The sequence below is a fragment of the Pseudomonas sp. NFACC24-1 genome, assembly GCF_900115235.1.
GTDB classification, from domain to species: domain Bacteria; phylum Pseudomonadota; class Gammaproteobacteria; order Pseudomonadales; family Pseudomonadaceae; genus Aquipseudomonas; species Aquipseudomonas fluorescens_AA.
Genome location: NZ_FOVS01000019.1, coordinates 56,410 through 114,080 on the forward strand (window position 1 = coordinate 56,410; position 57,671 = coordinate 114,080).

General features: G+C 62.2%; 46 protein-coding genes (2 of these 46 only partly in view). 27 read left to right on the forward strand and 19 right to left on the reverse strand.

Translation table 11 applies throughout. From position 1 onward, the window contains the following. On the reverse strand, positions 1 to 1,257 hold the 5' portion of the coding sequence (gene betT / locus BM317_RS18295; protein ID WP_170842320.1) for a choline transporter BetT. Its footprint begins 705 nt before the window's first position; only the first 1,257 of its 1,962 coding nucleotides appear in the window; its start codon is at positions 1,255 to 1,257; its stop codon lies off the left edge, out of view. Positions 1,258 to 1,764: 507 nt separating this feature from the next. Here betT and BM317_RS18300 point away from each other — a divergent pair. The 12 genes from BM317_RS18300 (at position 1,765) to BM317_RS18355 (ending at position 14,337) form a co-directional block, all read left to right on the forward strand. Then, positions 1,765 to 2,757 (forward strand): D-cysteine desulfhydrase, encoded by a 993-nt coding sequence (locus tag BM317_RS18300; RefSeq protein WP_092169250.1) that lies wholly within the window; start codon positions 1,765 to 1,767, stop codon positions 2,755 to 2,757. Between the two features lie 307 nt (positions 2,758 to 3,064). After that, positions 3,065 to 3,865: a cystine ABC transporter substrate-binding protein gene (gene tcyJ / locus BM317_RS18305; protein ID WP_060739685.1), complete on the forward strand. Its 801-nt coding sequence runs from the start codon at positions 3,065 to 3,067 to the stop codon at positions 3,863 to 3,865. Next, complete coding sequence (tcyL, locus tag BM317_RS18310; protein WP_060739686.1) at positions 3,865 to 4,530, forward strand: cystine ABC transporter permease; 666 nt, start codon at positions 3,865 to 3,867, stop codon at positions 4,528 to 4,530. Before tcyJ ends, tcyL begins: the two co-directional genes overlap by 1 nt. Positions 4,531 to 4,533: 3 nt before the next feature. After that, a complete protein-coding gene (tcyN, locus tag BM317_RS18315) occupies positions 4,534 to 5,295 on the forward strand; it encodes an L-cystine ABC transporter ATP-binding protein TcyN (RefSeq protein ID WP_092169256.1) in 762 nt (253 codons plus the stop codon). Positions 5,296 to 5,798: 503 nt separating this feature from the next. Continuing rightward, the gene (locus BM317_RS18320; protein ID WP_092169259.1) at positions 5,799 to 6,569 is read left to right on the forward strand and encodes a hypothetical protein; all 771 of its coding nucleotides are present in this window, start codon (positions 5,799 to 5,801) and stop codon (positions 6,567 to 6,569) included. 439 nt (positions 6,570 to 7,008) lie between these two features. Then, complete coding sequence (locus BM317_RS18325; RefSeq protein ID WP_092475538.1) at positions 7,009 to 8,250, forward strand: SfnB family sulfur acquisition oxidoreductase; 1,242 nt, start codon at positions 7,009 to 7,011, stop codon at positions 8,248 to 8,250. Positions 8,251 to 8,273: 23 nt separating this feature from the next. Continuing rightward, positions 8,274 to 9,467, forward strand: a complete 1,194-nt coding sequence (locus tag BM317_RS18330) for an SfnB family sulfur acquisition oxidoreductase (protein WP_092475542.1) — start codon at positions 8,274 to 8,276, stop codon at positions 9,465 to 9,467. After that, positions 9,467 to 10,825, forward strand: coding sequence for an LLM class flavin-dependent oxidoreductase (locus BM317_RS18335; protein WP_092475545.1), 1,359 nt, complete (start codon positions 9,467 to 9,469; stop codon positions 10,823 to 10,825). The genes BM317_RS18330 and BM317_RS18335 overlap by 1 nt, the downstream gene beginning before the upstream one ends. Before the next feature lie 210 nt (positions 10,826 to 11,035). Further along, positions 11,036 to 11,845, forward strand: a complete 810-nt coding sequence (locus BM317_RS18340; RefSeq protein WP_092169271.1) for a MetQ/NlpA family ABC transporter substrate-binding protein — start codon at positions 11,036 to 11,038, stop codon at positions 11,843 to 11,845. Position 11,846: 1 nt separating this feature from the next. Next, complete coding sequence (locus tag BM317_RS18345) at positions 11,847 to 12,971, forward strand: methionine ABC transporter ATP-binding protein (protein WP_092475549.1); 1,125 nt, start codon at positions 11,847 to 11,849, stop codon at positions 12,969 to 12,971. Beyond that, on the forward strand, positions 12,961 to 13,605 hold the full coding sequence (locus BM317_RS18350; RefSeq protein WP_092169277.1) for a methionine ABC transporter permease: 645 nt from the start codon (positions 12,961 to 12,963) through the stop codon (positions 13,603 to 13,605). The genes BM317_RS18345 and BM317_RS18350 overlap by 11 nt, the downstream gene beginning before the upstream one ends. A gap of 102 nt (positions 13,606 to 13,707) precedes the next feature. Then, the gene (locus BM317_RS18355; RefSeq protein ID WP_092169280.1) at positions 13,708 to 14,337 is read left to right on the forward strand and encodes a class I SAM-dependent methyltransferase; all 630 of its coding nucleotides are present in this window, start codon (positions 13,708 to 13,710) and stop codon (positions 14,335 to 14,337) included. Between the two features lie 160 nt (positions 14,338 to 14,497). Here BM317_RS18355 and BM317_RS18360 read toward each other — a convergent pair whose 3' ends face one another. Continuing rightward, on the reverse strand, positions 14,498 to 15,064 hold the full coding sequence (locus BM317_RS18360; RefSeq protein WP_092169283.1) for a transporter substrate-binding domain-containing protein: 567 nt from the start codon (positions 15,062 to 15,064) through the stop codon (positions 14,498 to 14,500). A 133-nt stretch (positions 15,065 to 15,197) separates the two neighbouring features. On the opposite strand from BM317_RS18360, the gene BM317_RS18365 reads away from it, so the two are divergent. Further along, entirely contained in the window at positions 15,198 to 15,623 is a 426-nt protein-coding gene (locus BM317_RS18365; protein ID WP_092169412.1) for a DUF4399 domain-containing protein, read from the forward strand. Positions 15,624 to 15,730: 107 nt separating this feature from the next. Here BM317_RS18365 and serA read toward each other — a convergent pair whose 3' ends face one another. Beyond that, positions 15,731 to 16,960, reverse strand: coding sequence for a phosphoglycerate dehydrogenase (gene serA, locus BM317_RS18370; protein WP_025211258.1), 1,230 nt, complete (start codon positions 16,958 to 16,960; stop codon positions 15,731 to 15,733). Between the two features lie 205 nt (positions 16,961 to 17,165). Here serA and BM317_RS18380 point away from each other — a divergent pair, with 205 nt between their 5' ends. From BM317_RS18380 to BM317_RS18395, 4 genes are all read left to right on the forward strand, one after another. Continuing rightward, positions 17,166 to 18,560, forward strand: coding sequence for an FAD-binding oxidoreductase (locus tag BM317_RS18380; protein ID WP_092169289.1), 1,395 nt, complete (start codon positions 17,166 to 17,168; stop codon positions 18,558 to 18,560). Between the two features lie 41 nt (positions 18,561 to 18,601). Continuing rightward, a complete protein-coding gene (locus tag BM317_RS18385) occupies positions 18,602 to 19,267 on the forward strand; it encodes a fumarylacetoacetate hydrolase family protein (RefSeq protein WP_092475552.1) in 666 nt (221 codons plus the stop codon). 239 nt (positions 19,268 to 19,506) lie between these two features. Beyond that, the gene (locus BM317_RS18390; RefSeq protein ID WP_092475555.1) at positions 19,507 to 20,436 is read left to right on the forward strand and encodes an SdiA-regulated domain-containing protein; all 930 of its coding nucleotides are present in this window, start codon (positions 19,507 to 19,509) and stop codon (positions 20,434 to 20,436) included. Between the two features lie 121 nt (positions 20,437 to 20,557). Next, positions 20,558 to 21,475: an SdiA-regulated domain-containing protein gene (locus tag BM317_RS18395; protein ID WP_092475558.1), complete on the forward strand. Its 918-nt coding sequence runs from the start codon at positions 20,558 to 20,560 to the stop codon at positions 21,473 to 21,475. A gap of 173 nt (positions 21,476 to 21,648) precedes the next feature. Here the strand turns inward: BM317_RS18395 and rpiA are convergent, their stop codons facing one another. Further along, positions 21,649 to 22,320 (reverse strand): ribose-5-phosphate isomerase RpiA, encoded by a 672-nt coding sequence (gene rpiA, locus BM317_RS18400; RefSeq protein ID WP_092169301.1) that lies wholly within the window; start codon positions 22,318 to 22,320, stop codon positions 21,649 to 21,651. Positions 22,321 to 22,479: 159 nt separating this feature from the next. On the opposite strand from rpiA, the gene ilvA reads away from it, so the two are divergent. After that, the gene (gene ilvA, locus BM317_RS18405; protein WP_072409243.1) at positions 22,480 to 23,994 is read left to right on the forward strand and encodes a threonine ammonia-lyase, biosynthetic; all 1,515 of its coding nucleotides are present in this window, start codon (positions 22,480 to 22,482) and stop codon (positions 23,992 to 23,994) included. 47 nt (positions 23,995 to 24,041) lie between these two features. After that, positions 24,042 to 24,470, forward strand: a complete 429-nt coding sequence (locus tag BM317_RS18410) for a DUF2269 family protein (protein ID WP_092475561.1) — start codon at positions 24,042 to 24,044, stop codon at positions 24,468 to 24,470. A 105-nt stretch (positions 24,471 to 24,575) separates the two neighbouring features. On the opposite strand, the gene BM317_RS18415 is transcribed toward BM317_RS18410, so the two are convergent. Further along, on the reverse strand, positions 24,576 to 25,232 hold the full coding sequence (locus tag BM317_RS18415) for a histidinol-phosphatase (protein ID WP_092475564.1): 657 nt from the start codon (positions 25,230 to 25,232) through the stop codon (positions 24,576 to 24,578). Positions 25,233 to 25,375: 143 nt separating this feature from the next. Between BM317_RS18415 and BM317_RS18420 the strand changes: the two genes are divergently transcribed. Together BM317_RS18420 and ptsP are read left to right on the forward strand one after the other, a co-directional pair. After that, positions 25,376 to 25,855, forward strand: a complete 480-nt coding sequence (locus BM317_RS18420) for an RNA pyrophosphohydrolase (RefSeq protein ID WP_003186867.1) — start codon at positions 25,376 to 25,378, stop codon at positions 25,853 to 25,855. 22 nt (positions 25,856 to 25,877) lie between these two features. Beyond that, complete coding sequence (gene ptsP, locus BM317_RS18425) at positions 25,878 to 28,157, forward strand: phosphoenolpyruvate--protein phosphotransferase (protein ID WP_092169313.1); 2,280 nt, start codon at positions 25,878 to 25,880, stop codon at positions 28,155 to 28,157. Between the two features lie 152 nt (positions 28,158 to 28,309). Here ptsP and BM317_RS18430 read toward each other — a convergent pair whose 3' ends face one another. Next, positions 28,310 to 29,056 (reverse strand): NRDE family protein, encoded by a 747-nt coding sequence (locus tag BM317_RS18430; protein ID WP_092475567.1) that lies wholly within the window; start codon positions 29,054 to 29,056, stop codon positions 28,310 to 28,312. A gap of 307 nt (positions 29,057 to 29,363) precedes the next feature. On the opposite strand from BM317_RS18430, the gene BM317_RS18435 reads away from it, so the two are divergent. From BM317_RS18435 to BM317_RS18445, 3 genes are all read left to right on the forward strand, one after another. Continuing rightward, a complete protein-coding gene (locus BM317_RS18435; protein WP_092169414.1) occupies positions 29,364 to 30,146 on the forward strand; it encodes a sulfite exporter TauE/SafE family protein in 783 nt (260 codons plus the stop codon). A gap of 68 nt (positions 30,147 to 30,214) precedes the next feature. After that, entirely contained in the window at positions 30,215 to 31,024 is an 810-nt protein-coding gene (gene lgt, locus BM317_RS18440) for a prolipoprotein diacylglyceryl transferase (protein ID WP_092169319.1), read from the forward strand. Positions 31,025 to 31,073: 49 nt separating this feature from the next. Next, positions 31,074 to 32,045 (forward strand): thymidylate synthase, encoded by a 972-nt coding sequence (locus tag BM317_RS18445; RefSeq protein WP_092475571.1) that lies wholly within the window; start codon positions 31,074 to 31,076, stop codon positions 32,043 to 32,045. A gap of 129 nt (positions 32,046 to 32,174) precedes the next feature. On the opposite strand, the gene cadR is transcribed toward BM317_RS18445, so the two are convergent. Then, the gene (gene cadR / locus BM317_RS18450; RefSeq protein WP_003196623.1) at positions 32,175 to 32,621 is read right to left on the reverse strand and encodes a Cd(II)/Pb(II)-responsive transcriptional regulator; all 447 of its coding nucleotides are present in this window, start codon (positions 32,619 to 32,621) and stop codon (positions 32,175 to 32,177) included. Between the two features lie 86 nt (positions 32,622 to 32,707). Between cadR and BM317_RS18455 the strand changes: the two genes are divergently transcribed. After that, entirely contained in the window at positions 32,708 to 34,927 is a 2,220-nt protein-coding gene (locus BM317_RS18455; protein ID WP_092475574.1) for a heavy metal translocating P-type ATPase, read from the forward strand. 187 nt (positions 34,928 to 35,114) lie between these two features. Here the strand turns inward: BM317_RS18455 and BM317_RS18460 are convergent, their stop codons facing one another. From BM317_RS18460 to BM317_RS18470, 3 genes are read right to left on the reverse strand one after another with little or no spacing between them, the layout of a single operon-like run. Further along, positions 35,115 to 38,162 (reverse strand): efflux RND transporter permease subunit, encoded by a 3,048-nt coding sequence (locus BM317_RS18460; protein WP_092169328.1) that lies wholly within the window; start codon positions 38,160 to 38,162, stop codon positions 35,115 to 35,117. After that, positions 38,159 to 39,223, reverse strand: coding sequence for an efflux RND transporter periplasmic adaptor subunit (locus BM317_RS18465; RefSeq protein WP_092169331.1), 1,065 nt, complete (start codon positions 39,221 to 39,223; stop codon positions 38,159 to 38,161). Before BM317_RS18465 ends, BM317_RS18460 begins: the two co-directional genes overlap by 4 nt. Beyond that, positions 39,220 to 40,323, reverse strand: coding sequence for an efflux RND transporter periplasmic adaptor subunit (locus BM317_RS18470; protein WP_092475578.1), 1,104 nt, complete (start codon positions 40,321 to 40,323; stop codon positions 39,220 to 39,222). The genes BM317_RS18465 and BM317_RS18470 overlap by 4 nt, the downstream gene beginning before the upstream one ends. A gap of 240 nt (positions 40,324 to 40,563) precedes the next feature. On the opposite strand from BM317_RS18470, the gene BM317_RS18475 reads away from it, so the two are divergent. Beyond that, on the forward strand, positions 40,564 to 41,724 hold the full coding sequence (locus tag BM317_RS18475) for an AAA family ATPase (protein ID WP_092169337.1): 1,161 nt from the start codon (positions 40,564 to 40,566) through the stop codon (positions 41,722 to 41,724). A gap of 340 nt (positions 41,725 to 42,064) precedes the next feature. On the opposite strand, the gene BM317_RS18480 is transcribed toward BM317_RS18475, so the two are convergent. From BM317_RS18480 to BM317_RS18520, 9 genes are all read right to left on the reverse strand, one after another. Next, on the reverse strand, positions 42,065 to 42,847 hold the full coding sequence (locus BM317_RS18480) for a MetQ/NlpA family ABC transporter substrate-binding protein (RefSeq protein WP_092169340.1): 783 nt from the start codon (positions 42,845 to 42,847) through the stop codon (positions 42,065 to 42,067). Positions 42,848 to 43,161: 314 nt separating this feature from the next. Further along, the gene (locus tag BM317_RS18485) at positions 43,162 to 44,097 is read right to left on the reverse strand and encodes a sigma 54-interacting transcriptional regulator (RefSeq protein ID WP_092169343.1); all 936 of its coding nucleotides are present in this window, start codon (positions 44,095 to 44,097) and stop codon (positions 43,162 to 43,164) included. A gap of 47 nt (positions 44,098 to 44,144) precedes the next feature. After that, positions 44,145 to 44,726 carry an alpha/beta hydrolase gene (locus tag BM317_RS18490; RefSeq protein WP_060739717.1) on the reverse strand — a complete coding sequence of 194 codons (582 nt, stop codon included), beginning with the start codon at positions 44,724 to 44,726 and terminating at the stop codon, positions 44,145 to 44,147. 216 nt (positions 44,727 to 44,942) lie between these two features. After that, positions 44,943 to 45,197 (reverse strand): DUF2789 domain-containing protein, encoded by a 255-nt coding sequence (locus BM317_RS18495; protein ID WP_092169346.1) that lies wholly within the window; start codon positions 45,195 to 45,197, stop codon positions 44,943 to 44,945. A 277-nt stretch (positions 45,198 to 45,474) separates the two neighbouring features. Beyond that, positions 45,475 to 46,416 carry a sulfotransferase family protein gene (locus BM317_RS18500; RefSeq protein ID WP_092475581.1) on the reverse strand — a complete coding sequence of 314 codons (942 nt, stop codon included), beginning with the start codon at positions 46,414 to 46,416 and terminating at the stop codon, positions 45,475 to 45,477. Next, complete coding sequence (locus tag BM317_RS18505; protein ID WP_092169352.1) at positions 46,404 to 47,189, reverse strand: aspartyl/asparaginyl beta-hydroxylase domain-containing protein; 786 nt, start codon at positions 47,187 to 47,189, stop codon at positions 46,404 to 46,406. Before BM317_RS18505 ends, BM317_RS18500 begins: the two co-directional genes overlap by 13 nt. Before the next feature lie 12 nt (positions 47,190 to 47,201). After that, entirely contained in the window at positions 47,202 to 48,713 is a 1,512-nt protein-coding gene (locus BM317_RS18510) for a TolC family protein (protein WP_092169355.1), read from the reverse strand. Between the two features lie 40 nt (positions 48,714 to 48,753). Continuing rightward, complete coding sequence (locus BM317_RS18515) at positions 48,754 to 55,989, reverse strand: Ig-like domain-containing protein (protein ID WP_092475584.1); 7,236 nt, start codon at positions 55,987 to 55,989, stop codon at positions 48,754 to 48,756. 50 nt (positions 55,990 to 56,039) lie between these two features. Further along, positions 56,040 to 56,885, reverse strand: coding sequence for a sulfotransferase family protein (locus BM317_RS18520; protein WP_092201368.1), 846 nt, complete (start codon positions 56,883 to 56,885; stop codon positions 56,040 to 56,042). 306 nt (positions 56,886 to 57,191) lie between these two features. On the opposite strand from BM317_RS18520, the gene BM317_RS18525 reads away from it, so the two are divergent. After that, positions 57,192 to 57,671 carry the 5' portion of a phage tail protein gene (locus tag BM317_RS18525; RefSeq protein ID WP_092169364.1) on the forward strand. 108 nt of this gene lie beyond the right edge of the window, so only the first 480 of its 588 coding nucleotides appear in the window; its start codon is at positions 57,192 to 57,194; the stop codon falls past the right edge of the window.

A 57,671-nucleotide genomic window follows, 5' to 3' on the forward strand; every position in this document is an offset into this window, starting at 1 on the left:
CACGGTGCCCGAGTCGGCGGACGTGACGAAGAACACGAAGCTGATGAACACGGTGACCGCGATGACGGTCTTGCTCCAGGGGTAGGTTTCCAGCAGCAGGTAAAGGCTCATCGACGGGTTTTCCAGGGCGGACATGCCCAGGGCGCTCATGCCGTGGTTCAGCACTTGGTCGATGGCGCTGTTGCCGAAGATCGACATCCACGCCAGGGTGAAGCCCAAGGGGATCAGCAGCACGCCGAACACGAATTCACGGATGGTGCGGCCACGGGAAATCCGCGCGATGAACAGCCCCACGAAGGGCGACCAGGCGATCCACCAGGCCCAGTAGAACACCGTCCAGCCACCCAGCCATTCACTGGGCTCGTTGTAGGCGTACAGGTCGAAACTCTTCATCGGCAAGGCACCGAGGTAATCGCCGATGTTCTGGATCAAGGTATTGAGCAAATGCTGGGTGGGCCCGGCGAACAGCACGAACAGCAGCAACGCACAGGCCAGCAGCATGTTGATGTCGGACATGACCCGCACACCCTTGTCGACACCGGCCACCGCGACGATGATCGCCGCGCCCATCATCAGCACGATCAAACCAACTTGAATCCACTGGGTGTGAGCAATGCCGAACAGGTAGTCGAGCCCGGAATTGAGGTGCAGCACACCAAACCCCATGTCCGCGCCGAGGCCGAACACCGTCGCGATAATGCCGAAGCCGTCCACGGCGTAGCCGATGGGGCCGTTGATGCGCTTGCCGATCAGCGGGTACAGCGCCGAACGCAGGGCCAGCGGCAAATTGTGCCGGTAGGCGAAATATGCCAAGGCCATGCCGACGAACGCAAAGACGCCCCAGCCGTGCAGGCCCCAGTGCAAGAACAGGATCTGCATGGCCTGGCGCGCCGCCTCGGCGGTACCGGCCTGGCCCTGGGGCGGCTGCACCATGTGGGTCAGCGGCTCGGAAACGCAGAAGAAAAACAGCGTGATGCTGATGCCGGCGGCAAACAGCATGCCGGCCCAGGACAGATAACTGAATTCGGGCTCGTCGTGGTCGGCACCGAGCTTGATCTTGCCGTAGCCGGACAAGGCGGTGACCACCACGAAGACCAGATACAGCGTCATCGCGAGCATGTAGTACCAGCCGACCGTATTGGCCGCCCAGTTCTGTGCCGCCAGCAACCAGGCGCCGGCCTGGGCGGGCATGGCAATCACCACCAGGCCGAACAACAGGATGAAGGTCGCGGCGAAGTAAAATACCGGCGGGTTCATGCGGACCAGGCCGCTGGGTGGCAGGGACGAAGCACTCATGGGCGAGGCACCCCGGGCAGCGAAACGGCGAGGGTCGAAAACGGACTCGGCAAAAGCAAGCCTCCTTATTGTGAGCGGGCAGCAAACCGACGGTTTAACTTGAATGAACGTTCAAGTTAAACATGAATAGGCAGCTAAGGACTAATCGCAGGGCTCAACGGCATGTTTCCTACGCTAGCCTACGGGAGGGTATGACGTTGCCTGGTGAGCATTCGTTCAGTGCCTAAGCCATATACACAACCCCCTGTGGGAGCGAGCTTGCTCGCGATGGCGGTATGTCAGTCAATACAGAGGCCAACTGAACCACCGCTATCGCGAGCAAGCTCGCTCCCACAGGATTTGAGGTGTTCATAAATCATGTGTCACTCCCTGCCCGTCGCCGGTTCACTTCCAAACCAATGATTGCCGGTTGCCCACGAATATCCGCGTGCCTATAGTCCAGACATCGCCTACAACCAGTACGGACCCATGATCAAAGAACAGTTGTCTCGCTTTAACCGTCTCGACCTGCTCAGCCATCCGACACCGCTGGAAAAACTCGACCGCCTCTCCACCTGGCTCGGCCGGGACATCTACATCAAGCGCGACGACCTGACGCCCCTGGCCTTGGGCGGCAACAAGCTGCGCAAGCTCGAATACCTGGCCGCCGATGCCATCGCCCAAGGCGCCGATACCCTCATCACCGCCGGGGCGATCCAGTCCAATCACGTACGCCAGACCGCCGCCCTGGCCGCGAAGCTCGGCCTGGGTTGCGTGGCCTTGCTGGAAAATCCCATCGGCACCGAAGACAGCAATTACCTGGGCAACGGCAACCGGCTGCTGCTGGAGCTGTTCGACGCCAAGGTCGAGCTAGTGGAAAACCTGGACAACGCCGACGAGCAATTGCAGGCCCTCGCCGGGCGTCTGCGCAGCAATGGGAAAAAGCCCTACCTGGTGCCGATTGGCGGTTCGAACGCCTTGGGCGCACTGGGGTATGTGCGCGCCGGCCTGGAACTGGCCGAGCAGATCAAAGACACCGGAATCGAGTTCGCTGCCGTGGTACTCGCCTCGGGCAGTGCCGGGACCCACAGTGGCCTGGCGCTGGCGTTGAGTGAAAGCCTGCCGGCGCTTCCGGTCATTGGCGTCACGGTTTCGCGTAGCGAGGAGGACCAGTTTCCGAAGGTCCAGGGCCTGGCCGAACGCACGGCAGCGTTGCTCGAAGTCGCCCTTCCGGAAGCGTTCAAAGTGATCTTGTGGGATGAATATTTCGCCCCCCGCTACGGCGAACCGAACGCCGGGACACTGGCGGCAGTCAAGCTGCTGGCCAGCCAGGAAGGCCTGTTGCTCGATCCGGTCTACACCGGCAAGGCCATGGCCGGCCTGCTCGATGGCATTGGCCGCGACCGTTGCGACGAAGGCCCGATCATCTTCCTGCACACCGGCGGCGCGCCGGCGTTGTTTGCCTATAACGCAGCGTTTTAGGATTATTGAAGATCCCTTGTGGGAGCGGGCTTGCTCGCGAAGGCGGCGTGTCAGTCGATATATTCCTGGCAGATACACCGCCTTCGCGAGCAAGCCCGCTCCCACAGGAACTCATTCCAAATAGATATATTTGGTTGATTTAATATTATTTTCCAATCTATAAAAGCCAATTTATAGTCTCGCCGCAGGCGCATTTGCCGCGAGACGCCCAGGTCGCTTTGAGGCAGGATGTGGCAACCTTTTCAAATCGCGGCTACGCCTTATCTCAGCCAAAATATCTCTTCATAAGAAAACACAGGGGCTTGTCATGAATTTTTCCGCATTACGTCGCAACCTGTTGGTCGGTTCGCTGGGCCTGGCATTGAGCGCCGGGCTGCTGGGGCAAGCGGTTGCCGGTGAGCAACTGCAGAAAATCAAGGATGCCGGTGAAATCAAGATCGGCCTGGAAGGCACTTATCCACCGTTCAGCTTCGTTGATGACAGCGGCAAGCTGACCGGCTTCGAAGTGGAGTTCTCCGAAGCCCTGGCCAAGGAATTGGGTGTGAAGGTCAAGCTGCAGACGACCCCATGGGCCGGCATCCTCGCGGCGTTGGAATCCAAGCGTCTGGACGCAGTGGTCAACCAGGTGACCATCTCCGAGGAGCGTAAGAAAAAGTATGACTTCTCCGAGCCGTACACCGTTTCCGGGATTCAAGCGCTGGTACTGACCAAGAAAGCCGACGAGCTGAACATCAAGAAGGCCGCTGACCTGGACGGTAAGAAAGTCGGCGTGGGCTTGGGCACCAACTACGAACAGTGGGTAAAAGCTGAAGTACCGGGCGCCCAAGTCAAAACCTACGATGACGACCCAACCAAGTTCCAGGACCTGCGCGTCGGCCGTATCGATACCATCCTGATCGACCGTCTGGCCGCACTGGAATACGCCAAGAAAGCCAAGGACACCACCGTCACCAGCGAAGCCTTCTCCCGCCAGGAAGCCGGTATCGCCCTGCGCAAAGGCGAGCCCGAACTGCTGGCAGCCGTGAACAAGGCCATCGAGAAACTGCGCGCCGACGGTACGTTGAAGAAACTTTCGGAAAAATACTTCAGCGCTGACGTTACCCAATAATGGAAGCAGCTCTTCAACTCGCACTGGACTCCGCGCCCTTTTTGCTCAAGGGCGCGTATTACACGGTCATCCTCAGCCTGGGCGGCATGTTTTTCGGCTTGCTGCTGGGGTTCGGCCTGGCGCTGATGCGCCTGTCGCGCTTCAAACTGGTGAGCTGGATTGCCCGCATCTACGTGTCGTTCTTTCGCGGCACGCCGTTGCTGGTGCAGTTGTTCGTGATCTATTACGGGTTGCCGCAACTGGGCATCGAGCTGGATCCGCTGCCCGCGGCCCTGATCGGTTTCTCGCTGAACATGGCCGCCTATGCGTGTGAAATCCTGCGGGCTGCCATCAGCTCCATCGAGCGCGGCCAGTGGGAAGCGGCGGCGAGTATCGGCATGACCCGCGCCCAGACCCTGCGCCGGGCCATCCTGCCGCAAGCCGCACGCACGGCCCTGCCACCGTTGGGCAACAGCTTCATTTCCCTGGTCAAGGACACCGCGCTGGCGGCGACCATCCAGGTGCCGGAGCTGTTCCGCCAGGCGCAGTTGATCACCGCACGAACCTTCGAAATCTTCACCATGTACCTTGCCGCCGCGCTGATCTATTGGGTTCTTGCCACCGTGCTCTCGCACCTGCAGAACGTTCTGGAAGCCCGGGTCAATCGGCATGACCAGGAGTCCTGACCCATGATTGTCGTGGAAAAACTGACAAAGCAGTTCAAGGGTCAGGTGGTGCTCAACGGCATCGACCTGAAGATCGAAGAAGGCGAAGTGGTTGCGATCATCGGCCCCAGCGGCTCGGGCAAGACGACGTTCCTGCGTTGCCTGAACTTCCTCGAAGAACCTACCAGTGGCCGGATCAAGGTCGGCGACATCGAGATCGATGGCAGTCGCCCGCTGAACCAGCAACAAGGCCTGGTGCGCCGTTTGCGCCAGCAGGTGGGCTTCGTGTTCCAGAACTTCAACCTGTTTCCCCACCGCACCGCCTTGGAGAATGTCACCGAAGGCCCGCAAGTGGTGAAGAAAATTCCCCGCGCCGACGCCGAAGCCTTGGGACGCAAGCTGTTGGCCAAGGTCGGGCTGGCCGGCAAGGAAAACGCCTACCCACGGCGCCTTTCCGGCGGCCAGCAACAGCGTGTGGCGATTGCCCGGGCGTTGGCGATGGAACCAGCGGTGATCCTGTTCGACGAGCCGACCTCGGCCCTCGATCCGGAACTGGTGGGCGAGGTCCTGGCGACCATTCGCGGCCTGGCTGAAGAAAAGCGCACCATGGTCATCGTGACCCACGAAATGGGCTTCGCCCGGGACGTGGCCAACCGTGTGGTGTTTTTCGACAAAGGCGTGATCGTCGAGCAAGGCGAAGCCAAGGCCTTGTTTGCAGCCCCCAAGGAAGAACGCACGCGACAGTTCCTCAGCAAGTTCCTCTCTGCCGGACGCGGCGACCAGTAAATCAGTGTTATCACTTCCAGGGATGGAAGTGAGACCGCTGCACAACTAACACGATATCGCCCCCCTTTTATCCGGCCGACACAACTTGCAACTTTACACCCGACTAAAGCCTCCGACTTCCATATAGGAAGTAACCTATATAATTCTCGCAACACTTACCCTCTGTCTGTCTCACAAACTTAGTGGTCCGGCGCGGTTTCCAGCCCTTTTTGAAAAACCAACCAACCTAGGAAATCGGCCTGCCGCGCAGCATATTCTTAACATGCGCACGTAGGATTTTTCTGAAGCCTTTCACCACGCGTTATTAAGCAACCGGCTCTATTGACACTGAAACTGTAGAGCCCTTATCTAGTGCCCGACAGGCGACGCACCGTATTTAGTTTGCGCAGCAACTAAGCGCAGACAGTCCCTATGGCTACACCCATAACAACTACATCGCGATGATCCATCGATTTCTGATCATCACGAAACGGACTTAGTTTTCAAGCATCAAGGAGAACACCATGACATGTAAGTCGAAGAGTCCTGAACTGGCCGCCCCTACATTGGCCAACGCCCACCCTACTGGCATCAATATCGCCAACGCCGCTCACTTGGAGGTAGCCATTGCACCTTACCCCGGCATGGACACCGGTGACCTGATCGAACTGTTCTGGGACAACTGCTACGTCGGCTCGCGCGTGCTGTCGCAGGCCGATGTACCGGGCAACATCACGATGCGGGTCCCGGAGAGCTTCATCGTCAACGGGACCTCGCGCATCCATTATCGGGTGATGCAAGTCGGACGCGGGCCGGCGTTGTCGGCCAAGCAACAGGTGCTGGTGAAGCTCGATTGTCCCGGCGGCCAACCGTTGGCCCTGAGCGGCGATGAAAACCAGGGATTGGCGCCGGTGCGCATTCCTACCACCATCCGGCGCCAAGGGGTAAACCCGAACCAGATCAAGCGCGGCGTACCGCTGACCATCGAACCCTACCTGAACATGGCCGTCGGCGATGCCGTGACCCTGCGCTGGGGCGATGTGCGCATGGACCTGCCTGCGCTCACCGCCAGCGAAGTCGGCCAACCGATCAATATCTGGGTCCCACCGCAGATCATCCTGGAGGCGGGAGAAGACCTGCGCCTGGAAGTGACCTATTGCATCCTCGACCGCGTGGGAAACAACTCCCACTGGGCACCGCCACGGACGTTGAAGATCGGTTGCGCCAATCCGTACCTGAACACTTCACCGAAACTGGCACTCATGGCTGCCGAAACGCGCCGCCGAGAGCCATGATGCAAACAGTTATGCGGCCAGCCTGCTTTTGTGGCGAGGGCGCTTGCTCCCACCGGGCCTGTAGGAGCTGTCGAGCGGAGCGAGGCTGCGATCTTTCCCCTGCCGCTTGAGTCCCAAGCGAAAGATCAAAAGATCGCAGCCTTCGGCAGCTCCTACAGCGCAGCCCAAGCGGGAGCAAGCACCCTCGCCACAAAAAGCTGCTTCATCCTGGGGAGCATACGGGCTTCAATTTAAAACCAACCTATCAATATTCCTAAAAGTTAGTTCAAAAATAATTTACACACGCTTAGGGTATATAGACCGGACCACCGGACATTCTTGATTTTTGCTCGCCGCCTTCATCGCGGCGTTTCTTGAGATGTGAGGTGGGTATGGAACGCAACACAATCGCCCCAGTGCAGTATGCCAAGGCACTGCCCGCAGCCACGGAGTGGCTGTAATGTCGGATCTGGCGCAAGCAAAGGTCCAGAGCGACCTGGACATCGCCCCCCTGCTGTTGCCCGCACAGGTGTTGCGCAACGATGCCGAGGCGATCAAAGTCGCCCATGAACTGGCACAGGTCGCCCGTCAGCAAGCCGCGCGTCGTGACCAGCAACGCAAGTTGCCTTGGGCGGAAATCGAGCAATTCACCCGTAGCGGACTGGGCAGCATCGCCGTTCCCCGAGCCTACGGCGGCCCGCAGGTTTCGTTCGTCACCCTGGCCGACGTGTTCGCAATCATTTCCGCCGCCGACCCGGCCCTGGGACAGATCCCCCAGAACCAGTTCGGCGTGCTCCAGCTGATTCTCGGTACCGGTACCGAGCGGCAGAAAAAAATCCTGTTGCAGAGCGTGCTCGAAGGCTGGCGCATCGGCAATGCCGGGCCCGAACGTGGCACTCGCAACACCCTTGAACTCAAGGCGCGGATCACCGCCGACGGTGACGGCTTCGTCATCAATGGCCAGAAGTTCTATTCCACTGGCGCACTGTTCGCCCACTGGGTCGCGGTCAAGGCGCTGAATGACGAGGGCCGACAAGTGCTGGCGTTCGTGCGGCGCGGTACCCCGGGCCTGCGGATCGTCGACGATTGGTCGGGCTTCGGCCAACGCACCACGGCCAGCGGCACCGTGCTGCTGAACAATGTGCGGGTGGATGCCGACCTGGTACTGGAAAACTGGCGCATCAACGAAACGCCCGGCGTGCAAGGGGCGATTTCCCAACTGATCCAGGCCGCCATCGATGCGGGCATTGCTCGTGGCGCCATCGACGATGCCATCGCCTTCGTGCGCGAACGGGCCCGGCCCTGGATCGACGCCAAGGTCGAGCGGGCCAGTGATGACCTCTACGTGATCGCCGACATCGGCAAGCTGAAAATCGAGTTGCACGCCGCCGAAGCGTTGCTGCGCAAGGCCGGACACGTATTGGACCAAGTCAGCGCCGCCCCCATCACGGCACAATCGTCCGCCCGCGCCTCAATTGCCGTGGCCGAAGCCAAGGCACTCACCACCGAGATCGCCCTGCAAGCCAGCGAGAAACTGTTCGAGCTGGCCGGCAGCCGCGCCACCCTCGCCGAATTCAATCTTGATCGCCACTGGCGCAACGCACGGGTCCACACCCTGCACGACCCGGTGCGCTGGAAGTATCACGCGGTAGGCGCCTACCACCTGAACGGCACCTTGCCGGCCCGGCATTCCTGGATCTGACGACCCGACCTCTGGAGCAGTACATGACGTTTTCTCAACACGTCGCGGTGATCACCAGCGATGAACAAGCCCTGATCGTGGCCAGTGACCTGGCCGATGACTTCAAGCGCGACAGTGCCCTGCGCGACCGCGAGCGGCGCTTGCCGTACCCGGAACTGGAGGCCTTCTCTCGTTCTGGCCTGTGGGGCATCAGTGTACCCAAGGCCTATGGCGGCGCCGGGGTATCCAATGTCACCCTGGCCAAAGTCATTGCGCTGATTTCCCAGGCCGACGGCTCGCTGGGGCAGATTCCGCAAAATCATTTCTACGCCCTGGAGGTGCTGCGGGTAAACGGCACTGAAGCGCAAAAACAACGCCTGTACGCCGAAGTGCTCGCCGGGCGGCGTTTTGGTAACGCCTTGGCCGAACTTGGCACCAAGACTGCCCATGACCGCACCACCCAACTGCGCCGCGACGGCGAGGGCTATCGCATCAACGGCCGCAAGTTCTACGCCACGGGGGCGATCTATGCCCAGCGCATCCCCACCTCGGTGGTGGATGAAAACGGCGTGCAGCAACTGGCGTTCGTCCCTCGCGACAGCAAAGGCCTGACGGTGATCGACGACTGGAGCGGTTTCGGCCAGCGCACTACGGGCAGTGGTTCGGTGGTGTTTGAAAACGTGTATGTCGCCGCCGACGACATCGTGCCCTTCCAAAGTGCTTTCGAACGTCCGACACCGGTGGGGCCACTGGCGCAGATTCTTCACGCCGCCATCGACACCGGCATCGCCCGCGCCGCCTATGAAGACGCCTTGCATTTTGTCCGCAGTAAAACCCGTCCCTGGATCGATGCCACCAGCGACGTCGCCACCGAAGACCCGCACACCCTCAAGAGTTTCGGCCAACTGAGCATCCGCCTGCATGCCGCCGAAGCCCTGTTGGAACGCGCCGGTGAATTCCTCGACCGGGCCCAGGCCGACGCCCGGGCCGACACGGTCGCCGCCGCCTCGATTGCCGTGGCCGAAGCCCGTGCCATCAGCACCGAAATATCCCTGGCCGCCAGCAGCACGCTGTTCGAATTGGCCGGCAGCCAGGCGACCCTGGCCGAACATGGCCTCGACCGTCACTGGCGCAACGCCCGGGTGCACACCCTGCATGACCCGGTGCGCTGGAAATACCACGCCGTGGGCAACTTCTACCTCAACGACGAAAAACCGCCGCTGCGGGGGACCATCTGATGGCGGTCGGCAAGAAAAAGATCCTGCTCAACGCGTTCAACATGAACTGCATCGGGCACATCAACCATGGCCTGTGGACTCATCCCCAGGACACGTCGACTCAGTTCAACACCCTCGAATACTGGACCGCCCTGGCGCAATTGCTCGAGCGCGGGTTGTTCGACGGGCTGTTCATCGCCGACATCGTCGGGGTCTATGACGTGTATCAACAGTCGGTGGATGTCACGCTCAAGGAGTCGATCCAACTGCCGGTCAATGACCCATTGCTGCTGGTCTCCGCGATGGCCGCCGTGACCAAAAACCTGGGCTTCGGCCTCACCGCCAACCTGACCTACGAACCGCCCTACCTGTTTGCCCGACGCATGAGCACCCTCGACCACCTGAGTCGCGGCCGGGTCGGCTGGAACATCGTCACCGGCTACCTGGACAGCGCCGCCAAGGCCATGGGCCTGACGGCGCAAGTCGAGCATGACCGCCGCTATGACCAGGCCGATGAATACCTGCAAGTGCTCTACAAACTGTGGGAGGGCAGCTGGGAAAACGACGCCGTGCTCAACGACCGCGAGCAGCGGATCTATGCCCAACCGGAGAAAGTGCACAAGATCCGCCACCAGGGCGAGTTCTACCAGGTCGAGGGCTATCACCTGTGCGAACCTTCGCCCCAACGCACCCCTGTGCTGTTCCAGGCCGGCAGTTCCGAGCGCGGCTTGCTGTTCGCCGGGCGGCACGCCGAGTGCGTGTTCATCAGCGGCCAGAACAAACCGGCGACCAAGGCCCAGGTGGACAAGGTCCGCGCCAGCGCCGTGGAGGCCGGACGCAACCCCGAGGACATCAAAGTGTTCATGGGCCTGAACGTGATTGTCGGCGAGACCGAGGCGGCCGCCTGGGCCAAGCATGCCGAGTACCTGGGCTACGCCAGCGCCGAGGCCGGGGTGGCGCATTTTTCCGCCTCGACGGGGATCGATTTTTCCCAGTACGAACTGGACGAGCCGATCCAGTACGTCAAGAGCAACGCCATCCAGTCCGCCACCAAGACCTTGCAGAACAACGACTGGACCCGGCGCAAGTTGCTGCAACAACACGCCTTGGGTGGGCGCTACATCACGGTGGTGGGCTCGCCCGAACAGGTGGCCGATGAGCTGGAGTCGTGGATCGCCGAAACCGGCCTCGATGGCTTCAACCTGACGCGCATCGTGACGCCGCAAAGCTATGTGGACTTCATCGACCTGGTGATTCCCGAACTGCAGCGACGCGGTTCGTACAAGACCGGATACGACACCGGCACCCTGCGGGAAAAGCTGTTCCGCGCGGGGGACCATTTGCCCGAACAACACACTGGCTCAACTTATCGGCACTGACTCTGTTGGAACTTGCTCTTGCTCGGTCCTGTAGGAGCTGGCGAAGCCTGCGATCTTTTGATCTTTCGCTTGGGATTCAAGTGTTTGGGGAAAGATCGCAGCCTCGTTGCACTCGACAGCTCCTACACAGCTCCTACACAGACGAGCGGGAGCAGGCTCCCTTGTTACAAAAGCGCATGACTCAATTAATCAATGACTGGAATAACCGACATGACCACGCAACTCCTGACCCTGCCAGTCAAAGCGCTGGCCCTGGCCCTCGGCCTGTTCAGCTCGGCGCTGTTTGCCGCCGACGCACCGTTGAAGATCGGCACCACCGCCGCGTTCGCCATTCCCCTGGAAGCGGCGGTCGAGGAAGCCGGCAAGCAAGGCCTGAAGGTCGAACTGGTGGAGTTCAGCGACTGGATCGCGCCCAACGTCAGCCTGGCCTCCGGTGACATCGACGTGAATTACTTCCAGCACATCCCATTCCTGGAAAATGCCAAGGCCGCCGCCGGGTTCGACCTGGTGCCGTTTGCGCCGGGGATCATCAACAACGTCGGCCTCTATTCGAAAAAATACAAAAGCTTCGACGAACTGCCCGAAGGCGCCAGCGTCGCCATTGCCAACGACCCGATCAACAGCGGTCGCGGCCTGCAACTGCTGGCCAAGGCCGGGCTGATCAGCCTCAAGCCGGGGGTCGGCTACAAGGCCACCGAAGACGACATCGTCGCCAACCCGAAGAAACTCAAGATCCTGCAAGTCGAAGCGGTGCAACTGGTGCGCGCCTATGAAGACGCCGACCTGGTGCAGGGTTATCCGGCCTACATCCGCCTGGCCAAGACCTTCGATGCCAGCTCGGCCTTGCTGTTCGACGGCCTCGATCACAAGGAATACGTGATTCAGTTCGTGATCCAGCCCAAGAGCCAGAACGATCCACGGCTGATCAAGTTCGTCGACATCTACCAGCACTCGCCAGCCGTGCGCGCGGCCCTGGACAAGGCCCACGGCAAGCTCTACCAGGCCGGTTGGGAAGGCTGACATGAACGCCGTCAACGCGCGACTCCGCGACGAAGCCCCCGCGCCGCAAAGCGCCGACCAGACTGAACTGCATCCAGAGCTGAACCGCGCCCACGTGCGCTTCATCGGCCTGGGCAAGACCTACAACGGCAGCCAGGGCCCGGTGGCGGCGCTGCAGGGCATCGACCTGGCGATCCAGCGCGGCGAAGTGTTCGGCATCATCGGCCGCAGCGGTGCCGGCAAGTCTTCACTGATCCGCACCATCAACCGGCTCGAACAACCCACCAGTGGCCGGGTGTTGATCGACCGGGTGGACATCGGCGAGTTCGATGAAGACCGCCTGGTGGCGCTGCGTCGGCGCATCGGCATGATCTTCCAGCACTTCAACCTGATGTCGGCCAAGACCGTGTGGCAGAACGTCGAACTGCCGCTCAAAGTCGCCGGCGTGCCCAAGGAGCAGCGCCAGCGCAAGGTCCGCGAGCTGCTGGAGCTGGTGGGTCTGCACGGCAAGCACCAGGCCTACCCGGCGCAGCTTTCCGGCGGGCAGAAGCAACGCGTCGGGATTGCCCGGGCGCTGGTGCATGACCCGCAGATTCTGTTGTGCGACGAAGCCACCTCGGCCCTGGACCCGGAAACCACCCACTCGATCCTCGGCCTGCTGCGCGAGATCAACCAGCGGCTGGGCCTGACCATCGTCTTGATCACCCATGAAATGGCAGTGATTCGCGAAGTCTGCGACCGGGTGGTGGTGCTTGAGCAGGGGCGGATCGTCGAGCAGGGGCCGGTCTGGGAAGTCTTCGGCAACCCGCAACACGAGGTCAGCCGGACGCTGCTGGCGCCGTTGCAACACGCCATCCCGGAAGAACTGCAAAGTCGCTTGCAGGTGCTGCCGGCGTCGGCGGACGCGGCTACGGTGCTGCGCCTGCAATTCACCGGCATAGATCGCGAGGAACCGGATCTTGCCGCCTTGTTCAGCGCCCTCGGTGGGCGAGTGCGATTGCTGCACGGCGGCATCGAACGGATTCAGGGCCACGGGCTGGGGCAATTGCTGCTGGCCGTGGGCGGTTCGTCGTGGGGCGCCGAGGAACTGCGGCAACGGGCGGGCAATTGGGCGCAACGGGTGGAGGTGCTGGGTTATGTGGTTTGATCGGTTGCTGCAAGGTTTCATCGACACGTTCCTGATGGTCGGCGTGTCGTCGTTGATCGCGTTGCTGGCGGGCATCCCACTGGCGGTGATCCTGGTCACCAGCGGCAAGGGCGGGATCTATGCAGCGCCGGCCTTGAACCGGGCCCTGGGCGCGTTCGTGAACCTGTTCCGCTCCATACCGTTCCTGATTCTGATGGTGGCGCTGATTCCGTTCACCCGGCTGATCGTCGGCACCACCTATGGCGTGTGGGCCGCGGTCGTACCGCTGACCATCGCCGCCACGCCCTTCTTCGCCCGTATCGCCGAAGTCAGCCTGCGGGAAGTCGACCATGGCCTGATCGAAGCGGCCCAGGCCATGGGCTGCCGCCGCTGGCATATCGTCTGGCATGTGTTGCTGCCCGAAGCCCTGCCGGGCATCGTCGGCGGTTTCACCATCACGCTGGTGACCATGATCAACTCCTCGGCCATGGCCGGGGCAATCGGTGCCGGTGGCCTGGGGGACATCGCCTACCGCTATGGCTACCAGCGTTTCGACAGCCAGATCATGCTCACGGTGATCGTGTTGCTGGTGGCGTTGGTCGCCGTGATCCAATTGGGTGGTGATCGCCTGGCGCGGAGCTTGAACAAGCGCTGACTGGAGGAAGCAGTTGACCTGTGGGAGCAAAGCTTGCTTCCACAGGTAGACCGATGATCTTGCGGTATAGTCGGCTGACGCTCCCCACCTAAGCCTCCAATCATGAAACACACCGCCGACGACCTGCACGCCATCACCGCCACGACCCTGAGCCACTACAACACCGTGGCAGAAAGCTTCCGCGAAGGCACCCGCGACCATGATGTCAGCCAGAACATCGACGCCTTGCTGCGCCATATCCAGGGCCAGGCACCGCTGCACATCCTGGATTTCGGCTGCGGCCCAGGGCGCGACCTGCGCACCTTCACAGCCATGGGCCATGTCGCAGTCGGCCTCGACGGTTCAGAGGAGTTTGCCCGCATGGCACGCCAGGACAGCGGTTGTGAGGTGTGGCAGCAGGACTTCCTGGAACTCGACCTGCCGGCCGAACGCTTTGACGGGATTTTCGCCAACGCGGTGCTGTTTCATGTCCCGGTCCAGGAACTGCCTCGGGTACTCAAGCAACTGCACACCACGCTCAAGCCCGGCGGCGTGCTGTTCAGCTCCAACCCTCGGGGCGACAATCAGGAAGGCTGGAACGGCCAGCGCTTTGGCGCTTATCACGACCTCGCCGCCTGGCGCACGCTGCTCAGCGAGGCAGGTTTTGTGGAGCTGGAGCATTACTACCGGCCGGCGGGACTGCCACGGGAGCAACAGCCTTGGTTGGCGAGTGTCTGGCGCAGGCCTGCTTAGGATTCGAGGACGCCATCGCGAGCAAGCTCGCTCCCACACTCGATCAGTTGTGAACTCAGTATCGGTGGGCACCACAGCTCCATTGTGGGAGCGAGCTTGCTCGCGATAGCGCTCCAACAGTCAATGAAGCTTGATGGCTTGCCTCATCGCCTGGAAGCTTTCATTCCTGTTTCTTCAGCCACTTCTGCGACAACTGCTCCAGCCTCCCGTCATCCTTGATACGCGTCAGGGCGTTATCCAGGCTGGCCTTGAACGCCGGGTTGCCCTTCTGGAACGGAATCACCAGGCTCGGCGGCGGGCCGCTCTTCTCTTCCGGCTGGAACGACTGCGCCATGACCAACGGACGCTGCGGCTCCTCCTTGCTCGCCAGCAATTGTGCATCCGGACGGCTGTAAGCGGCACTGAGGTCGAAACGTTCCGCCAGTTCCGGGGTCATTGCTATGTGGTTGATGGCAATGTCGTACTTGCCGCTCTCCACACCGGGCAGCAGATCCCCGGCATCGGTGACCACGAAATCGGGCCGCACATCGAGTTCAGCCGCGAGCATTTCACCCAGCTCCACTTCGAAGCCGGTGAGTTTGCCGTCTTCCTTGAAGTTGAAGGGCGCGGTGTTGGCCTCAAGGGCAATGCGCAGTTCGCCACGGTCATTGATGTCATCGATCAGTTCGGCATGAGCCAGGGGGCTCAAAAGGGGTAGCAGGCAAATCAGGCCAGGCAGAAAGCGCATGGTCACTCCTTTGTATTTATACAAGCGACGCTCGTTTCAGGCTCGCTTTGCTATGGTTGTTGCAGGCTTCGACAACGATTGGTCATGAAGTTGTGATGGCCAGGCGGATTTCATGGAAAAACTGGAGAAAAAAATGAAAAGCTTTATGTCTCGTGCCGCGTTGGCCGGTCTGTTACTGGGCGCTTCGATGCTGGCAAGCGCCGCGACACCGGCGCCTAAAGGTGCTGAAGTGTTCATCGTTTCCCCGGAGGACGGTGCCACAGTCGCCCAGGAATTCACGGTCAAGTTCGGCGTCAAGGACATCGCCCTGGCCCCGGCTGGCGATGTGACCAAGAACACTGGCCATCACCATTTGCTGATCGATGTCGACAAACTGCCTGCCGCCGGCGCGCCGATTCCGACCGACGCCAACCACATGCACTTCGGCAAGGCACAGACCGAGGCCACCATCAAACTGGCGCCGGGCAAGCACACGTTGCAATTGATCCTGGGGGACAGTGGCCACATGCCGTTCGAGCCGTCGATCGTGTCCAAGAAGATCACGGTCACCGTGAAATAACGCATGACTGGCTCCCACAGGTCATGCTCGACAAAAAAACGGGAGCCCTTGCGAGGCTCCCGTATTTTTATTGCACGCCGAACTCGGCAAGCGGCTGGATACTGCGCTTAGAACAACACGCGGCAACGAATCGTGCCATTGATGTGCTGCAGCTTCTCTTGCGCCAGGTCCGAGTATTCGGCGTCGACGTCGATCACGACGTAGCCGACTTTCTCGTTGGTCTGCAGGAACTGACCGGAAATGTTGATGCCGTTTTCGGCGAAGACCTTGTTGATCTCGCTCATCACACCCGGGATGTTCTCGTGGATGTGCAGCAGGCGATGCTTGCCAGGGTGGGCCGGCAAGGCCACTTCCGGGAAGTTCACCGACGATACAGACGTACCGTTGTCGCTGTACTTGACCAGCTTCTCCGCCACTTCCAGGCCGATGTTGGCTTGGGCTTCAGCGGTGGAACCGCCGATGTGCGGGGTCAGGATCACGTTGTCCAGGCCACGCAGCGGGCTTTCGAAGATGTCGTCGTTGGAACGTGGCTCCACCGGGAACACGTCGATGGCGGCGCCGATCAGGTGCTTGTCCTTGATCGCTTCGGCCAGGGCGTCGAGCTTGACCACGGTGCCACGCGCGGCGTTGATCAGGATCCCGCCCTTCTTGATGGCACGGATTTCCTTCTCGCCGATCATCCACTGGGTGGCGGCGGTTTCCGGTACGTGCAGGGTCACGATGTCGGACATGCCCAGCAACTCGTGCAAGTCGTTGACCTGGGTGGCGTTGCCCAGGGGCAGCTTGGTCACGGTGTCGTAGAAGAACACTTGCATGCCCAGGCCTTCAGCCAGTACCGACAACTGCGTGCCGATCGAACCGTAGCCGACGATACCCAGCTTCTTGCCGCGGATTTCGAAGGAGTTGGCCGCGCTCTTGATCCAGCCACCACGGTGGCAGGAAGCGTTCTTCTCAGGGATGCCGCGCAGCAGCAGGATCGCTTCGGCCAGCACCAGTTCGGCGACGGAACGGGTGTTGGAGTACGGCGCGTTGAACACCGCGATACCGCGCTCGCGAGCCGCGTTGAGGTCAACCTGGTTGGTGCCGATGCAGAAGCAGCCGACCGCCACCAGTTTCTTGGCGTGGTCGAAGATCTCTTCGGTCAGTTGAGTACGGGAGCGAATGCCGATGAAGTGAGCATCGGCGATCTTTTCCTTGAGCTGGGCTTCCGGCAGAGAACTGGTGATGTACTCGATGCTGGTGTAGCCCGCCGACTTGAGGACGTCGACAGCCGATTGGTGGACGCCTTCGAGAAGAAGGAACTTGATCTTGCTCTTATCGAGAGAAGTCTTGCTCATCTGCGTAAACCTGTGTCCCGGAGAAAAATGGCAGGGAATCGGACAGCGCATGCTGGCCCGACCGGCGTGACAGCCGTCGCCGCAGAACAGCCGTTGGGCACTACGCTGCGGGGTCGGTATGCTAGCATACGCACCCCGCTAAACACTCATTCCTGCGACGTGAAGCGTTCTCAGGATGACCATGAATTGTTCGAGAGTTCTGTCGATGACCCATCCTGCCGTGATAGATGAGCTGAAGACCCTGGTTGAGCCTGGCAAGGTCCTGACCGATGCCGACTCCCTGAACGCTTACGGCAAGGATTGGACCAAGCACTTCGCCCCGGCGCCTTCGGCCATTGTCTTTCCCAAGACCACCGAACAGGTCCAGGCCATCGTGCGCTGGGCCAATGCGCACAAAATCGCGCTGGTGCCATCGGGCGGGCGCACCGGGCTGTCCGCCGCGGCCGTGGCCGCCAACGGCGAAGTGGTGGTGTCGTTCGACTACATGAACCAGATTCTCGACGTGAACCTGACCGACCGTACCGCCGTGTGCCAGCCGGGCGTGGTCACCGAACAGCTGCAGAACCAGGCCGAGGAACATGGCCTGTACTACCCGGTGGACTTCGCCTCGGCCGGTTCCAGCCAGATTGGCGGCAATATCGGCACCAATGCCGGCGGCATCAAGGTCATTCGCTACGGCATGACTCGCAACTGGGTGGCGGGCATGAAGGTCGTCACCGGCAAGGGCGATTTGCTGGAGCTGAACAAGGACCTGATCAAGAACGCCACCGGCTACGACTTGCGACAGCTGTTCATCGGCGCCGAGGGCACCCTGGGCTTCGTGGTCGAGGCCACCATGCGTCTGGACCGCGCGCCGAAAAACCTCACCGCCATGGTGCTCGGCACCCCGGACTTCGACTCGATCATGCCGGTGCTACACGCTTTCCAAGGCAAGCTGGACCTGACCGCCTTCGAATTCTTCTCCGACAAGGCCCTGGCCAAGGTCCTCGGTCGTGGCGACGTTCCGGCACCGTTCGAAACCGACTGCCCGTTCTACGCCCTGCTGGAATTCGAAGCCACCACCGAAGAGGTCGCCAACCACGCCCTGGAAACCTTCGAGCACTGCGTGGAACAAGGCTGGGTGCTGGACGGCGTGATGAGCCAGAGCGAAACCCAACTGCAGAACCTGTGGAAGCTGCGCGAGTACATCTCCGAAACCATTTCCCACTGGACGCCGTACAAGAACGACATTTCGGTGACTGTCTCGAAAGTCCCGGACTTCTTGCAAGAAATCGACGCGATCGTCGGTGAACACTACCCGGATTTCGAAATCGTCTGGTTCGGCCACATCGGCGACGGCAACCTGCACTTGAATATCCTCAAGCCGGAAAACCTCAGCAAGGATGAGTTTTTCGCCAAGTGCGCGACCGTGAACAAATGGGTCTTTGAAACCGTCGAGAAGTACAACGGCTCGATTTCCGCCGAACACGGCGTGGGCATGACCAAGCGCGACTACCTGACCTATAGTCGTTCGCCGGTAGAAATCGAATACATGAAAGCCGTGAAGGCCGTCTTCGACCCGAACGGCATCATGAACCCGGGCAAGATTTTCCCGATTTGATACCTAAAACACCTGATGAACCCCAGAAGCAGGAGTCGGTAATGAGCTATCAGCACCAGTATGTCGACGGTACACGTATTCATTTCCCGGTGGGGAAAGTGGTGTGCATTGGCCGTAACTACGCCGAACATGCAAAGGAACTGGACAACCCGGTGCCCACCGAACCCTTGCTGTTCATCAAGCCGGGCAGTTGCGTGGTGCCACTGGAAGGCGGCTTCAGCATTCCTGCCGACCGTGGCTCGGTGCACTACGAGGCGGAAATCGCCGTACTGATCGGCAAGCCGCTGTCCACCAAGCCCAGCGCTGAAGAAGTACTGGACGCGATCTCCGGCTTCGCCCCGGCCCTGGACCTGACCCTGCGGGACAAACAGGCCGAGCTCAAGGCCAAGGGCCTGCCCTGGGAGATTGCCAAGTCCTTTGACGGCGCGGCGGTGATTGCCCCATTTGTTTCGAACGCCACATTTGCCGACCTGACCGACATTCCCGTGCGCTTGACCATCAACGGTGAAGTGCGCCAGGAAGGCAACAGCAGCCTGATGCTCAACCCCATCGTGCCGATGATCCAATACATGGCCGGTTGCTTCTCGCTGCAGGCCGGCGACGTGATCCTCACCGGCACCCCGGCGGGCGTCGGGCCGCTGAATGCGGGCGATGAACTGATCCTGGAACTGCCAGGGGCGTGCCGCTTCGAAAGCAGCGTTCGCTAACCCGGTTCTGTGACCGCTGGAAATTGTGTGGGAGCGGGCTTGCTCGCGAAGGCGGTATAACGGTCGACATAGGTGTTGAACCTGACGTCCCCTTCGCGAGCAAGCCCGCTCCCACAGACACCCAGCTTTCCGAACCCAAGGTTTTACCGTTTTTTTCACATGCCATCTGGATAATTCCGGGGAATGCGGCATCTGAGCCAGCCACTCCCCTAGCCGAATTTTCTGGAACGCATTCCCCGATGGCCAAAACCCAAGCACTGTCTGCCAAACCTGCCCGCCGCTCGCGCTTCGCCCTGCCCTGGTATGCCTGGTCGCTGCTGGCGGTGGCCGCAGCCTATGGCCTGGCGGTTGCGATGCATTGGGACGACCGTGGCCTGCTTTGGCTATCGGAACACTTCCAGAGCCCGGCCCAGCGCCAGGAAAGCATCTGGTTGCCGGACTACCACGTCGTGATCGACGCCAAACCGCTACCGGACATGGAGAAGGACGAGGCGTCCGATGTGGCCTACAACCCACAGACCAAGACCCTGTTCGCGGTCATGGGCAAGAACCCGTTCCTGGTGGAACTGACCCTGCAGGGCGACGTGCTGCGCAAGATGCCTTTGGTGGGCTGGAACAACCCCGAAGGCGTGACCTGCATGACCAATGGCCTGTTGGCGATTACCGACGAGCGCAATCACATGCTGTCGATCGTCCAGGTGGATGCCAACACCCGCGAACTGAACAGCACTGACTTTCCTCACTATGACCTGGGCGCCTCGCAGAACCAGAACAAAGGGTTCGAAGCGATCGCCTGGGACCCGCGCAACCAGCAACTGGTGCTCGGCGAAGAGCGCCCGCCGGCACTGTTCACCTGGAAAAGCGATGGCAGCCAACTGCTCAAGGGCGACAAGCAGATCCATGTCAACAATGAACTGGATCTGCGCAACCTCTCGGCATTGGCGATCGACCCGCGCACTGGCCATACGCTGGTGCTTTCGGCCGACTCCCACCTGCTGCTGGAACTGGACGAAAAAGGCGAGCAAGTCAGCTTCATGACCTTGCTGGGTGGCTTCAACGGCCTGAAAGACACGATCCCTCGCGCCGAAGGCGTCACCATCGACGATGCCGGCAACCTGTACATAGTCAGCGAGCCGAATCTGTTCTATCGTTTCGAAAAGCAGCGCTGACAGCGCTAACTCTGTAGGATAAGTTCCCTTTCGTTGTAGGGTGTGGCACACCGCCATTAAGTTTCAGTTCAGGCAACCGTGGTATTTCCACCCACCTGTTCTCATCCGAGCCCACCCCAACATGCGTCGACTCGCCCGTCCCAAACCCTTAATCCTGATATTGCTGACACTGGCGCTGATCCTCCTGATCGCCGTCGGTCAACACCTGCGCCTGTTCGAGCGCGCCTGGTTCAACCTCAACACCTATTGGAAACCCACCAGCGAAGAGACCATCGCCCTGGACCAATACCGGGTCACAGTGGAGGCGCAGGTGATCGACGGCCTGGACGATGACGTTTCCGCGCTGACGTTCGATCCGGTCCGCAAGAGCCTGTTTACCGTGACCAATAAAAACGCCGAGCTGATCGAGCTGTCGCTGGACGGCAAGATTTTGCGGCGCATCGCCCTGATCGGCTTCGGCGATCCGGAGGCGGTGGAATTCATCAGCGAAGACACCTACGTCGTCTCCGACGAACGCCAGCAGCGGCTGATCAAGATCCACCTGGAAGACGATACCCAGTTTCTTGACGCGGCCGATGCCGAGCAAATGAGCCTCGGCGTGCACATGAGCAGCAACAAGGGGTTCGAAGGGCTGGCCTACGACTCGGTGGGCAAACGCCTGTTCGTGGCCAAGGAACGCGACCCGATGCTGATTTATGAAGTGCATGGGTTTCCCCACCACAATCCGGAAAAGTCCTACGCGGTCCATGTGATCAACAACCCCAAGCGCGATGCGGGGTTGTTCGTGCGTGACCTTTCAAGCCTGCAATACGATGAACGCAGCGGCCACTTGCTGGCGCTGTCCGATGAATCGCGGCTGATTATCGAATTGGACATCGACGGCCGGCCGTTGAGCACGCTGTCGTTGAGCAAGGGTGGCCAGGGCCTGCAAAAAACCGTGCCCCAGGCCGAAGGCCTGGCCATGGACGACGATGGCAACCTGTATCTGGTGAGCGAGCCGAATCTGTTCTATGTGTTCAAGAAGCCGCAGCCCGACTGAAGGAATCAAAAATCCTGTGGCGAGGGGATTTATCCCCGCTGGGCTGCGTAGCAGTCCCCAAAAGCAATGAGCTCGATCTATCTGGCACAGCGATTAATTCAGGTTTTAGGGCTGCTTCGCAGCCCAACGGGGATAAATCCCCTCGCCACAAGAGTGCCAGTCACAAGATCGGATCAAGCCTTGAGGGTCTTCACCCCGTCAGCGGTTCCCAGCAACAACACATCCGCCGGACGCGCCGCGAACAAACCATTGGTGACCACGCCAACGATGGCGTTGATCTGGCTTTCCAGCTCCACCGGGTTGGTAATCTGCAGGTTGTGCACGTCCAGGATGATATTGCCGTTATCGGTCAGCACGCCTTCGCGGTACACCGGGTCACCGCCCAGCTTCACCAATTGCCGGGCCACGTGGCTGCGGGCCATGGGAATGACTTCCACCGGCAAAGGGAATGCGCCCAGCACCGGCACCAGTTTGCTGGCATCGGCAATGCAGATGAAGGTCTTGGCCACCGCCGCGACGATCTTCTCGCGGGTCAAGGCCGCGCCGCCGCCCTTGATCAGGTTCAGGTGCGCGTCGCTTTCGTCGGCGCCGTCGATGTAGAACTCCAGGTCACTGACGGTATTGAGCTCGTACACCGGGATCCCGTGGCCCTTGAGGCGCGCGGCAGTCGCTTCGGAGCTGGCGACCGCGCCGTCGAACGCGCCCTTGTGTTGCGCCAGCGCATCGATGAAGCAATTGGCCGTGGAGCCGGTGCCGACCCCGACGACGCTCTTGTCATCCAGTTTCGGGAGGATGAGGTCGACGGCGGCCTGGGCCACGGCCTGTTTGAGTTGATCCTGGGTCATGCGGGCTCCGAAGGTGCCGAGAGGGAACGAAAGGCCGGCATTATAGGCGCCGCAAGAGCCTCGGTCATCGCCTGATTGAACGCAGATCCCTGTGGTCGCCCGGCCAAAAGCCGGGTTAGACTCCTTGGCCCTGCCCAACCCGCTCAGTGATGCTTTCCGATGCTTGAACAGTACGTCAAAAAGATCCTCACCTCGCGCGTTTACGACGTTGCCGTAGAAACCCCGCTGCAGACCGCTCGCCAGCTCTCCGAGCGGCTGGGCAACAGCATTTTGCTCAAGCGTGAAGACTTGCAGCCGGTGTTCTCGTTCAAGATTCGCGGGGCCTACAACAAGCTGACCCAGCTCAGCGACGAAGAACGCGCCCGCGGCGTGGTCACGGCTTCGGCGGGCAACCACGCCCAGGGCCTGGCCCTGGCGGCCAAGGTGCTGGGGGTCAAGGCCACCATCGTGATGCCCAAGACCACCCCGGAAATCAAGGTCGAAGGCGTGCGCTCCCGTGGCGGCAAAGTGGTGCTGCACGGCGATTCGTTCCCCGAAGCCCTGGCCTATTCGCTGAAACTGGTGGACGAAAAGGGCTACGTCTACATCCACCCGTATGACGATCCCCACACCATTGCCGGGCAGGGCACGGTGGCGATGGAGATCCTGCGCCAGCACCCTGGGCGCCTGGATGCGATTTTCGTCCCGGTGGGCGGTGGCGGGCTGATTGCCGGGATCGCGGCCTACGTGAAATACCTGCGCCCGGACATCAAGATCATCGGCGTCGAACCGGACGACTCCAATTGCCTGCAAGCGGCCATGGCCGCGGGCGAGCGCGTGGTGCTGCCGACCGTGGGGCTGTTCGCCGACGGCGTTGCCGTGGCGCAGATCGGCCAGCACACCTTTGATATCTGCAAGCACCACGTGGACGAAGTGATCACCGTCAGTACCGACGAGATCTGCGCCGCAATCAAGGATATCTACGACGATACCCGCTCGATCACCGAACCTGCCGGCGCCCTGGGCGTGGCCGGGATCAAGAAATACGTCGAGTCACGGGGCATCAGCGGCCAGACCCTGGTGGCCATCGACTCCGGTGCCAACGTCAACTTCGACCGCTTGCGCCACGTCGCCGAGCGCGCCGAGCTGGGCGAAGGTCGCGAAGCGATCATCGCCGTGACCATCCCCGAGAAGCCGGGCAGCTTCAAGGCGTTCTGCGAAGCCGTCGGCAAGCGCCAGATCACCGAATTCAACTATCGCTACAACACCGGCAGTGAAGCGCACATTTTCGTCGGCGTGCAGACCCACCCGGAAAACGACCCGCGCAGCGCGCTGATCGCCAGCCTGACCGAACAAGGCTTCCCGGTGCTGGACCTGACCGACAATGAGCTGGCCAAGTTGCACATCCGCCACATGGTCGGCGGGCATGCGGCCCATGTCATCGATGAGGTGGTGCTGCGCTTCGAATTCCCGGAGCGCCCGGGCGCGCTGTTCAACTTTCTCAACAAGCTGGGTGGGCGCTGGAATATCTCGATGTTCCACTACCGCAACCATGGCGCCGCGGACGGCCGCGTGGTCGCGGGGCTGCAAGTGCCTCACGATGAACGCCACCTGGTGCCGGCGGCCCTGGAAGAAATCGGCTATCCGTACTGGGATGAAAGTGACAACCCGGCGTATCAGCTGTTCCTGGGGTGACCCCTACAGAGGCTAAGCTGTTGAGCACGTCATAAGGAAATCGAACGATGGAAACGTTAACCGCGCTGAAAATCGCTCACGTCGTCGCCACGGTGTTGCTGTTGGCTGGCGCCCTGGGGCTGGCCGTCTGGGTCTGGCGCACGCGACGCAACGGCGATGCCACGGCGGTCGCGCGCACGCTGCAACGGCCGCGACTGTTCGTCTGGCTGGTGATGATCCTGGCACTGGCGAGCCTACCGTTCACCGGATGGTGGATGGTTCATCAAGTCGGCTGGCCACTGGGCCAGACCTGGCTGCTGGCTTCCAGCGTGCTCTACACCTTGGCGGCGCTGGCGGGGTTCTGGCTGGTGGTGCGGCTGAACAGACTGCGCAAGCTGCCGTCGGCGGGCAACGGCAAATTCACCTTGGCCCTGGCGCTGTTCAGTGTTGTCTGCTTTGTCGCCATTGCGGGGTTGATGGGGGCCAAGCCGGTTTAAGGCTCTGGACCGTGTCGCTTTCATCGCGAGCAAGCTCGCTCCCACAGAGGTTGCATGATCGACGCCAATCCCCTGTGGGAGCGAGCTTGCTCGCGATAGCCATTTTCAGCCGCGCAACGAAATCACCGGCCAACCCCGCCTCTCGGCCTCGGCCCGAAGATTCGGATCCGGATCCACCGCCACCGGGTGCGTCACCACCTCCAGCAGCGGCAAGTCATTCATCGAATCGCTATAAAAGTAGCTGCCATCCAGCGAATGCCCAGTCTCTTCCAGCCAACGGTTCAACCGAGTCACCTTGCCCTCGCGAAAACACGGGATGTCGGTGCTGCGGCCGCTGTAGCGCCCGTCAACCATCTCGCATTCGGTGGCGATCAGGGTTTCGACGCCCAGGCGCTCGGCAATCGGCGCGGTGACGAAGCGGTTGGTGGCGGTAATGATCACCAGCTTGTCGCCAGCGTCGCGGTGTTTTTCCAGCAGTTCGATGGCCTGGGGCAATACGATCGGCTCGATGCAGTCGCGCATGTAGTCCTGGTGCCACTGGGCCAGCACGTGCATTTCGGTACGGCCGAGGATTTCCAGGCAAAAATTCAGGTACTCGGCGTTGTCGAGCTTGCCGGCCAGGTAATCCTCGTAGAACGCGTCGTTGCGTGCCTTGTACGTGACAGCGTCCAGAAAACCGCGCTCACACAGGTAATCGCCCCACGCGTGGTCGCTGTCGCCGCCCAGCAATGTGTTATCCAAGTCGAATAAAGCCAGCCGCATTGCAGTTACTCGCTGAAAAATCTGAAGAAAGGCGTCCAGAATACGGACTTTTCACAAGAGTGCACATAAGCTAGGGGCGCTCGTTGCTGCTTTCACAACCTTTGTGGAACAATGCGGCGACATGCGTTTGCGAGGTTGTTGCCGTGATCGATCCCGATGGTTTCCGTCCCAATGTGGGGATCATTCTTACGAATGATGCTGGGCAGGTGCTATGGGCTCGCCGTATCAATCAAGACGCCTGGCAGTTTCCCCAGGGTGGGATCAACCCCCAGGAGACGCCGGAAGAGGCCTTGTACCGCGAGTTGAACGAAGAAGTGGGGCTTGAGCGAGAAGATGTCGAAATACTCGCCTGCACCCGAGGCTGGTTGCGCTATCGTTTGCCGCAACGCCTGGTCCGCACGCACAGCCAACCGCTGTGCATCGGCCAGAAGCAGAAATGGTTTCTCCTGCGCCTGATCTCCAACGAGCAGCGGGTGCGGATGGATTTGACCGGTAAACCGGAGTTCGATGGCTGGCGCTGGGTCAGCTATTGGTATCCGTTGGGCCAGGTGGTGACATTCAAGCGCGAAGTGTATCGACGCGCTCTCAAAGAGCTTGCCCCGCGCCTGCTGACGCGCGACTGACGACGGAGTTCGACCCCGAGCCATGCTCAATACGCTGCGCAAGATCGTCCAGGAAGTTAACTCCGCCAAGGATCTCAAGGCGGCGTTGGGGATTATTGTATTGCGCGTCAAAGAGGCCATGGGCAGCCAGGTCTGCTCGGTCTACCTGCTGGACCCCGAGACCAACCGTTTCGTGCTGATGGCCACCGAGGGCTTGAACAAGCGCTCCATTGGCAAGGTCAGCATGGCCCCCAATGAAGGCCTGGTCGGCCTGGTCGGCACGCGCGAAGAACCCCTGAACCTCGAAAACGCCGCGGATCACCCGCGCTATCGCTACTTTGCCGAAACGGGCGAAGAGCGTTATGCCTCGTTCCTCGGCGCACCGATCATCCACCACCGCCGCGTCGTCGGCGTGTTGGTCATCCAGCAAAAAGAGCGCCGCCAGTTCGACGAAGGTGAAGAAGCCTTCCTCGTGACCATGAGCGCGCAACTGGCCGGCGTTATCGCCCACGCCGAGGCCACCGGCTCGATCAGCGGCCTGGGTCGCCAGGGCAAGGGCATCCAGGAAGCCAAGTTCGTCGGCGTGCCGGGTTCGCCGGGCGCGGCGGTGGGCACGGCCGTGGTCATGTTGCCACCCGCCGACCTCGACGTGGTGCCGGACAAGACCATCACCGACATCAACGCCGAGCTGGGCCTGTTCAAGACCGCCATCGAAGGCGTGCGGGCCGACATGCGGGCCCTGTCGGCCAAGCTGGCGACGCAGCTGCGCCCTGAAGAGCGCGCGCTGTTCGACGTTTACCTGATGATGCTCGACGATGCCTCCCTGGGCAGCGAAGTGACCACCATCATCAAGACCGGCCAATGGGCCCAGGGCGCGCTGCGCCAGGTGGTGACCGACCACGTCAACCGCTTCGAACTGATGGACGACGCCTACCTGCGCGAGCGGGCCTCGGACGTCAAGGACCTTGGCCGCCGGTTGCTGGCCTACTTGCAGCAGGAGCGCCAGCAGACCCTGGTCTACCCCGACAACACCATCCTGGTCAGTGAAGAGCTGACCCCGGCCATGCTCGGCGAAGTGCCTGAAGGCAAGCTGGCGGGGCTGGTCTCGGTATTGGGCTCGGGCAACTCCCACGTGGCGATCCTGGCCCGGGCCATGGGCATCCCGACGGTGATGGGCCTGGTGGACCTGCCGTATTCCAAGGTCGACGGCATCCAGATGATCGTCGATGGCTACCACGGCGAGGTCTACACCAACCCCAGCGACGTGCTGCGCAAGCAGTTTGCCGATGTGGTGGAGGAAGAAAAGCAACTGTCCCTGGGACTGGATGCGCTGCGGGACCTGCCGTGCGTGACCCTCGACGGCCACCGCATGCCCTTGTGGGTCAACACCGGCCTGCTGGCCGACGTGGCCCGGGCGCAGAAGCGTGGGGCCGAGGGTGTGGGCCTGTACCGCACCGAAGTGCCGTTCATGATCAACCAGCGCTTCCCCAGCGAAAAGGAACAGCTGGCGATCTACCGCGAACAACTGGCCGCGTTCCACCCGCAACCGGTGACCATGCGCAGCCTGGACATCGGCGGCGACAAGTCCCTGTCCTACTTCCCGATCAAGGAAGACAACCCGTTCCTCGGCTGGCGCGGCATCCGCGTGACGCTCGACCACCCGGAAATCTTCCTGGTCCAGGCCCGCGCCATGCTCAAGGCCAGCGAGGGCCTGAACAACCTGCGCATCCTGTTGCCGATGATCTCCGGCACCCATGAACTGGAAGAGGCCCTGCACCTGATCCACCGGGCCTGGGGCGAAGTGCGCGACGAAGGCACCGATGTGCCGATGCCACCGGTGGGGGTGATGATCGAGATCCCGGCGGCGGTGTACCAGACCAAGGAACTGGCCCGGCAGGTGGACTTCCTCTCGGTAGGCTCCAACGACCTGACCCAGTACCTGTTGGCCGTGGACCGTAACAACCCACGGGTCGCCGACCTGTACGACTACCTGCACCCGGCGGTGCTGCAAGCCCTGCAGAACGTGGTGCGTGACGCCCATGCCGAAGGCAAGCCGGTGAGCATCTGCGGCGAGATGGCCGGCGACCCGGCGGCCGCGGTGCTGCTGATGGCGATGGGGTTCGACAGCCTGTCGATGAACGCCACCAACCTGCCGAAAGTGAAGTGGATGCTGCGCCAGATCAACCTCAGCAAGGCCCAGGAATTGCTGGCGGAAGTGATGACCATCGACAACCCGCAGGTGATCCACAGCTCCCTGCAACTGGCGCTGAAGAACCTTGGGTTGGCGCGGATGATCAATCCGGCTTCGAACAAGACGCTCTAACGAGCATCTGTGTGGCGAGGGAGCTTGCTCCCGTTAGGCTCTGTAGGAGCTGGCGAAGCCTGCGATCTTTTGATTTTTTTCACTTGAGACTCAAGTGCCAGGGGAAAGATCGCAGCCTCGCTTCGCTCGGCAGCTCCTACAGCACGAATCCTTCAGATTTGCAGCTCCACCTCCCCCAAATGCCCCCCATGGGGCCCGAAACTGCGCTCGACCATCTGCCGCGTCCCATCGGCATGGACAATCAGCGCCGTACTCGCCCGCGTCCCGTAGGCCGGGCTGGCAATGAACACACTCGATAGCAACATCTCGGTCGCCAGGCCCACGCCCGTGTCTGGCAGTTCCGCCACCGGCGCAGGTTGTGGGTCGTTCAGCAGTGCCAACAAGGCCTGGGGCTGCGGATCGTCCAGTACCTCGCCCAGGGCCGCCCGGGCCTTGAGCAATTTGGGCCATGGCGTGTTCAGCCCAGCGTTCGACAAACCATAGACGCCCTCGGCCAACCGCTGGGGCTGGGTATCGCGGGCGTTGTGGTGCCAAAGCTCGGTGCCATCGCCGAGCAGCAGGTTGAAACCACCATACTCGTTGGCGCGGGGCACGATTTCGCTGAGGTAATCGGCAATCGACAGATGCCCGGTCAAGAACCGCGCGACCAGCTCACCGCGCGACTTGAAGGCCGGCAACTGGCCCGGGTCACGGATATTGGTCAGGGCGGCAAAACGACCTTCGGCGCCAATGCCGAGCCAGGTGCCACCGGCTTCGAGATCGCGCCCGGCATGGACATGGGGCGCGTCAGGCCATTGGGCCAGGGGCAAGGTCGGCCGGGCGTAGAATTCGTCGCGGTTGGCCGCCACGATCAGCGGTTGGGCGTGGCCGGGTCGCCAGGCAAATACGATCAGGCACATCAGGTCGTCCTGTTAAAAAATGAACCTAACACTCCGCTTTGGTGGCGAGGGGATTTATCCCCGCCGGGCTGCGAAGTAGCCCCAAAACTATCGAATCAATCAACCTGGCAAATCTGGCTGTCAGGTTTTCAGGGCCGCTTCGCAGCCCAACGGGGATAAATCCCCTCGCCACAGAGGTTCCGCTCCAGGTCATCTGTAGGTCACTCTACCCACACATCGCCCCGGCATCCATCGCCTTCAGTGGAGCCTGGAGCCCTGGATCCGTTACCATGCCGCTCTTATTTCGGGGATGGGCGGGGAGAGTCTGGTGGAATTTGTGCTCTATCTGCTGCTTGGCGCCTGCGCGGGGGTGCTGGCCGGGCTGTTCGGCGTGGGGGGCGGGATCATCATCGTCCCGGTGCTGGTGTTCAGTTTCACCCTGCAGGGTTTCGATCCGCAGGTGTTGACGCACCTGGCCGTGGGCACGTCCTTGGCCTCGATCATCTTCACCTCGGTCAACGCCGTGCGCGAGCACCAGCGCAAAGGCGCGGTGCGCTGGCCGATTTTCGCCTGGATGACGGTGGGAATCCTGATCGGTGCCGGTTTCGGCGCGATCACCGCCGAAGCGATTTCCGGCCCGCACCTGCAAAAGATCATCGGCGTGTTCGCCCTGATCGTTGCCGTGCAACTGGCCCTGGACGTCAAGCCCAAGGCCAGCCGCACCGTACCGGGCAAGGCCGGGCTGACCGTGGCCGGCACCGTGATCGGCTGGGCCTCGGCGATTTTCGGCATCGGCGGCGGTTCGCTGACCGTGCCGTTCCTGACCTGGCGCAGCGTGCCGATGCAGCAGGCGGTCGCGACGTCATCGGCCTGCGGACTGCCCATCGCCGTGGTCAGTGCGTTAAGTTTCATGATTCTGGGCTGGCACGATCCGCTGCTGCCGGCCCATAGTCTCGGTTTTGTGTATTTGCCGGCGCTGCTGGGCATCGCCTTGACCAGCATGGTCTTCGCCCGTTTCGGCGCGCGGCTGGCCCATCGCCTGTCGCCGCGCTTGCTCAAGCGGCTGTTCGCCGCCTTACTATTCTGCGTGGGCTTGAGTTTTCTGTTCTGACGCAATCCTGGCTTAATCCCGAGGTGGCAGCGTCGCCCGGGCATTTTTGACGTTTACGAGGAATATCAATGCTGCCTTACCCGCAGATCGATCCGGTAGCCTTGGCCATCGGCCCGCTGAAAATCCACTGGTACGGCCTGATGTACCTGATCGGCATCGGCGGCGCCTGGCTGCTGGCGTCGCGCCGGCTCAACCGCTTCGACCCGACCTGGAACAAGGAAAAGCTCTCCGACCTGGTGTTCTGGTTGTCCATGGGCGTGATCGTCGGCGGACGCCTGGGCTACGTGCTGTTCTACGACCTGAGCGCGTACCTGGCCAACCCGACGCTGATCTTCGAAGTCTGGAAGGGCGGCATGTCGTTCCACGGCGGGTTCATCGGCGTGATGCTGGCGGCGTTGTGGTTCGGCAAGCGCAACAACAAGTCGTTTTTCGAGCTGATGGACTTTGTCGCGCCGATGGTGCCGATCGGCCTGGGCGCCGGGCGCATCGGCAACTTCATCAATGCCGAATTGTGGGGCAAGCCGACTGACGTGCCATGGGCGATGATCTTCCCGCCGTTCAGCGACCCGGCGCAATTACCGCGCCACCCGTCCCAGCTGTACCAGTTCGCCCTCGAAGGCGTGGCCTTGTTCCTGATCCTCTGGCTGTTCTCGCGCAAGCCGCGGCCAACCATGGCGGTGTCGGGCATGTTCGCGCTGTTCTATGGCATCTTCCGTTTCATCGTTGAATTCGTCCGAGTACCGGACGCCCAGCTCGGCTACCTGGCGTGGAACTGGCTGACCATGGGCCAGGTGCTGTGCCTGCCGATGATCGTCGGTGGCCTGGCGCTGATCTGGCTGGCTTATCGTCGTGCACCGGCTGCGGCGGCCAAGGTTTAAAATTCGAACCCCGGGGCGCTGGCCCCGGGTTCAAGGACACAGGTAACCCATGAAGCAATATCTCGATCTGGTGGCCCACGTCATCAAGAACGGCACCAAGCAAGCCAACCGCACCGGTGTGAACACCATCAGCTTCCCCGGCGCCATGCTGCGCTATGACTTGCAGGACGGCTTCCCGGCCATCACCACCCGCAAGATGGCCTTCAAGTCGGCCATCGGCGAAATGTGCGGTTTTCTCCGGGGCGTGAACAATGCCGCCGAGTTCCGCGCCCTGGGCTGCAAGGTCTGGGACCAGAACGCCAACGAAAACGCCCAGTGGCTGGCCAACCCGTTCCGCCAGGGCGACGACGACCTGGGCGAGATCTACGGCGTGCAATGGCGCAAATGGCCGGCCTACAAGCAGATACCCCTGAGCAACTCGGCGGCCATCGAGCAGACGCTGGCCCAGGGTTACCGGCAGATCGCCGAAGGCGAAGAGAACGGCCAGGCCTACGTGGTGCTGTACAAGGCCATCGACCAGGTGCGCCAGTGCGTCGACACCATCATCAAGGACCCGGGCAGCCGCCGTATCCTGTTCCACGGCTGGAACTGCGCCCAGCTCGATGAAATGGCCCTGCCGCCGTGCCATCTGCTCTACCAGTTCCACCCGAATGTCGAGACCAGGGAAATCTCCCTGACCCTCTACATCCGCTCCAACGACCTGGGCCTGGGCACGCCGTTCAACCTCACCGAAGGCGCCGCCCTGCTGAGCCTGATCGGTCGCCTGACCGGTTATACACCGCGCTGGTTCACCTATTTCATCGGCGATGCCCACGTCTACGAAAACCACTTGGACATGCTCAACGAACAGCTCAAGCGTGAGCCGTTCCCGATGCCGAAACTGGTGATTTCCGAACGCGTGCCGGCGTTTGCCAAGACCGGTGTCTACCAGCCGGAGTGGCTGGAGTTGGTGGAGCCGGGCGACTTCTCCCTGGAAGGCTATCAGCACCATGCGCCAATGACCGCGCCGATGGCGGTCTAAAGCTCACGGCTGATCGCTCCCACGCTCTGCGTGGGAGTGTTCCAGTGACGCTCTGCGTCACACAGGGACGCGGAGCGTCCCGGGCTGCATTCCCACGCAGAGCGTGGGAACGATCAAACACAAGGGCACTCAATGCCCATGACTACGCCCCACATGCGAATGCTCCACCTCCGGTGCCACGGCCCCGCTCACCTCCAACCGCTGCAAGATCCCGCATTGATCCAGGTCCGGCCCTTCGCCACAGCGATGGCGCAGGTCGATCAGTTGCGTCTGCAGGGCCAGCAGGCCATCGATGCGGGCCTTGACGTGCTGGATGTGTTCGTCGATCAGCGCATTGACGCTTTCGCACTGGTCCTGGGGGCTGTCGCGCAGGGCCAGGAGGCTGCGGATTTCTTCCAGGGTCATGTCCAGGGTGCGGCAGTTGCGGATGAACGTCAGCCGCTCGGCATGGGCCTGGGTATAGACGCGGTAATTGCCGTCGCTGCGGGCCGGTTCCGGCAGCAGGCCTTCGCGCTCGTAATAGCGGATGGTTTCGACCTGGCAGTCGGTGATTTTCGCCAGTTCTCCGATCTTCATGATGCAGCCTTCCAAATAGGTGCTTGACCCTATAGTGGCTACAGGGTCTTTACTGCGCAACAGGCACTTTTCACGGACGTCACCCGATGAGCGATTCCCTTCACACCCACAAACCCGGCCACGGCCATGACCACGGGCATTCCTGCTGCACCTCGAAAGCGGCGCCAGCGGTGGTCAACCTCGGCAAAACGCCGACGGACGGTGCGCGGCTGAGCAGTTTCCGCATCGAAGCCATGGACTGCCCCACCGAGCAGACGCTGATCCAGAACAAGCTCGGCAAGCTCGAAGGCGTGCAGCGACTGGAATTCAACCTGATCAACCGCGTGCTCGGCGTGACTCACGATTTGCCCAGCGACGCGCCGATCATCCAGGCCATCGAGTCCTTAGGGATGCAGGCCGACCCGCTGACCCCGGGCCAGAAATCGCAAACCAACGACCTGCCCGCCCCGGCCAAACCCTGGTGGCCGTTGGCGCTGTCCGGCGTGACGGCTTTGGGCGCCGAGCTGATCCATTTCACCAATGCCGCGCCCAACTGGGTGGTCGCGCTGGTGGCGTTGGTGTCGATCCTCAGCGGTGGCCTGGGCACGTACAAGAAGGGCTGGATCGCCCTGAAGAACCGCAACCTGAACATCAATGCGCTGATGAGCATCGCCGTGACCGGTGCCGTGCTGATCGGCCAATGGCCGGAAGCGGCGATGGTGATGTTCCTGTTCACCGTGGCCGAGCTGATCGAGGCCAAATCCCTGGACCGGGCGCGCAACGCCATCAGTGGCCTGATGCAGATGGCCCCGGAACAAGCCACCGTGCAACAGGCCGATGGCAGCTGGCAGGTGCAAGAGGTCAAGGCCATTGCCCTGGGCGCGCGGGTGCGGGTGCGCCCCGGCGAACGCGTGGGCCTGGACGGTGACGTGGTCGCCGGCCGCTCCACCCTCGACCAGGCACCGATCACCGGCGAAAGCCTGCCGGTGGAAAAAACCGTCGGCGACAAAGTATTCGCCGGCACCATCAACCAGGCCGGCGAACTGGAATACACCGTGACCGCGGCGGCCGACCAATCCACCCTGGCGCGGATCATCCACGCCGTGGAACAAGCCCAGGGCTCCCGCGCACCGACCCAGCGTTTCGTCGATCAGTTCTCGAAAATCTACACCCCGGCGGTGTTTGCCCTGGCCTTGGCCGTGGCCGTCATCCCCCCGCTGTTCATGGGCGCGGCGTGGTTCGACTGGATCTACCGGGCGCTGGTGCTGCTGGTGGTGGCCTGCCCTTGCGCACTGGTGATTTCCACCCCGGTGACCATCGTCAGCGGCCTCGCCGCCGCGGCGCGCAAAGGCATCCTGGTCAAGGGCGGCGTTTACCTGGAGGGCGGCTACAAGCTCGACTACCTGGCCTTGGACAAGACCGGCACGATCACCCACGGCAAACCGGTGCAAACCGACTACGTGGTCCTGGACCCGACGGTGCAAAGCACCGCCCCGGCCCTGGCCGCCAGCCTCGCCGCCCGTTCCGACCACCCGGTGTCCCGGGCAATTACCAATGCGGCGGTGGATAAGCAACTGGCCCCGCAGGTTGTGGATAACTTTGAGGCGCTTGCCGGGCGCGGCGTGCGCGGCGACATCGGCGGCCAGACCTATCACTTGGGCAATCACCGCCTGGTGGAAGACCTCGGCCTGTGCTCTCCCGAGCTGGAAGAAAAACTCTTCGCCCTGGAAAAACAAGGCAAGTCGGTGGTGCTGCTGCTCGACGCTACAGGCCCCCTGGCGCTGTTTGCCGTGGCCGACACCGTAAAGGACTCCAGCCGCGAAGCCATCCGGCAATTGCACGACCTGGGCATCAAGACCCTGATGCTCACTGGCGACAACGCCCACACCGCCGAAGCAATTGCCGCGCAGGTGGGCATGGATCAGGCGCGGGGGGACTTGTTGCCGGAAGACAAGCTGCAAGCCATTGAAGCGCTGTATGCCCAAGGTCACCGCGTCGGCATGGTCGGCGACGGCATCAACGACGCCCCGGCCCTGGCCCGCTCGGAAATCGGCTTCGCCATGGCGGCGGCCGGCACCGACACGGCCATCGAGACCGCCGACGTCGCGCTGATGGACGATGATCTGCGCAAGATTCCGGCGTTCATTCGCCTGTCGCGGCAGACGTCCAGCATCCTCAAGCAAAACATTGCCCTGGCGTTGGTGATCAAGGCGATTTTCCTTGGGTTCACCTTCGCCGGGCTTGCCACCATGTGGATGGCGGTGTTTGCCGACATGGGGGTGAGTTTGTTGGTGGTGTTCAATGGGTTGCGGTTGTTGCGCAAGTAAAAAGGGCGCGCAGCCGAGACCAGACACCTAACCTGTGGCGAGGGGATTTATCCCCGCTGGGCTGCACCGCAGCCCCAAAGAGAGCAACCTCACTCAACCTGACATACCGGGCTGACAGCCTTTTGGGGCTGCTTCGCAGCCCAGCGGGGATAAATCCCCTCGCCACAAGAGCAATTGTGCGGCCGTATCAATCGCGCTTGGGCTCGCGGATCTTGTACCAGGCCACATACAGCGCCGGCAGGAACAGCAGCGTCAGCAGCGTGGCGATGATGATCCCGCCGATCATCGCGTAGGCCATCGGCCCCCAGAACACTTCCCGGGCAATCGGGATCATCCCCAGGCTCGCCGCGGCGGCCGTGAGCAGGATCGGCCGGCGCCGATGTTCGGTGGCCTCCACCACGGCGTCCCAGGGCTCGTAGCCGTCACGTTCGTATTCATCGATCTGGGTCACCAGGATCACCGAGTTACGGATGATGATGCCGATCAAGGCCAGGATCCCGAGGATCGCCACGAAGCCCATGGGCGTGCCCGTCGGCACCAGCGCCAGCACCACGCCGATCAGCCCGAGGGGCGCGACGCTGGCCACCAGGAACAGTTTCTGCACGCTGTGCAGCTGGATCATCAGGAAGGTCGCCATCAGAAACAGCATCAGCGGCACGACGCTGGCGATCGGCCCTTGGGCCTTGCTGCTTTCTTCCACCGTGCCGCCCGTGGCGACCTTGTAACCCACCGGCAGGCCGGCGGCGAACTTGTCGATGTCCGGTTGCAGTTGCTTGACCAGGTCGGTGGGCTGGATCTCGTCGCGCACTGCGGCCTTGATGGTGATGGTCGGCTTGCGGTCGCGACGCCACACCAACGGCTGCTCCAGTTCATAGCGCACCGTGGCAAACGCCAGTAACGGAATCGAAGTGCCACTCGGGGTGACGATTTGCAGGTTCTGCAGGGTTTCCGGCGAACCGCGCTCGGCATCTTCAGCGCGGCCGACCACATCGATCAGGTAGATATCGTCGTTGACCTGGGTCACCGGCGAGCCACTGACGATGCTGTTCATCAGTCTGGCCACATCATCGGAAGACAAGCCCAATTGCCGCGCCTTGTCCTGGGCGATATCAATGCGCAGGACCTTGCCCGGCTCGTTCCAGTCGTAAATGATTTCGCCGATGTGCGAGTTCTTGTCCAGCTCGGTGGCCAGCTCGATGGCGTGCTTGCGCACCTGGTCGACGTCCTTGCCGCTGACCCGGTACTGGATCGGCCGGCCCACCGGCGGGCCCATTTCCAGGGCCTGCACGTAGCTGCCAATGCCGACGAAATCCTCGCGCAGACGCTTTTGCAGGCGCTCGGTCAGGGCGTTGCGCGACTCCAGGCCCTTGCTGACGATCACCAGTTGCGCGTAGTAGGGGTTCTGCAATTGCTGGTCCAGCGGCAGGTAGAAGCGAATCGCGCCTTCGCCGATGTAGGTGCTCCAGCGCGCGATGTCCGGGTCACCCTTGAGGGTCGCTTCCAGGCGGTCGACCGCTTTGCGGGTCTCGTCCATCGAGGCGTTTTGCGGCAGGTTGAGGTCCACCAGGATTTCCGGTCGGTCCGACGATGGAAAAAACTGGTTCTGCACGAAGCGCATGCAAAACACCGCCAGCACGAACAGCAACACCGTGATGCCAATGGCCCACCAGCGATTGCGCATCGCCCACAGCAGGCCGCCGTTGAACGCCCGGCCGATCCGCCCCGGCTCGGCGCTGTGAGGTTTGACGTTGGTGCTGAGAATATGCACGCCGATCACCGGGGCAAACAGCACCGCGACGATCCACGACACCAGCATCGCCACGGCGATGACCGCGAACAGGGTGAAGGTGTACTCACCGGCGGAACTCGCATTCAGGCCGATGGGCACGAAACCGGCGACAGTCACCAGGGTCCCGGTGAGCATCGGGAATGCCGTCGAGGTATAGGCAAAGGTCGCGGCCTGCTCCTTGCTGTCACCTTTTTCCAGGCGCGTGACCATCATCTCCACGGTAATCATTGCATCGTCCACCAGCAGGCCGAGGGCGATGATCAACGCGCCGAGGGAAATCCGCTGCATGGTGATGCCGCTGTATTCCATGAACAGGAAGACCATCGCCAGCACCAGTGGGATCGAACAGGCCACCACCAGCCCGGCCCGTACGCCAAGGCTGATGAAGCTGACGACCAGGACGATGATCACCGCCTCGAACAAGGCGCTGGTAAAGCCGCCGACGGCCTCTTCCACCACCTCGGCCTGGTCCGACACAGTGTGCACGCCAACGCCCACCGGCAGGTCGGCGGTCAGTTCGTTCATGCGCGCATGCAGCGCCTTGCCGAAATCCTGGATGTTGCCACCCTTCTTCATCGCGATGGCGAGACCGATGGCCGGCGTGCCGTTGAAGCGGAACATCGGTGTAGCGGGGTCGACATAACCCCGGCTGATGTCGGCGATGTCGGCCAGTCGATAGAACCGGTCATTGAGCCGCAGGTTGACGTTGGCCAGGTCTTTTTCCGACTGGAACTGCCCGGACGTACGCACGGATATCCGCTCCGGCCCCGCGTCGATCACCCCGGCCGGCGTCACGGCATTCTGCGATTGCAGGCTCTGCACCACCTGGCGCTGATCGATGCCCAGCGCAGCGAGTTTGCGCGTGGAGAAGTTCAGGTACAGCACTTCATCCTGTTCGCCGAGCATTTCCACCTTGCCCAGCCCGGGCACGTCGCGAATCTCGGCGCGCACCTGCTCCACGTAGTCGCGCAACTGGCGCATCGACAGACCGTCGCCGGTGAAGGCGTACACCGAACCGTACACGTCACCGAACTCGTCGTTGAAACCCGGGCCCTGCAGCCCCTGGGGGAAGTCGCCACGAATGTCGTCGATCTTCTTGCGGACCTGGTACCAGATCTCGGGGATGTCCTTGGCCCCGGTGGTGTCGAGCAGGTACACGAACACCGTCGATTCGCCCGGACGGGTGTAGCTTTTGACATAGTCGAGGGAGTCGAGCTCTTCGAGTTTCTTCTCGATGCGGTCGGTGACCTGCTTGAGGGTTTCCTCCTGGGTCGCCCCCGGCCAGCGGGTCTGGATGATCATGGTCTTGATGGTGAACGAGGGGTCTTCCTCCCGCCCCAGGTTCATGTACGAGAACACGCCCATCAACAGCGCCACGAACATCAGGTACCAGACGAATGACTGATGCCGCAGGGCCCATTCGGATAAGTTGAAAGGCCCTTTCATCGTGCGTCCTCGTCGAGTTTCACTTTCTGCCCCGGCTCGAGGCTGTTCACGCCGGCGCTGACCACGCGGTCGCCGGCCTTGATGCCGTTGGCCACCAGCACCGCGTCATTGGAGCGTTCGAGAATCCGTACTTCACGGGGGGAGACGGTCTGGTTCTGCGGGTCGATGAGCCAGATGCGCACCTTGCCGTCGATCTCTTGCAGGGCGCTGAGCGGCAGCTCGATGCGTGGTTCGATGGTCGAGCTCAAGGTCACGCTGATGGCCGTGCCCAGGCGAAAACCTGGCGGTGTGTCGGTCAGCGTCAGGCGCGCGCGGCGGGTGCGGGTAGCGCTCTGGGCCTGGGGCTCGATCTCACGCACGATGGCGCTGGTGTGGATCGTCGGGTCCAATTGCGCCGCGACCTCGAACACCACGTCCGTGGGCAGGCGCTCGACCAGCCCGGCCGGCAAGTCGATCACCGCTTCCTTGACGTCCGGGCGGGCCAGGGTCACCACTTGTTGGCCGGCGGTGACCACCTGCCCCGCTTCGGCATTCCAGGCAGTGACGATGGCGTCGTGGTCGGTACGCAGCTCGCTGTAGTTGAGCTGGTCGCGGGCCTGCTCCACCGAGGCCCGGGCCTGTTCGAGAGAGGCGCCGGTGGTTTTCAGATCGGTCTGGGCGATGTCCAGTTGCGCCTGGGCCCCAACGCCACGGTCGAACAATTGCTGCTGGCGACGGGCATTGGCCTGGGCATTGATGTACTGCGCCTCGATCCGTGCCAGGTCGCCTTGGGCGGCGCGCAACTGGTTCTGCTGGTCGGTGGGGTCGAGCGTGGCGAGCAAGTCGCCCTTCTTCACTTCAGCACCGACATCGACATTGCGGCTGGCGATGCGGCCTGGCACGCGGAAACCCACGTTGCTCTCGTATCGCGCCTGGATATTCCCGGCGAACCGCCCGAGTGCCTGCTGGTCAAGGGCCCGGACCTCAACGGACAACACCGGGCGCACCGGTTCGGGCGGCGCCTCTTCCTTGGAGCAGGCGGCCAACAACAGGCCGGCCGAGACCATCCACAAACGCTTCATGGCTGGGCTCCCGGCTTGGATTTTCCATAGGTGTTTTCAGCGATCTCGACGCGTACACCGGGGTGCAGCAACTGCCCGCCTGCGGTGACGATTTTCTCACCACCCTTGAGGCCGTCGCTGATGATGACCTTGCCGGTCAGGTAGCGGCCGACCGTCACCGTTTGCAACTGCGCCTTGCCCTCACCATCCACCAGCCATACGGCCGGCTCACTGAGGTTCTTGGTCAGGGCCGACCAAGGCAGCTCGAAGGCAGTCTTGCCGGCGGATTTGGCCGTGGCGCTGACCACCGACCCCAGGCGCATGCCTTCGGGCAAATCATTGAGGGTGACCTTGACCTGCACGGTGCCGGTCTGGGCAGACACTGCGGGAGTGATTTCGCGTACCGTGCCGGTGGTCTTGACGGCGGGGTCATCCAGCAGGCTGATGGTGATTGCAGGGTCCGACGACGGTTCGCTCAACAGCGATTCGTAGATGTTGAACACCGCGTCGCGCTCACCGTCCCGGGCCAGGCTGAAGATCGGCTCCGTGGCCTGCACCACCTGGCCGACTTCCGCCTGGCGCGCGGTGATGATGCCCGGAGCCTCGGCAATCAGCGCGGTGTAGCTCAGTTGCTCACGGGCGTTGGCCAATTGGGCCTGGGCGGCGCTCAGCGCACTCTGGCTGCTGCGCAGTTGAGCCTGGGCCGCGTCGTATTCGCTCTGGCTGGTGTAGCCCTTGGGCAGGAGTTTCTGCTGGCGTACGAACGCCGCCGCACTCTGCTTGACCCGCGCCTGCTCGGCGGCCACCTGGGCCTCGGCGGAGTCGACGTTGGTCTGCAGGTCCCGGGGATCGAGCCGAGCCAGCACTTGCCGAGCCGAGACCCGGTCACCGACATCGGCCTTGCGCTCGATGATCTTGCCGCCCACACGAAAAGACAGATCGGTCTGCACCCGCGCCTGGACATCGCCGGTCAGGGTCACCGAGGCTGCGTATTCACTGGGCACGGCTTGCTGCACGAAAACCCGCGGCAGGGCTTTTTCTTCGGGCTTCTTATCACCGCACCCCGTCAACAATGCACACACGCCCAAACCAATAACCCATTTGATTCCGGGACCAGTCATGCAGACTCCTTTGCGTTGTACGGACGTACCAGTGACGATACGACTGTGAGCTTAGAACAGGGTTCCGCGAATACAATGGGTGCAGCAAATCAGGCAAACTGATCGCCTCCTGTAGGAGCTGTCGAGTGAAGCGAGGCTGCGATCTTTCCTCTGACAGTTGAATCTCAAGCGAAAGATCAAAAGATCGCAGCCTCGCTTCGCTCGACAGCTCCTACGAACCCATGCAGCAGGAGTCTGCTCATGCTCAAGACATTAGCGGTGGCCAACTACCGATCGATCAATAAATTGGTCATCCCCCTGGGCCGGCTGAACCTGATCACCGGCCCCAACGGCAGCGGCAAATCCAATCTGTACCGTGCCCTGCGCCTGCTTGCCGAAACGGCCCAGGGTGGGGTGGTCAATGCCCTGGCCCGTGAAGGCGGACTCGAATCGACCTTCTGGGCCGGCCCGGAGGAAATCAGCCGCCGCATGCGTAACGGCGAGGTGCCGGTCCAGGCGATTGTGCGCCAGGGCACCAAGCGCCTGCGCCTGGGTTTCGCCGGGGAAGACTTCAGCTACTCGATCGCCCTGGGCTTGCCGGAGCCCAGCAGTTCAGCGTTCTCGCTGGACCCTGAAATCAAGCGCGAATGCATCTGGGCCGGCCCGGTGTTTCGGCCCGCCAGCCTGCTGGTGGACCGCAACGGGCCAATGATCCGTGCCCGCGAAGGCCGTTCCTGGGATGTGCTGGCCCAGCACACGCCCACCTTCGACAGCCTGTTCGACCAAGTCGGCAGCCTGCGCACTTCGCCGGAGGTCCTGCAGATGCGCGAGTTCATCCGTCGCTGGCGCTTCTATGACCATTTTCGCAGCGACGCCGACGCCCCGGTGCGCCAACCGCAACTGGGCACCCGCACGCCGGTGCTGCACCACGACGGACGCGACCTGGCCGCCGCCCTGCAGACCATCCTTGAAATCGGTGACGACGAAGCCCTGCATGCCGCCATCGGCGATGCGTTCCCCGGTGCCCGCCTGAACATCGAGAAACTGCAAGGCGGACGTTTCGCCATCGCGTTTCAACAACATGGCCTGCTGCGGCCGCTGTCCGCCGCCGAACTGTCGGACGGGACCCTGCGCTACCTGTTGCTGGTGGCCGCCCTGCTCACCCCTCGACCGCCTTCGCTGATGGTGCTCAACGAACCGGAAACCAGCCTGCACCCGGACCTGTTGCCGGCCCTGGCACGGTTGATCATCCGCGCCTCGGCAAATTGCCAGGTCTGGGTCGTGTCCCACGCCACGCGCCTGATCGCCGCCCTGGAACAGGATGAGCAGTGCAATTGCATCGTGCTGGAGAAAGACCTTGGACAGACCGGGATCGTCGGGCAGCGGGCGCTGGATGAGCCGGCGTGGCATTGGCCGGACTAGGCCACACCTGACAAACCGCTTTCGCGAGCTTCTTGATGTCACGCAAAAACCTATCCCCGGATTTGCCGCGAAGAACAAAGACGACTATTTTCCTTGCGCCGCAGGGAGGATCTTTTTCGCCATCCCCCTCACCATTACAAGGAAGAAAACATGGCTGACGTAAAAGTGCCGCAGCGACTGGAACCGCAGGACATATTGAAATTGTTGATGGCGTTGCGCCGGGCTTTGAAGAGCGGGGAGGCCTGATCCATCCCCTGTGGGAGCAAGCTCCCACAGTAAAAAACGCCGACGCTGTATCAGCCGTCGGCGTTTGGAATCATGAAAGGGTGTACCGCGCGAATCAGAACGCCGGCAATACCGCGCCGCTGTATTTCTTCTCGATGAACGCCTTCACTTCAGGGCTGGTCAGGGCCTTGGCCAGTTTCTGGATGGCCGGGCTGTCCTTGTTGTCCGGACGGGCCACCAGGAAGTTGACGTAAGGCGAATCCGAACCTTCGATCACCAGGGCATCCTTGGCCGGGTTAAGACCCGCTTCCAAGGCATAGTTGGTGTTGATCAGGTCCAGGTCGACCTGGTCCAGCACCCGCGGCAGCATCGCCGATTCCAGCTCCTTGAACTTGAAGTTGCGCGGGTTCTTGGCGATGTCTTTCGGCGTCGCCAACGCGTTTTTCGGGTCTTTCAACTCGATCAGGCCGGCCTTCTGCAACAGGATCAGCGCACGGCCGCTGTTGCTGCCTTCGTTGGGCAGCGCGATGGTCGCGCCGTCTGGCAGGTCAGCCAGCGTCTTGTACTTCTTCGAGTAGCCACCAAACGGTTCGACGTGAACACCGATCACGGTCACCAGGTTCGTGCCTTTGCCTTCGTTGAAGTTCTTCAAGTACGGCAGGGTCTGGAAGTAGTTGGCATCCAGGCGTTTCTGGTCAACTTGCACGTTGGGTTGGACGTAGTCGGTGAAGACCTTGATTTCCAGATCCACGCCTTCCTTGGCCAGGGTTGGCTTGATCAGCTCGAGGATTTCAGCGTGGGGCACCGGCGTGGCGGCCACGACCAGTTTTTCCGCGGCCTGGGCCAGGCCCGACGCCAGGGCTGCCGCCAATGCGGTGAACAACAGAACCTTTTTCATGCAGTGTCCTTATCGAAAATCACAGTCGTCATGGACGACGGCTAAATGAGGGTGTGCCAGTGAAGTGCTATCGCTGGCGTGATGCGGACAATACCGATATTTTTTATTCCTTAACAATATCTTTTATTCAAGTTCATATTCATTTTTCTCATATATAAAACACCGCTTTTGTGGCGAGGGGATTTATCCCCGCTGGGGCGCGAAGCGACCCTAAATGCCGGCGCCCGGTGTGTCAGGCAGATAGCGTCGATCGCTTAGGAGCTGCTCCGCAGCCCAGCGGGGATAAATCCCCTCGCCATGAGTTCCAGTGTTTTCTACAGCGTTTGGTCCAGTCGATCGAGCAGCACCCTGAGGGCTTCGCGCTCGGCTTGCGAACCTTGGGCAATGACCTGCGCCACCTGCTGATCAATCAGCTCCAGGGCTGAAGGTTGGGAAGGCAGATTCAAGTGCTCCGGCAAAATCTCATCTCCCGTACTCACCAGCAATGCGAAATGAATGACGTTTTCCAACTCGCGGGTGTTGCCCGGCCAACTGTGCTGTTCCAGGGCATGCTGCGCCGCTTCACTGATCAGCGGCACGGCCAGGCCGAGTCGCTGGCTGTAGATGCCCAGGAAGTATTCGGCCAGGGACAGAATATCGCCCACCCGTTCACGCAGGGCCGGCAGTTCCAATCGGCCTTCGCCCAGGTAGTGGTAGAGCCGTTCGTGGAATTTCCCGGCCGCCACCGCTTGCGCCAGGTCGATACTGGTGGCCGCGACCAGGCGGACATCCACCGGGCTGGGCTGATGGGCGCCGACACGGGTGACTTCGTGGTTCTCCAGGGCCGCCAGCAACTTGATCTGGATCGGCAGCGGCAAATCGCCGATTTCATCCAGGTAAAGGGTGCCGCCGTTGGCCGAACCGAACCAACCGGCCCGGCTGCTGGCCGAGCCGCTGTAGCTGCCGGCGGCATACCCGAACAGTTCGGCGTCGGCGTAGGTCGGGCTGATGGCGCCGCAGTTGACCGACACAAACAATCCGCCGCGATCGCTTTCGCGATGGATATGCCGGGCCAGCAGTTCCTTGCCGCTACCGGTTTCGCCGCGTATCAGCACCGAGATCGCACGGGGCGCCAGTTGCTCCAACTCCTGTCGCAACTGCCGTGAACGGGGGTCGACGAACACCAGCGCCTTGGCGCGAATGCTCAGGGGGCTTTTTTCCGCATCGGGAAAGGTCAGCAAGGGCTGACCGAAGGTTTCATGCAAACTCATGGCGGGCTCCCGCCCCAGACCGCCGGGAGACGGGGGGCGCTAAAAATTCAGGCGCGACGCAGGGCGTGATGCTCCATGCGGTTTTGCAGGCGATAGAGATAAGCGAAACCCTGCTCCCAACGCTGGTGGCCGGACTTCACGTTGATATGCCCCGCCCCCGCCAGGATCCCGGCCTCGGCCCCCCAGTTGCGCGCCAGTTCCAAGGCGCGTGGGGCGCTCACGGCGTCGTCGTTGTCGGAACTGACCACTTGGCTTGGGAACGGCAACAGATCGCTGGGAATCGGCGCGAAGTTGCGCAGCGCCGGGACGCAGGCTGGCCGCTCGACATCCGCCGGCGCCACCAGCAACGCTCCACGCACCTGCCGCAAAAACTGAACCGGCGCGGTGGCGGCCCAATGGGCCACCGTGATGCAACCCAGGCTATGGGCAATCAGGATCACCGGCGTGCTGTCGGCGGCTACGGCCTCGGCCAGCGCCGCGACCCAGTCTTCACGCCGGGGCGTCACCCAGTCGGCCTGCTCGACCCTGGCACTGTTGGGCAGGCTGTTCTGCCAGTGGGTTTGCCAATGATTTTCCGGCGATCCTTGCCAGCCCGGCACAATCAGGTAGCGAATCGATTCGTTGCGCATGGGTGCTCTCCTGCGTGTCTGTTCCCGGACGAGTATAGGGAGGAGAGCTATATTATTTAAGGAATAAGAAGCTATTTGTTAATACTTAAAACGAATAACAGGTTGACACCTGTGGGAGCGAGCTCGCTCGCGATAGCGGTGTGCCTGTTACATCAATGTCGACTGACCGTTCGCTATCGCGAGCAAGCTCGCTCCCACAGGTCTCCCACAGTTCTCTCAGGCAGGTCGCTCGCCACGCCCCTTGCGCAACAACACATCCAACTGGTCTATCACTTCCGCCCAGTCCGCATCCTCGAGGATTTCCTCGCGCAGCATTTGCCGCTGGCCCTCATTCCAGAAAAACGCATCGGCCAAGTGCAACCCGGGCTTGAGGGGTGAATGCGTGGCGATGAACTGGTCAATGCCAATGGCGTCATCGGGCAAGCCCAGTTGCTTGAACAATGCGCGAAGGGTGTGGATCGGCGGTTCCATAGGGGGCTCCTGGACATGGATGGATGGCGGGGTCGCTCCTGGGCAGTCTAGCCCCTCGCCGACCGCCAGACTGATCAAAATTCAATCAACCCCGACTCGACTGGGCTTTGAATAAACATTCCGATGGACCTAGGGGCTGTCTTTGTGGCGAGGGGATTTATCCCCGCGGGGCTGCGAAGCAGCCCCCAAAACCAGCCGACTCGGTGTGCCAGGAAGATTGAGTTCATTGCTTCAGGGCTGCTGCGCAACCCAGCGGGGATAAATCCCCTCGCCCCCGCTACAGGGGCAGTGACTTCAACGCCTCATAGGGCCCCTGCGACCAGTACAAGACCCGCTCACGCAACAGCGCCGAAGCCTCTCGGCGCTTGCCCTCGCTGTCACCGACAAACGCCTGCGCCGGCTGCTTGGCATGCTGCCCAACCGTGGCGAACACTTGCTCGCATTGCCGATCATCGAGGCCGAAAAACGCCGCCAACCTGCCCGTCATCGCCTCGGGCAGTTCGGTGTAGTTGACCGCCATCCCAGCCAATGCCCGGCAGTGTTCCAAACCTGTTCCCAACAGCCGCCCCACCCGACGCGAGATGAAATCTTCCTGGCTGCCAAACGCCAATCCATCGTCCAGGACCGTCGCCCCGATCATCCCCGGCACCATGTGCACGCCGGGACGCCGCAGGTGGGAGACCGAAATTTCCAAGGGGTCGCGGTACACGAACAGCCAGGGTGTGTCGGGAAAGCACTCACGCAGCAGCGGCAGTTCACCGATGTTCCAGGCGTCGAGCTTGACCACCAGGCGTGTCTCCACACCTCGGCGGCGCTGCCCGTAGGCCGACATCAAGCCCTTGAGTGCCACACACCGCTGGGCCGGTGGCAAATCACTGCGCAGCAGCGTATCCAGCGGTGGCGGTTCCGAGATAACGATATGGTCGTCCAACTGGGCGAGCATCTGGCTGATCAATGTCGAGCCGCAACGGGAGGCATGGAAAATGAATGCGCTGGGCGCAAGTCCCGGGGTTTGGCGTTGCCACTGACCGAGTGCATCCAAGGGCGTCCGGCGGCGGAACGCCTGGTTGAAGGGCAGGCGCAGGGCGTCTTCCACCGCATCGCCAAAGAACGGCTGTGACAGACGCGCGTCGCCGAACCAGCACCAATCGACCCACCACTGCCCGGCCTCTTGCCATAGGCGGATCGGCAACCAACCGTGCAGGTTCAGTTCTTCCACGGGGTTCTCCACTGCTGGCGACCGTTGCGCATGGCGGCCCGCAATTCTTCCCGGGTGAAATGAAGCCCTCGTTCAGCCCCCAGCGCCAGGCTGGATTCAATGAAAGCGTCGAGGTCGCGCAAGCTTTGCAAGGTACGGGCGAGGTCCGGATCGCTTTCCACGCGCTGCTGAAAACGGGCGAAGTCGCTTTGTCTGACGCCCGCGGCAGGCGTGGTGGGCAGCCCATCGGCAATCTGCTGGGCCAGCCACGGCCCAGGGCGACAATCGAGCACCAGGTGAACCCGCGAATGAGCACTTCGGTTAACCACCCGGTGAGGCCGCGCCAGGTCGAGAAACCAGCACTCGCCGGCCGTCATCGGCATGATTTGTCCATCCAGGAAAAAGTCCACGTCAGGTGGGCTGAGCAGCGGAACGTGCAGGCGCAGGTCGGCGTCCGGCCCGCCCAGATCATAGTCGCGATGCTCGTGGATGCACCCACCGGGCCCCAGCCGCAGCAGCCGGGCCGAGACGATCTCCAGGGACCAGTCGCGCAACGCCTCATGCCAACGACCGTCCGCCAGCCAAGGCGCACGCTGACTTGGCTGACCGCGCCCGGGCGACAGCTCGGTGACGGCATCCGCCGCCGAAATCAGCGCCACCCCGCTCCAGTCGCCGCTGTAATAGGCACTATTGAAATGCCCTTGCCAGCGCGCGTCGTCAATGGCGGCCAGTGCCTGCAACAGCAACGGCAGGTTCACCGCCACTGGCAGCCGGGAAAACGCCGGGCGCGTCATGCCCAAGGCCCGTTACTGGGGCACAGCGGCCATTGGCACGTTGATGTTCCCTTGGGCCCAGGCCGCTTCGCGGTTCGCCAGCGCCGTCGCGATCGATTGCACTGCGGTCGATTGCACTTCGTTCGGCATTGGATCGAGGCCGGCGCTGGCGAAGATCTGACCGTAGGCGTTACGCAGGTCGGCATAGGCCAGGTCCCGGCGCAGATCAGCCTGCAGGGTGTTCAGTTCGCCCTGGATCAAGTCCAGCTCGCCAATGCCCGCGGCCTGGTGACGGCTGCGCAACTGGCCAACGATCTGCCCGTCGATGTCCGACAGTTGCTGGCTGGTCTTGAACTGGCGCAGGGCTTCGCGATAGTTGGCATTGGCCACGTACAGCTGCGCCAGCACGGCAATCGACATCGCCTGGCGCCGCGCCGACGCAACTTCTTCACCGGCCTTGGCCACGTCGATGGCCGCCGGGGCGGAGATCACGTTGAACAGGTTCCAGGTGACTTTCACACCGTAGTCAGCCCAGCCCTGCTCCACCAGGAACGAGTTGCTGTCGTAATGCCCGCCGGCGGAAAACTCCAGGCCCGGCAACAGACGCAACATGGCCTTGCGGGTTTCGGCGGCGGTGATGCGGGTCTGGTAATCCTGCTCGCGCAGTTCCGGGCGGCTGGCCAGGGCTTCCTGTTCGAGACGGGCCAGGTCGACCTTGAGTTCCGGGATGGTGTATTCATCCTGGGTCGCCAGAGTCAGCTCGGTGCCCAGGGGCAAGTTGATCAGGGTCGCCAGTTCGGTCTTGGCCAGGGACAACGCCCGGCGCTGTTCTTCAAGCTGGCGGGTGGCCTGGATCAGCGAACGCTGGTAACCCAGGGCCTGCACCGGGTCGCCGATGCGCTGTTCGCTCATGCTCTGGCTGTTGCCCCGCGCCGCGTCGACCCGGGCCATCAGGCTGTCGATCTGCTTGAGCAGGCGCTCGGCGGCCATGGCGCGCCAGTAGGCCGAACGCACGTCCTGGACGATGGTGTTGATCACCTTGCGCCGACGTTCCTGCACGATCAGGCGCTGGTCCCCGGCCTGCTTGGCACTGATGTAGCTCACGCCGAAATCGAGCACGTTCCAGACCATGGTCAGGTCCGCCACTTCGCGGTCGCGGTCCTGGGAGGTCGACGGTTCCAGGGACTGGGTACCGGTTTCCACGCTCTGGCTGCTGGAGGCATTGACGTTGTTGCGGCCCACATACCCGGCATCCAGGGCCATGCGTGGCAGCATGTCGAAACTGGCCAGGTCCAGCTGACGCTTGGCCAGGGCCTCCTCCATGATCTTCAAACGACCTTCGAGGTTGTACTTCACCGCCCGGGCCATGGCCTGGTGCAGGGTCAGTGGGCCGCTCAGCGGCTCCTGATCCTTGTACATATTCTGCAGGTCAGTTCGAGCGCGCTGTTCGCTGACGCTACGCTCGATCGGATCGCTGGTGACCGCGCATCCACTCACCACCAGCGCCAGCAAACTCATACCGAATAACTTCTGACTTCTATTCATTCCCTGGATTGCCCCTGGCTGCCCCAATATTTTTTAGAATTCAGGCCTGCGCCTGGCTGATGCCGACCTGTCGTAACGCCGTTGCCAGGCTGTCGACCTGACGTTGTTCAGTGTCCTTGAGCTGTTGCAGTTGCTGACCCAAGGTCGGCGCGCCGAACGTCCCGCGCAGCCCTTGGGAGACATCGCCACCCTGCATCGACTGGCTGCCGAAGGCATCCATCGAATCGCCCTCGGAAGCGGAGTCCTGGGTGAACAGGGTCGAAAGCGTGCTGCTGCCGAACACCCCGCCATCGCCCCCACCAAAGCCCAGGAACCCCTGGCCAGAACCATCGCTAGAGGCATCGTTGCTGAACACCTGGGCGATATAGCTCGGCGCCAGTTGGCCCCGGTTGATGAAAATATCCCCTATCGGCTTGAGGCCAGCGCCCACGTCCCGCTGCTCGAACAGCGGCGGGAAGCCCAGCGGCGAAGCGAGGTTGCCGGTCGGCGGGGTAAAGACGATCGGTTGCAGCGGCACCTCGGCCGGCGGGGTAACCGTGACCGGGTCGGACGTCAGGAACTCCGGTGGCGGCTTCACATCGTTGGGCACCACGGTGTCGATCGCATAGTTGTTGGACACCGCCACGCTGGCCCCGGTGTTGCCGCTCAGGTCGCTGACGTTGCTGGTATCCAGGGCGATGAAATTGCTCGGGTCAGTGAGGTTCACCGTGGGCGTGAACGTCGCGGTCCAAGTCCTGCCGCCGTCGCTGCTGGTCAGGTTGGTCAGCTCGCCGTTGGTGACGCTGAGGTCCGACAGATCGAAATTGCTCACCGCCTCGCTGAAGGTGATGGTGACCTGGGTCGTCTCGCCCACGGTCAGGTTCGGATCGGCCACCACGATGGTCGCTGTCGGCCGGGTGGCATCGAGCGCGTAGTTACTGGAGATCGCAATGCCTGCTCCGACGTTGCCGGCGAGGTCCTGTACGTTGCCGGTGTCCAGCAGGATCAGGTTGGTGGCATCGCTGACGCCCGCGGTGGGCGTCAGGGTCGCCGTCCAGGTCAGGCCGCCGTCGCTGCTGGCGAGGTTGGACAGCACGCCATTGGCCACGCTCAGGTCCGACAAGTCGAAACCGGACACCGCCTCGGTGAAGGTGATGGTCACGGTGGTGCTCTGGCCGATGCCCAGGGTGGTATCGCCCAGGGAGATGGTCGCGCCAGGACGAACCGTGTCGATCGCGTAGTTATTGGAGTTCACCACGCCGACACCGCTGTTGCCCGAGGCGTTGACCACGCCGCTGGTGTCCAGGGTGATCAGGTTACTGGTGTCGGTAATGCTCGCGCTCGGGGTGAACGTCGCCGTCCAGGTCACGCCGCCATCGGAGGACGAGACGTTGCTCAACGTGCCGTTGCTCACACTCAGGTCGGCATTGTCGAAGCCGCTGACCGCTTCCGAGAAGGTTATGGTGACCTGTGAGGTTTCCCCTATTTGCAGGGCACTGTCAGCCACCACGATCGTGGCAGTCGGTACCTGCGTCTCGACCGCATAGTTGGCTGAGTCGGTGGTACCGGCCCCGGTGTTGCCGGCCGCATCGCTCACGCCGGTGTTGTCCAGGCTGATCAGGTTGGTGGCGTCGGTCACGCCCAGGGTTGGCGTGAAGGTCGCGGTCCAGGTCAGGCCGCCGTCGCTGCTGCTGACGGCGCTCAGGGTGCCGTTGGCCACACTCAGGTCAGCGTTGCTGAAGCCGGTTACCGCTTCGCTGAAGGTGATGGTCACCTGGGCGGTTTCACCTGGTTTCAACACCGAATCGCTCAGCACGATGGTGGCGGTCGGACGCTGGCTGTCGACGCTGTAGTTGTTCGAATCGGTGGTGCCGCTGCCGACGTTGCCCGCCAGATCGGCGACGCCGCCATTGGCGAGGGTGATGAGGTTGCTGGTGTCGGTGATGCCGGCGGCAGGCGTAAAAGTTGCGGTCCAGGTAATGCCGCCGTCATTGCTGCTCAACCCGCTGAGGGTCCCGTTGGCGACGGTCAGGTCGGCAGTGGTGAAGCCCGTCACGGCCTCGCTGAAGGTGATGGTCACCAGGGAAGTCTCGCCCGCGGCGATGGCGGTGTCGGCGACGACGATGGTCGCCGTTGGGCGCACGGTGTCAATCGCGTAGTTGTTCGAATCGGTGGTGCCGACGCCAGCGTTGCCTGAGACGTTGACGACACCGGTATTGTCCAGGGTGATCAGGTTGCTGGTATCGGCAATGCTCGCACTCGGTGTGAACGTGGCCGTCCACGTGACGCCGCCGTCGGAGGACGACACGTTGCTCAGCGTGCCGTTGCTGACGGTCAGATCGCTGTTGTCGAAACCGCTCACCGCTTCGTTGAAGGTGATGGTCACCTGGCTGGTTTCACCGATGCTCAGGGACGTATCGGCCACCACGATGGTCGCCGTCGGCACCTGGGTATCGACGGTGTAGTTGGCGGAGTTGCTGGTGCCGGTACCGGCGTTGCCGGCCGCGTCGCTCACGCCGCTGTTGTTCAGGACAATCAGGTTGGTGGCATCCCGCGTGCCGCTGGCCGGGGTGAAGATCGCCGTCCAGGTGATACCGCCATCGCTGCTGCTCACGGCGCTCAGGGTGCCGTTGGCCACGCTCAGGTCCGAGTTGTCGAAACCACTGACCGCCTCGCTGAAGGTGATGGTCACCAGTGAGGTTTCGCCGACGCTCAGGTTGCTATCGGCCATTACGATGGTCGCAGTCGGACGCAGGGTATCGACAGCGTAGTTGTTCGAATCCGCAGCGCTGGTGTTGATGTTGCCCGCCACATCGGCGATCGAACCACTGTTGAGGCTGATCAGGTTGGTACTGTCGCTGACTCCCGCACTCGGGGTGAAGGTCGCGGTGAAGGTAATGTTGTCGCTGGTGCTCAGCCCGCTCAGGGAACCATTGCTCACGGTCAGGTCAGCCAGGGTGAAGCTTGTCACGGCCTCGCTGAAGGTAATGGTCACCAGCGAGGTTTCGCCAATGGCGACGGTTGGGTCGGCCACGACGATGGTCGCGGTGGGGCGCACGGTGTCGACCGCGTAGTTGTTGGAATCGGTGGTGCCGACGCCCGCATTGCCCGCGCCGTTGATCAAGCCGGTGTTGTCCAGGGTGATCACGTTGCTGGTATCGGAAATGCTCGCACTCGGCGTAAACGTGGCCGTCCAGGTGACGCCGCCGTCGGTGCTGCTCATGGTGCTCAGGGTACCGTTGCTGACGGTCAGGTCCGCATTGTCGAACCCACTGACCGCCGAGTTGAAGGTCACGGTAACCACTGAAGTCTCGCCGATGCTCAAGCTGGTATCGGCAATCACGATAGTCGCCGTCGGTACGTTGGTGTCGACCTGGTAGTTGTTGGAGTTGGTCGTGCCGGTGCCGGTATTGCCTGCGGCATCGCTGACGCCGGTGTTGTTCAGGGTGATGACGTTGGAGGTGTCGCTGACTCCGAGGGCCGGGGTGAACGTGGCAGTCCAGGTGATGCCGCCATCGCTGCTGCTGACCGCGCTCAGGGTGCCATTGGCCACGCTCAGGTCCGAATTGTCGAAACCACTGACCGCCTCGGAGAACGTTATGGTCACCAGTGAGGTTTCGCCGACGCTCAATGCGGTATCGGCCACCACGATGGTCGCGGTCGGACGCAGCGTGTCGACGACGTAATTGTTGGAATCGGTGGTACCGCTGCCAGCGTTGCCCGCCCCATCCACGACGCCCGTGTTGTTCAGCGTGATCAGGTTGGAGGCATCGCTGGTGCCAACGCTCGGGGTAAAGGTCGCGGTGTAGGTAATGTTGTCGCTGGTGCTCAGCCCGCTCAGGCTACCGTTGGCGACCGTCAGGTCAGCCAGGGTGAAGCCGGTCACCGCCTCGTTGAAGGTGATGGTCACCACCGAGGTTTCGCCCAGGGCGACGGCCGTATCGGCGACGACGATGGTGGCGGTGGGGCGCGCCGTGTCGATGGCATAGTTGTTGGAGTCGGTGGTACCGCTGCCGGCGTTGCCGGCGGCGTCCGCCACGCCGGTGTTATCCAGGGTGATCAGGTTGCTGGCGTCGCTGGTGCTGGCGCTCGGGGTCAGTGTCGCGGTCCAGGTGATACCGCCGTCGCTGGTGCTCAGCCCGGTCAGGGTGCCGTTGGCGACCGTCAGGTCGGCGGTGGTGAAGCCGGTCACTGCCTCGTTGAAGGTGATGGTCACCAGGGACGTTTCGCCGACCCTCAAGGCGTTATCGGCGACGACGATAGTCGCGGTCGGGCGCGCGGTGTCGACGGCATAGTTGTTGGAGCTGGTGGTACCGGTGCCAGCGTTGCCGGCCGCGTCCAGTACGCCAGTATTGGCCAGGACAATCAGGTTGGTGGCATCCGTGGCACTGGCGCTTGGGGTGAGCGTCGCGGTCCAGGTGATGCCACCGTCGCTGCTGCTTAGTCCGCTCAGAGAGCCGTTGGCAACGGTCAGGTCGGCCAGGGTGAAACCCGTCACCGCCTCGCTGAAGGTAATCGTCACCTGGGAGGTTTCGCCGATGTTCAGGGCGTTGTCGGCCACCACGATCGTCGCGGTCGGGCGCAGGGTGTCGATGGCGTAGTTGTTCGAGTCGGTGGTGCCGGTACCGACGTTGCCGGACAGGTCGGCAACGCCGCTGTTGTTCAGCACCACCAGATTGGTGGTGTCGGTGATAGCGGCGTCGGGTGTCAGGGTTGCGGTCCAGGTGATACCACCATCGCTGGTGCTCAGCCCGGTAACGATACCGTTGGCCACCGTCAGGTCTGCGACGGTGAAACCGCTCACCGCCTCGTTGAAGGTAATGGTCACCAAGGACGTTTCACCGGCGCTCAGCGCCGTGTCGGCGACCACGATAGTGGCCGTCGGGCGCAGGGTGTCGATAGCGTAGTTGTTGGAGTTGGTGGTGCCGACACCGGCATTGCCACTCAGGTCTGCGACACCGGTATTGTTCAGCACCACCAGATTGCTGGTGTCGGTGACAGCGGCGTCGGGTGTCAGGGTTGCTGTCCAGGTGATACCGCCGTCACTGCTGCTCAGGCCGCTGAGGGTGCCATTGGCCACCGTCAGGTCGGCCGTGGTCAATCCGCTGACCGCCTCGGAGAAGGTGATGGTCACCAGCGAGGTTTCACCGCTCCTGAGGGCCGTGTCAGATACCACGATGGACGCCGTCGGTGCCACGGTGTCGTTGACCACGTAATTGTTCGAATCGGTGGTGCCCACCCCGGCGTTACCGGCCAGGTCCGCCACACCGGTGTTGTTCAAGGTGATGATGTTGGTGGTATCGGCGATGTTGCTTGCCGCCGTCAACGTACCGGTCCAGGTGACGCCGCCGTCGCCGCTGGTCAGCGTGCCGATGGTGCCGTTCTGCACGGTCAGGTCCGCCGCGGTCAGTCCCGTGACTGCCTCGGAGAAGGTAATGGTTACCTGCGACGTGCCGCCAGAATTCAGGTTGGTGTTGGCTACGACGACGGTCGCGGTGGGCGGCGTTTCGTCCGGCACATAGTTGGTATTGATGGTGCCACCATCGCCATAGACGTTGGCCACCGAGCTCGGCGAGACACCTGCCGTGCCGGCACTCGTTCCACCAGTGCCGCTGCCGCCAACGTTGCCGGACAGGGCCGCGAAGTTGGCCGCGGTAATCAGGATCGAACCCTTGTTCCAGATAGCACCGACACCCACCCCACCGGCGCCGCCCGCCTGGGTGTAGCCACCGCCGGCACCGCCGCCACCGCCACCACCGCCCGCCCCGATGTTGTTGGAGATGACCGAGTTACCAATGATCCGCAGGGTTGCGCCCGTGTCGTTGTAGATACCACCAACCGCGCCACCACCGGCACCACCGATGTCGTTATAGCCGTCGCCACCACCGCCGCCGCCGATGGACAAGCCGCCGCTGCTGGCCGTGCCACCGGAGGAACCGGTGCTGTAGCCGGCATAGACAGCGCCGCCGGCACCGCCGGTCGCGGAGCCGCCACGGCCACCGATGTTGAAGAAGCCGCCACCGGCACCGCCCTGGTTGGCCGAGCCGTTGGAGCCTGAGGAGTTGAGCGTATCGCCGCCACGCCCGCCGATCCCGCCACCGAGCGCGCCACCGCCGCCGCCACCACCACCTGCGTATTCCGGCGTCACACCACCACCGCCACCACCGCCCGCCGCCGCGTTAGCCGTGACCGTGACATTACGCAGGGTCAAGGTACCCGCGTTGTTGATCCCGCCGCCCTTGGCCACCAGCGCATCGTCACCACCGTTACTGCCGTTGCCCGACACAACGCCGCGGGTAATCACCAAGCCATCGAGGGTGGCCGTGGTGCCGGCCGTCACGTTGATCACCTGGGTGCGGAACTGCCCGTCCAGGGTGACATCGGCGACGTTGTCGTTGTTGAGGTCACCGTCGATCGTGACGTTCTTGTTCACCACCAGCACCTGGGTCAAGGCGACCGTCATGCTGCTGTTGAAGGTGACGATATCGCCGTTCTGGGCGGAAGCCAGGGCGGCGCGCAGGGAGCCCACGCCGGAATTGGCATTGTTGGTGGCGGTCCAGGTGGCCAGGCCCCATTGGTACTCGCTCATGGCATTGGCCGAGAGCACGTTGGCGCTTTCTATGTTGCCGGTGGCGATTTCCAGGTCCCAGTCACCGCCCAGGCCCGTGCGGTCGTTCGACGCGGCCACGTCACGGCCGGTCAACTGTGCCAATGAATCCACCAGGCTCAGGCCACGCTCGCCTTCGGCGGTATAGCAGCCGTAGATCAGGATATCGCCGCCGGCGTTCATGTCCTGGCCGATCTGCGCCAGCACTTCGCTGCGGGCCTGGACGTTGTCCGCCGACAGGTAGCTGTTGCCCAGCCACAAATCACCGGCGTTGCCGTGGGCGATGATCTGCACCGAGCTGACGCCCTCGTGGGTGTCCAGGTAATCGGCGATCTGTTGCAGGCCGTCCTTGGTGGCATCCAGTTGCACCACCTGGGTCCCGGGCGCCACGCCTTCGAGCAGGTTGGCGGAATCCTTGACCCGGGAATCGACGAACACCACGCTCTTGCCGGGAACGGCAGCCTGGGTAGCATCGACCTGGCCTTGGGGTGCATGACTGTCGGCAGGTTGGTCCGCCGTGGGCGTCTTGGCCGCCTCGGCAGTGGGTTGCGCGTCCGGTTGCGCGGCGTCGGCCACGGTTGCCGCCACCGCGCCGTCGAACAGCATTCGCGGCTCCAGGGACATGATCATTGGCGATGCCAGGGCCTGTGCGCCCTCGGTTACCCGCGATTTGCCTTTGCTCCACCACATGACGATCACCTGGACTCGAACTTCTTGAACGCAAATGAAAAAAACCGCTGTCAGCTGACAGCGGCGTCGGTTTTCATACGAATGACATTGGCGGCGCTTGCGGACCCATCGCGCCAGAACGACAACTCGGCATACTTTTCAAACAGATCCGGCGGCAACAGGGTGCGCCGGGCTTGCGGCGCGACCTTGGGCTTGACCTTGTGCAGGCCGGCAACACCCAGGGCCTGGTCGAAGGCCGGTGCGTCGTAGGTCAAGTGATTGAAGTCGTGTTCGAACCAGGGCTCGCCGATGAACTCGTACACCAGGCGCATGACCCGCTCCGGGGCCTGGCTCAGCAGGTCGTAGTCAACGATCAGCAGCGACTCGGCGTTCTCGCCGTAATAGGCCTCTTTGAGCGCCGTCCAGGCAAGCCCCACCAGGCGATTGCGCTGGGCCAGGGTTTCGCAGCGGCTGTAGACGGTATTGCGCTCGTCATCGTCATTGAACAGCTTGGTGTTCTCGAACGGATTGGCGCGATAAAGGCGCTCCAGGCTGTCGAGGATCCAGGCGACGTTGCGCACGCAAGCGATGGTCTTGGCCTGGGGGAACAGGTCCTGCAGGGCAGGCAGGCGGGCACACCATTGGCGATTGGTGTCGAAGATGACCGGTTTATCGGCTTTGTCGGCGTAGTAGGAATCGAAGAGACCACGCAACAGGCGGCGGCGCAGGTCGGTGTCGATCACCGAACCGAACTCGCTGCCGGCGCTGCATTGCTGCAGGACGGTGCTGAACAGCGAACCGACGGGACTGGTCATGCCGGCATGAAAGCGCGGGTTCTGCAGCAAAATGGCAGAAAGCAGGGTCGAGCCTGAGCGCGGTAAGCCGGAAATAAAGTGAAACTGCGGCAATCCCTTCACCTGTTTTGTAGTCCTTTTGTACCGCCAAGCGTAGCCGATGAAATAATCTTCGCCTAGTAGTACTTTGATATCAGATTCGCCTAGGCTAAAAATAAAGATGGACGGTAGAAACTCTCGTGAACCTGAATCGATTAAGCCGTTTCGCGAGATTTTTCCGCCCGCTTCGCTCGGCAAAATCAAACATCCCGGTCTACGCTCAGCCGTGCGTGACCAGGCCAGGGAGTAAAGGAGTCGGGCTGATCGCACTCTTGTCCTTTGACGCGCCGGGCATTGCGAAAACCCAATCACCTGAAGGATGAGGAATCTATGGAAGTATTCATCGGCACTATCCAGTCATTCGCCTTTAACTTTGCCCCCAGGGACTGGGCCCTGTGCAACGGGCAGACGCTTTCCCTTTCTCAATACCAGACCTTGTTCGCCTTGATCGGCGTGACGTACGGAGGCAATGGCCAGACCACCTTCATGCTACCCAACCTGCAAGGTCGCCTGCCCTTGGGCCAAGGCAACGGCCTGGGCCTGACCCCGCGCGTCATCGGCGAGATCTCCGGCACCGAAAACGTCACCCCGACGCTGAACAACCTGCCCATCCACACCCACACCCTCTCGGGCGTCACCGCCTCGACCACCCTGCAACTGGCGAACCCGGCCAGCAATCCAGTGAACACTCCCACGGCCACCAACTCATTCATCGGCACCTCGGGCACCGGGCCAGGTTCGGCGGCGATCTATTCCGACCAGATCGGTGCTTCGCCAGTACCGCTGCAAGGTGTCAGCACGACCGTCAGC

What these genes read in the sequence shown, in the direction of transcription:
- BM317_RS18300 (WP_092169250.1), top strand. Translation starts at nt 1,765, where the DNA reads ATGATCAAAGAACAGTTGTCTCGCTTTAACCGTCTCGACCTGCTCAGC.
- tcyJ (WP_060739685.1), top strand. Translation starts at nt 3,065, where the DNA reads ATGAATTTTTCCGCATTACGTCGCAACCTGTTGGTCGGTTCGCTGGGC.
- tcyL (WP_060739686.1), top strand. Translation starts at nt 3,865, where the DNA reads ATGGAAGCAGCTCTTCAACTCGCACTGGACTCCGCGCCCTTTTTGCTC.
- tcyN (WP_092169256.1), top strand. Translation starts at nt 4,534, where the DNA reads ATGATTGTCGTGGAAAAACTGACAAAGCAGTTCAAGGGTCAGGTGGTG.
- BM317_RS18320 (WP_092169259.1), top strand. Translation starts at nt 5,799, where the DNA reads ATGACATGTAAGTCGAAGAGTCCTGAACTGGCCGCCCCTACATTGGCC.
- BM317_RS18325 (WP_092475538.1), top strand. Translation starts at nt 7,009, where the DNA reads ATGTCGGATCTGGCGCAAGCAAAGGTCCAGAGCGACCTGGACATCGCC.
- BM317_RS18330 (WP_092475542.1), top strand. Translation starts at nt 8,274, where the DNA reads ATGACGTTTTCTCAACACGTCGCGGTGATCACCAGCGATGAACAAGCC.
- BM317_RS18335 (WP_092475545.1), top strand. Translation starts at nt 9,467, where the DNA reads ATGGCGGTCGGCAAGAAAAAGATCCTGCTCAACGCGTTCAACATGAAC.
- BM317_RS18340 (WP_092169271.1), top strand. Translation starts at nt 11,036, where the DNA reads ATGACCACGCAACTCCTGACCCTGCCAGTCAAAGCGCTGGCCCTGGCC.
- BM317_RS18345 (WP_092475549.1), top strand. Translation starts at nt 11,847, where the DNA reads ATGAACGCCGTCAACGCGCGACTCCGCGACGAAGCCCCCGCGCCGCAA.
- BM317_RS18350 (WP_092169277.1), top strand. Translation starts at nt 12,961, where the DNA reads ATGTGGTTTGATCGGTTGCTGCAAGGTTTCATCGACACGTTCCTGATG.
- BM317_RS18355 (WP_092169280.1), top strand. Translation starts at nt 13,708, where the DNA reads ATGAAACACACCGCCGACGACCTGCACGCCATCACCGCCACGACCCTG.
- BM317_RS18360 (WP_092169283.1), bottom strand. Translation starts at nt 15,064, where the DNA reads ATGCGCTTTCTGCCTGGCCTGATTTGCCTGCTACCCCTTTTGAGCCCC.
- BM317_RS18365 (WP_092169412.1), top strand. Translation starts at nt 15,198, where the DNA reads ATGAAAAGCTTTATGTCTCGTGCCGCGTTGGCCGGTCTGTTACTGGGC.
- serA (WP_025211258.1), bottom strand. Translation starts at nt 16,960, where the DNA reads ATGAGCAAGACTTCTCTCGATAAGAGCAAGATCAAGTTCCTTCTTCTC.
- BM317_RS18380 (WP_092169289.1), top strand. Translation starts at nt 17,166, where the DNA reads ATGACCCATCCTGCCGTGATAGATGAGCTGAAGACCCTGGTTGAGCCT.
- BM317_RS18385 (WP_092475552.1), top strand. Translation starts at nt 18,602, where the DNA reads ATGAGCTATCAGCACCAGTATGTCGACGGTACACGTATTCATTTCCCG.
- BM317_RS18390 (WP_092475555.1), top strand. Translation starts at nt 19,507, where the DNA reads ATGGCCAAAACCCAAGCACTGTCTGCCAAACCTGCCCGCCGCTCGCGC.
- BM317_RS18395 (WP_092475558.1), top strand. Translation starts at nt 20,558, where the DNA reads ATGCGTCGACTCGCCCGTCCCAAACCCTTAATCCTGATATTGCTGACA.
- rpiA (WP_092169301.1), bottom strand. Translation starts at nt 22,320, where the DNA reads ATGACCCAGGATCAACTCAAACAGGCCGTGGCCCAGGCCGCCGTCGAC.
- ilvA (WP_072409243.1), top strand. Translation starts at nt 22,480, where the DNA reads ATGCTTGAACAGTACGTCAAAAAGATCCTCACCTCGCGCGTTTACGAC.
- BM317_RS18410 (WP_092475561.1), top strand. Translation starts at nt 24,042, where the DNA reads ATGGAAACGTTAACCGCGCTGAAAATCGCTCACGTCGTCGCCACGGTG.
- BM317_RS18415 (WP_092475564.1), bottom strand. Translation starts at nt 25,232, where the DNA reads ATGCGGCTGGCTTTATTCGACTTGGATAACACATTGCTGGGCGGCGAC.
- ptsP (WP_092169313.1), top strand. Translation starts at nt 25,878, where the DNA reads ATGCTCAATACGCTGCGCAAGATCGTCCAGGAAGTTAACTCCGCCAAG.
- BM317_RS18430 (WP_092475567.1), bottom strand. Translation starts at nt 29,056, where the DNA reads ATGTGCCTGATCGTATTTGCCTGGCGACCCGGCCACGCCCAACCGCTG.
- lgt (WP_092169319.1), top strand. Translation starts at nt 30,215, where the DNA reads ATGCTGCCTTACCCGCAGATCGATCCGGTAGCCTTGGCCATCGGCCCG.
- BM317_RS18445 (WP_092475571.1), top strand. Translation starts at nt 31,074, where the DNA reads ATGAAGCAATATCTCGATCTGGTGGCCCACGTCATCAAGAACGGCACC.
- cadR (WP_003196623.1), bottom strand. Translation starts at nt 32,621, where the DNA reads ATGAAGATCGGAGAACTGGCGAAAATCACCGACTGCCAGGTCGAAACC.
- BM317_RS18455 (WP_092475574.1), top strand. Translation starts at nt 32,708, where the DNA reads ATGAGCGATTCCCTTCACACCCACAAACCCGGCCACGGCCATGACCAC.
- BM317_RS18460 (WP_092169328.1), bottom strand. Translation starts at nt 38,162, where the DNA reads ATGAAAGGGCCTTTCAACTTATCCGAATGGGCCCTGCGGCATCAGTCA.
- BM317_RS18465 (WP_092169331.1), bottom strand. Translation starts at nt 39,223, where the DNA reads ATGAAGCGTTTGTGGATGGTCTCGGCCGGCCTGTTGTTGGCCGCCTGC.
- BM317_RS18470 (WP_092475578.1), bottom strand. Translation starts at nt 40,323, where the DNA reads ATGACTGGTCCCGGAATCAAATGGGTTATTGGTTTGGGCGTGTGTGCA.
- BM317_RS18475 (WP_092169337.1), top strand. Translation starts at nt 40,564, where the DNA reads ATGCTCAAGACATTAGCGGTGGCCAACTACCGATCGATCAATAAATTG.
- BM317_RS18480 (WP_092169340.1), bottom strand. Translation starts at nt 42,847, where the DNA reads ATGAAAAAGGTTCTGTTGTTCACCGCATTGGCGGCAGCCCTGGCGTCG.
- BM317_RS18485 (WP_092169343.1), bottom strand. Translation starts at nt 44,097, where the DNA reads ATGAGTTTGCATGAAACCTTCGGTCAGCCCTTGCTGACCTTTCCCGAT.
- BM317_RS18490 (WP_060739717.1), bottom strand. Translation starts at nt 44,726, where the DNA reads ATGCGCAACGAATCGATTCGCTACCTGATTGTGCCGGGCTGGCAAGGA.
- BM317_RS18495 (WP_092169346.1), bottom strand. Translation starts at nt 45,197, where the DNA reads ATGGAACCGCCGATCCACACCCTTCGCGCATTGTTCAAGCAACTGGGC.
- BM317_RS18505 (WP_092169352.1), bottom strand. Translation starts at nt 47,189, where the DNA reads ATGACGCGCCCGGCGTTTTCCCGGCTGCCAGTGGCGGTGAACCTGCCG.
- BM317_RS18510 (WP_092169355.1), bottom strand. Translation starts at nt 48,713, where the DNA reads ATGAATAGAAGTCAGAAGTTATTCGGTATGAGTTTGCTGGCGCTGGTG.
- BM317_RS18515 (WP_092475584.1), bottom strand. Translation starts at nt 55,989, where the DNA reads ATGTGGTGGAGCAAAGGCAAATCGCGGGTAACCGAGGGCGCACAGGCC.